Below are 57,671 nucleotides of genomic sequence, written 5' to 3' on the forward strand. Positions count from 1 at the left end.
GTAAGCTTATCGATGCTATCGAATACCTAAAAGGCGCATTCGAACTTAAGAGTCAAGAGTTCAACACGGTTCTTAAGATGGGTCGCACTCAACTGCAAGACGCAGTACCAATGACAGTGGGCCAAGAGTTCCACGCATGGGCAGTAACGATCAATGAAGAGATCAAGAACCTAGAGTACACATCAAAGCTTCTTCTAGAAGTAAACCTAGGTGCAACTGCGATCGGTACGGGTCTAAACGCAGCACAAGGTTACCAAGAGCTAGCGGTTAAACACCTTGCTGAAGTAACGGGCCTAGAGGTTTCTCCAGCAGAAGACCTAATCGAAGCAACTTCAGACTGTGGTGCATACGTAATGACCCATGGCGCACTAAAACGCCTAGCGGTTAAACTGTCTAAGATCTGTAACGACCTACGTCTACTTTCTTCGGGTCCACGCGCTGGCCTAAATGAATTGAACCTTCCAGAGCTTCAAGCAGGTTCTTCAATCATGCCAGCTAAAGTAAACCCAGTAGTGCCTGAAGTAGTAAACCAAGTGTGCTTCAAAGTACTAGGTAACGACAACACGGTTTCTTTCGCAGCAGAAGGCGGTCAGCTTCAACTGAACGTGATGGAGCCGGTAATCGCTCAAAGCATGTTTGAGTCTCTAGACATTCTAACCAATGCTTGTGTGAACCTACGTGACAAGTGTGTTGACGGCATCACTGTGAACAAAGAAGTGTGTGAAGCGCACGTGTTTAACTCTATCGGTATCGTCACTTACCTAAACCCATACATTGGCCACCACGAGGGTGACATCGTTGGTAAGATTTGTGCAGAAACCGGTAAGAGCGTTCGCGATGTGGTTCTAGAGCGCGGTCTTCTCACTGAAGAAGAACTTGATGACATTTTCTCAGTTGAAAACTTGATGCGCCCTCAGTATAAAGGCAAACGCTACGAGTAAGCTTGAATGTAGGGCTCCCGACGGAGCCCTTTTTTAGTCTCGAAAACGATTAACCATATATTTAAAGTGGCTTTATAACGAGACAAGCACTGACCGTAGTTGTTAGCTGTAGGTTCTATTATTTGAACACTCAGTGGCGAGTTTTCAGATAATAAAATCTAAAAATGAGGTGTTACTATGATTGCAGTAGAGCTGTTCGTTGTCCTACTCTTTATCTTTTTAGGGGCCAGAATTGGCGGTATTGGTATCGGTTTTGCTGGCGGCGCGGGTGTTATCGCACTGTCGCTAATCCTTGGTGTTCCAACTAGCCAATCTTTTATCCCTATCGACGTTATTCTGATCATCATGTCGGTTATCACTGCGATTGCAGCTATGCAAGTCGCGGGCGGTATGGACTGGTTGGTTCAGATCGCAGAAAACTTTTTACGCAAACATCCTGAACGCATAACTTTTTATGCTCCTATCGTGACGTTCTTAATGACATTGATGGCGGGTACGGGTCACACAGCGTTCTCAACACTGCCTGTGATTGCAGAAGTGGCGAAAGGCCAAGGTGTTCGTCCATCTCGTCCACTATCGATTGCGGTTGTCGCGTCTCAGATTGCGATCACAGCTTCTCCAATCTCCGCTGCGGTTGTTGCTTTTGCAGCGATGCTAGCGCCATTCGGTGTTGATTACCTAACACTACTGATGGTTTGTATTCCTACAACCTTCATCGCTTGTATGGTTGGTGCTGTTGTTGCGAACTACATGGGCAGTGAGCTTAAAGACGATCCTGTATACCAAGAGCGTCTAGAGAAAGGTCTAATCAAACTAGCAACAGAAGAAAAGCGTGAGATACTGCCAACAGCGAAGAAAGCAACTTACATCTTCCTAGCAGCGATCGGCTTTGTTGTTTGCTATGCGGCGGCGATCTCTAGCTCTGTGGGTTTGATTGAAAACCCAGCGCTAGGCCGTAACGAAGCAATCATGTCTGTGATGCTAGCAGCAGCGGCTGCGATTGTACTGTTCACAAAAATCGATGCAGCGAAGATCTCTTCAGCACCAACATTCCGCTCTGGTATGACAGCATGTGTGTGTGTACTTGGTGTGGCTTGGTTAGGTTCAACGTTTGTAAACGCACACGTTGCAGAGATCAAAGACGTAGCAGGTGCTCTACTATCTGATTACCCTTGGATGCTAGCACTGGTTCTATTCTTTGCTTCTATGCTGCTTTACTCTCAAGGTGCAACCACTGTTGCTCTTATGCCTGCAGCACTGGCCATTGGCGTAGCGCCTCTTACTGCGGTAGCGTCATTTGCCGCAGTAAGTGCCCTGTTTGTTCTGCCAACTTACCCAACTCTGCTTGCAGCGGTTGAGATGGATGACACAGGCTCGACTCGCATCGGCAACCTTGTGTTCAACCACCCATTCTTTATCCCAGGTGTGGTGACTATCGCGACTGCGGTTGCGCTTGGTTTTGGCTTCGGTGGCTTGTTCATCTAATCAGAATCAATCCGTTATCTTTAAAAGGAAGCCTCGGCTTCCTTTTTTATTATCGGTTCCCTAAAGGCCAGCACGATATAACGCAAACATTCTTATAATAAAAACGGCAATTTGAAACTTATTAGTCAGCAATAAGGTCTGATTAAGTTAATATCGCTGTTAACTTAATCAAGATGACTTCACTTATGCGCGCATTTCTCATCACGCTGTGTGTTGGACTGCTTAGTTTGTCCCATTCAGCCTATGCTCTCTTTGGCAATAACGACCAAGGACTTGAACTCGACTCAGCCAATAGCTTTGTTCCTGTTGATCAGGCATTCCCTTTTAATTACTACCAGCAAGACGATAAAATCCTTATCGACTGGCAAGTAAAAGAGGGCTATTACCTCTATCAACACAGTCTTGATTTTACAGGTCAAAATCTCGCTATCGGCCCTGTGGAAATGGAAAACGGGCAACCTTACCAAGATGAGTTTTTTGGCGAGGTGAGCATTTATACCCAACCGCTATTTGTGCAAGTCCCACTGCAGAGCTACCAAGATGGCTCGCAGCTTATCGTTAAGTACCAGGGCTGTGCCAAAGCGGGTTTCTGTTACCCACCTGAAATTCGTGTCATTGACATCAAGCCATTCACGCCGTCGGCAGATGTCGCGACGAATACAGCCAGTACCTCAGCTAAGACGGAGGTATCAGCACAACCAACTTCAGCACCTATCGCAGAAGAGCGCAGCGCGGCTCCAGTTTCAAAAGAAGTCGGGCTTGCTGAACAGCTCAGTGACAGTTGGTGGACGCCGCTGCTGTTCTTAGCTCTTGGTGTTGGCCTTGCCTTCACGCCATGTGTTCTACCTATGTACCCTATTCTGACTGGCATTGTGTTGGGTGGCGGTAAGCTAAGCCAAGGCCGAGCTTTGATGTTGTCGTTCATTTATGTACAAGGTATGGCGCTCACCTACACCTTACTTGGTCTTGTGGTAGCATCGGCGGGTATGCAGTTCCAAGCGGCGATGCAGCACCCTTATGTGCTGATTGGCTTGAGTATTCTGTTCGTCGCATTGGCACTGTCGATGTTTGGCGTCTACAACCTACAACTTCCAAGCAGTGTTCAAACTTGGCTCAATAATCAGAGCAACAAGCAGCAAGGTGGCAATACCTTAGGTGTGTTTGCGATGGGAGCGATCTCCGGTTTGGTGTGCTCACCATGTACTACCGCTCCGCTATCTGGTGCTCTGCTTTACGTGGCACAAAGTGGTGACCTGTTTACCGGTGGTATTGCTCTGTATGCATTGGCAATGGGCATGGGTATCCCGCTGATGCTCGTCGCTGTATTCGGCAATAAGTTACTACCAAAAGCTGGCAGTTGGATGGATAAGGTCAAAATCGTGTTTGGTTTTATTCTACTGGCAGCGCCTATCTTCCTATTAGAGCGTATTTTGCCAGAGCTATGGGCAACCGTATTATGGTCTGCACTTGGCTTTATCGCTTTTGGTTGGCTGTATCACAGCAAGAACTCTCTGCCGTTTGGTGGTTGGAAACAGAGCGCAGTCGGTATCATTGCTATGCTTGGACTGTTCGCATCGGCTCAACCGGCTCTAAATTACTGGTTTGCAGAAAAGAGTGTCGAGCAGACTGCTCAAATTGAGTTTGCTCGTATCAATACCGTTGAAGAGCTAGAGATCCAGCTTATCGAGGCGAAGAAGTTAGGTAAGCCAGTGATGCTCGATTTCTACGCCGACTGGTGTGTGGCGTGTAAAGAGTTTGAGAAGTACACCTTCCATCAAGCCGATGTTGAAAATAAGCTTTCTGGTTTTGTTCTGCTACAAGCTGATGTCACTAAAAACTTACCTCAAGATATTGAACTGCTTAAGCAAATGCAGGTACTGGGGTTGCCAACCATTGAGTTCTGGGACGGTCAGGGTAACCATGTTCCAAATGCCCGTGTTACCGGTTTTATGAACGCTGAGACCTTCTTGCAACACATGCAAAGCCACCAGCTATAACTGCACTACGTTGATAAAATACAAGCCACGTTTTCTTTCTCAAATGAGAACTGAAACGTGGCTTTTACATATTTATAAAACCTTTCCATCCTCACCTCTCAGCAAAAGTGGATATGCTTCAGACTTTTAGTGCATAAATATTGTCCGCATAGTCAATCAGGACAATAATAAATGTTAACTAAATTGTTAAAAGTATGAACGTCATGGACTCGACCTATACCATCATCATTGCTGATGACCACCCTCTGTTTCGTAACGCCTTGTTTCAGTCAGTGCACATGGCGATCAGTGGCGCGAACCTTCTAGAGGCGGACTCTCTGGATGCCCTACTAACACTTCTCAAAAAAGAAGATGAACCAGACCTGCTGCTGCTCGACCTCAAAATGCCGGGGGCCAACGGCATGTCCGGTCTTATTCAGTTACGTGCTGAGTACCCTGATTTACCCATTGTAGTTATCTCTGCCAGCGAAGATGCCAGCGTTGTAACTCAGGTGAAGAGCCATGGTGCGTTTGGCTTTATCCCTAAATCGAGTGATATGCGTGAGCTGGTGAGTGCTCTCAATCAAGTCTTGAACGGCGACCCATTTTTCCCTGAAGGCTTGATCACCAATAACGCTGCTTGCAGCGACTTAGCAGAAAAGATTGCCACTCTAACACCACAACAATATAAGGTGCTAGGGATGCTTTCCGACGGCCTGTTGAATAAGCAAATTGCCTATGAGTTGAATGTTTCGGAAGCGACCATCAAGGCTCATATGACCGCTATTTTCCGCAAACTGGAAGTGAAAAATAGAACCCAAGCAGTGATCTTGTTGCAACAGATGGAAACAGAAAGTTAAATTACATTCGAAACATCTCACACAGTGATGACTCAAAAGGAATAATAGCCGTTATAATAGATAAGCTGCAGTTAGCGGCCTTTATCCCTCTGTCATTAACTCTGGGAGATTCTCCTTGCTTACTAGTATCATCATTACTCAGTTTGTTGTTCTTTGGGCGGTCATCGATCCTATTGGCTCTGTCCCTGTCTATTTATCTCAAACACAACGTCTCACACCAAAACAGCGCCGTGCTGTCGCCCTAAAAGCGGTCGCAATCGCAACCGGAGTGCTACTCTTTTTCCTTATCGCAGGCCAACTGCTCCTTGAAGCGATGCAGATCCCACTGCCCGCCTTCCAAGCTGCCGGTGGACTGGTACTGCTGTTGTTCGCATTGACAATGATCTTTGGTGAGAGCAAGCCAGAGCAAGAACAGAAAATTTCAGAAGAAGTGTGCAGTAAGCAGCTTTCCGACCTCGCAGTCTACCCACTGGCGATCCCTTCTATTGCCTCACCTGGGGCCATGATGGCGATTGTGATGTTGACCGACAATAACCGCTACTCACTGATCGACCAGAGCATTACCGCAGGGGTTATGGTGTTGGTGCTTGTTATCACCTTGCTGCTGCTACTGGGCGCCACTAAGATTCAGAAGGTGATTGGTAATGTCGGAGCCGCAATCATTAGCCGTGTCATGGGTTTGATTCTGGCGGCGGTTGCTGTAAATAACCTTCTGATGGGCATCAAAGACTTCTATCTATAAGTCTTACCAGCTTTAAAAGATGTTGCTCTCAGCCTCTGCTTGGCTGAGAGTAATACCAATCACAGTAAATAAGTGATCAAAAATAGCGCAGGAAAAAGGTTTGATAACAAGGCAGAATTTTTCGATAAGTAGTTATTCTACAATCAAAAATTCTAACGCAGTTATCGAGCATTTTAACAAGCTAGGGTGAGCAATTATTTACTACGATTGGTATAATCCTACTCCCTGACCTCACCTCCCCAAACACTCCTTCAAAACGCTAAACCTTGCTCAAAAAATAAACTTGGTCTCCCTGCGAGTTTTATCTCATCAAAAATCGACATTTTGTTAGACTTTTGGCTAATTTAACAACATTTTAACATCACACTTTTAAATCAAAAAGCGCACCAAGCCATATAAAACAAAAACTTAACAACAACCCCGCCCCGACTAAAGTTGCACAGATCCCTTGACTTATCCTTGCTACATTTCAAATCGTAACATTACGTTAACACAACAACATTCTATGGAAACGGAATAAAGGAGAAGGCAATGGCGTTCGAATCAACAGAACATGCTCAAGCCTATTGGAAGGAAAACTTGGGAATAATGGGGACTCTGCTTGCTATCTGGTTTGCGGTCTCTTACGGCGCTGGCATCTTATTTGTCGACGCGCTTAACACCGTACAACTGGGCGGTTTCAAGCTAGGGTTTTGGTTCGCTCAACAAGGGTCGATCTACACCTTTGTCGCCTTAATCTTTATTTACGTAGTGCGCATGAATGCGCTCGACAAGAAATACAACGTACAGGAAGACTAGAGGTTTAGAACATGGATATTCAAACTTGGACGTTTATTCTCGTCGGTATCACTTTCGCACTGTATATCGGCATCGCAATCTGGGCTCGTGCAGGCTCAACCAGTGAGTTCTACGTTGCAGGCGGTGGTGTGCACCCTGTCGCAAATGGTATGGCAACAGCCGCGGACTGGATGTCAGCAGCATCATTCATCTCAATGGCAGGTATCATCTCATTCGTGGGTTACGACGGTGCGGTATATCTAATGGGTTGGACAGGTGGCTATGTACTACTTGCACTCTGTTTAGCCCCTTACCTACGTAAGTTCGGTCAGTTTACGGTTCCTGATTTCATCGGTGAGCGTTACTACTCGAAAACAGCGCGTATGGTAGCGGTATTCTGTGCGATCTTCGTATCATTCACGTACGTTGCAGGCCAGATGCGTGGTGTAGGCGTTGTATTCTCACGTTTCCTAGAGGTTGATATTAACCTAGGTATCATCATCGGTATGGGTATTGTGTTCTTCTACGCAGTACTTGGCGGCATGAAAGGCATCACTTATACGCAGGTAGCTCAATTCTGTGTCCTCATTTTCGCTTTCCTTGTGCCAGCTATCTTTACCTCAATCATGATGACAGGGAACCCGCTTCCACAAATCGGTATGGGTTCAACCATTTCAGGGACGGACGTTTACCTACTCGATAAATTGGATGGGCTGACCGAAGAGCTCGGGTTTACCGCCTATACCGAAGGCAATAAGAGCATGGTGGATGTATTCTTCATCTGTGCAGCTCTAATGGTGGGTACTGCAGGTCTACCACACGTAATCATCCGTTTCTTCACAGTACCAAAAGTACGTGATGCGCGTATCTCAGCAGGTTGGGCGCTACTGTTTATTTCTCTACTTTACACAACAGCACCAGGTGTAGCGGCGTTTGCTCGTGTAAACATGATTGAGACAATCAACGGTCCTGACATGCAAGGTGTTCCAGCAGCAGAAGCACCAAGCTGGTACAAAAACTGGGAAAGCACTGGTCTAGTAGGCTGGGAAGACAAAAATGGCGATGGCAAGATGTTCTACTCGGGCGATGAGCGCAACGAGATGAAGATCAACCGTGACATTATCGTACTGGCTTCTCCAGAGCTTGCGAAACTACCTAACTGGGTTGTAGCACTACTGGCAGCCGGTGGCCTAGCAGCCGCACTATCAACAGCAGCAGGTCTACTACTGGTAATCTCAACATCCATCTCACATGACTTGTTGAAGAAAGGCTTCAGACCAAACATGACCGACAAGCAAGAGCTATTAGCCGCTCGTCTGGCAGCAATGGTTGCGATTATTGGTGCAGGTTACTTAGGTATTAACCCACCAGGCTTCGTAGCACAGGTAGTAGCGTTTGCATTCGGCTTAGCCGCAGCATCCTTCTTCCCAGCGATTATCCTAGGTATCTTCTACAAGAAGATGAACAAGGAAGGCGCAATTGCAGGTATGTTGGCGGGTATCCTATTCACAGCGTCATACATCATCTACTTCAAGTTCATCAACCCAGCAGCAAGCACGCCAGACAACTGGTGGTTTGGTATCAGCCCAGAGGGTATTGGTACACTAGGTATGTGTCTGAACTTCGTAGTATCTATCGCTGTGAACAAGGTGACAGCTGAAGTACCACAAGATGTACAAGAGATGGTTGAGAACATCCGTTACCCTAAAGGTGCTGGTGCAGGTCACGACCACTAAGCAAAAATCTCAAAAGAGACTAAAATGAATCAGTGCTTACATTGTAGGGATTAAGCACTGATTCTCAGAAAGCCGATACATCGTGTATCGGCTTTTTCTTTTCGTCCCGCCATTTATGAAAATTAAAGGTTGTTTTTAATATTCTTGTTTGATAATAATTATCATTAACATCTAATTAACGATGGTGAGAGATTAATGCAGCAACAGCAACTTATCTATTCTACGTTTTACAAAGCACAAGATCGTTTTCTCGCTTCCGATGTGGTTGAGGGCTATGAGTCGTCAACAGTCCAAAGCTATATTGACTGCAGTCTAGAGCTTGCGCTTCAGTATGAAAAAGATAGTGAGCATGAAAACATTTTGTTATGCGAGCTGTTTCTTCGTCAGCTGTTCTTTCACTTAATAGAGGCCATTGAGTCACCGCAGCGCAGCCCGACATTTCGCCGCGTATGCCTTGATTTGATCCACACGCCTCTATTTTGTTTAAAGCGCCATTACTACCAACAACCAAACGGTAAACAGAAGTATTTACCGCTCCAACAAACCCTACAGCAAGTCCAAGCTCCACTTGGCTAACAAGGATCCAGCATGACCCAAGAATTTCGAATCGAAAAAGACAGCATGGGTGAAGTAAAAGTGCCAGCCAATGCACTTTACCAAGCACAAACACAGCGTGCCGCTGATAACTTCTCTTTCAGTTCGCACACGATGCCAGCAAGCTTCATTCAAGCACTCGCTTTCATCAAACAAGCAGCCGCTAACACCAATGCACAATTGGGTCATCTTGAGGGCGATATTGCTCATGCAATTATCGATGCGAGCCAAGAGATCATCGATGGCCAACACCTTGAACACTTCCCTGTCGATGTCTATCAAACGGGCTCAGGTACCAGCTCGAATATGAATGCCAATGAGGTTATCGCAACGCTGGCTTCACGTGCGCTTCAAGGCGACGTTAGTCCGAATGACCATGTGAATATGGGGCAAAGCAGTAACGATGTTGTGCCGACAGCAATTCAAGTCAGCGTGGCACTAACGGTAGAGAAACAGCTGCTTCCTGCCCTTACTCACCTATCCGATGTGTTAGCAACCAAGCAGATGCAGGTTGCCGATGTAGTGAAAACAGGTCGCACTCACCTAATGGATGCCATGCCGATCACTCTCGCTCAGGAATTAGGAGGTTGGAAATTCCAAATTGACCATGCAAAACAAGGCATTGAGTCGAGCTTGGAGGCTGTAAAAGCACTCGCCCAAGGTGGAACAGCCGTCGGAACCGGGATCAACGCCGATCCAAGGTTTGCAGACGTCTTCGCGCACAACCTATCTCAAACAACGAAACTGCGATTCAGTTCGAGCGAAAATTTCTTCTTCAATCTCAGCAGCCAAGATGCGATCGTCGCACTATCTGGACAGCTTAAAACAGCAGCAGTTGCGATCATGAAGATCGCAAACGATCTTCGCTGGATGAACTCTGGCCCACTGGCTGGTCTTGGCGAGATTGAACTACAAGCTCTGCAACCTGGCTCTTCTATCATGCCAGGCAAAGTAAACCCTGTGATTCCAGAAGCAGCAGCAATGGCGGCAGCGCAAGTGATTGGTAACGACACCACCATCACAGTCGCAGGTCAATCTGGCAACTTCCAACTCAATGTGATGCTACCTGTCATCGCGCACAACGTGCTTGAAAGCATCGAACTACTGAGCAACAGTTCGGTGGCACTGGCGGATAAAGCCGTAGCTACCTTCACCGTTCGTCAAGATAACCTTGATGAGGCCTTAGCGAAGAACCCAATTCTAGTAACGGCGCTCAACCCAGTTATCGGTTACCTGAAAGCCGCAGACATCGCCAAAAAGGCGTATAAAGAAGGTCTACCAATTTTAGATGTTGCAGAGCGTGAAACCGATATTCCACGTGAAGAGTTGGCGAGCTTATTGAACCCAAGCCAGCTGACGAAAGGCGGAATTGCCGGCTAATCCTGCCCAATAAAAAGCGAAGCCAACGTTGGCTTCGCTTTTTGCCTACCATGATCCAAATACTAATTAAGCGACGCGATTGAGCACGGCCCTTAACTTGAGCGGCTTAACTGGCTTAGCAATAAAACTGAAACCATGCGCTTTGATCGCCGCTAGCATGTCATCGGTACGATCAGCACTGATAATAACCCCTTCGAAATTAGCACCCAATCTCAAGCGACACTGCTGCAGAACTTCCAGGCCAGTGCGCCCATTATCGAGTCGATAATCCGAGAAGATCACATCTGGCTGCCAACCGCCTTCCAGACACTTCAAGCTCTCGACCAAGTCAACCGCAGTTCTGACATCGCACCCCCAACGACCAATCAGCTTCTCCATACCAACAAGAATGTCGCTCTCGTTATCCACACACAGGATTTTCAGTTGCGCAATCTCACTGTTGACGGTCGTTGTCGTTACTTGTGGTATCGCAACCACCTTCTCAGCTCGTGGCAAGGTAATTGAGAATACGCTGCCTTCGTCCGGCCAAGAACGCATCGAGATTTCATGCCCTAGAACATGTGCGATCCCTTTTGATATCGCTAAGCCAAGCCCTAAACCTTGATCTGAGCGTACTTGACTCCCTCGAGTAAACTCTTCAAAGATCTCTTGCTGTTTATCTTCATCAATACCAGTGCCGTTATCCCACACATCAATACGCACACGATCGCCCACACGCCGCGCTCCCAAAAGCACTTTACCATTTGGGTTGTAGCGAAATGCATTGGTCAAAAAGTTCTGAATAACACGACGCAGCAGTTTCGGGTCAGACTGAATAAACAGCGATGAGGGCACCATATGGAAATCGATATTCTGCTGCCCAGCCAAGGCGCTAAATTCTGCGTTGAGGTTAGACAAAACATCATTGATAGCAAAACCATGAACGTTGGTTTCGAGCTTGCCCGACTCCAGACGCGAGATATCAAGTAAATCACCAATCAAGTCCTCTGCCGCACCAAGTGCACTCTCGATATGCGAAGAGAGCTGCTTAACCTCTTGCTCTTTCGCAACCTCTGACAACGAAGAAGCGAATAAGCGTGCCGCATTCAATGGCTGCATCAAGTCGTGGCTCACTGCCGCCAAGAAGCGCGATTTAGATTTGGATTCTTGTTCTGATACTTGAGTGGCCTTCACCAAACGCTGATTGAGTTTTTCGAGCTCTTGGGTGCGCTCATGAACTCGAGATTCTAGACTCTCATTGGCATCTTTTAACGCCTGCTCCGCTTGCCTAAACACCGTAATATCGGTAAAGCTCATCACAAACCCACCACTTGGCATCGGGTTGCCTTGCACTTCGATTACGCGACCATCCGGCCTCACACGCGAAGAGGTATGGCGAGTGCCTTGTTCAAGGTGGAAGATACGCCGTTTAACATGGTCCTCTGGATCGCCAGGTCCGCATAAGCCTTGTTCCGCATTATGTCGAATCACATCGGCAATCGGCCTACCGACTTGAATCAATCCACTAGGGAACACGAACAACTCAAGATAACGCTGGTTCCACGCTACTAAACGGAGCTGTTGGTCGACAACCGCAATGCCCTGGCCGATATGTTCAATCGCGCCTTGTAGTAAGCCACGGCTAAAATCATACAGCTCAGAAGCCTCATCAACGATGGTCGCGACCTCCTCTAGCTGCATATTCCTGCCCTGCAGAGCCGAAGTAAGTACTAACTTAGCAGAGGAAGCACCGAATACCCCAGCCAGTACACGTTCAGCATGTCGAATCAAACTGGCCGGTGATTGTTGATTGGGAAGTAATGGCTGACCTTGCTGCTGCCAATACGCCTGAAAAGCACTTTTCGCTCGCTTACGTCCTACAAAGCGTGAGGCGAGCATCTCTAGCTCAGCGACTGTCACACGACTCTGGTAAAGGCTCATGTTCTCGTTTTCAGGCAGAGGTGCGCCAACAAATGCCGCTGATTGTAAGCGCTCACTTAGGCTTGGCCTTGTCGACAGGGATACCACCACATACCAGAACGTATTCACGGTAATACTGAGCACAATCCCCCAGTTAGAACTGCTCACATCCCAGTGAGCTAATAGGTCAGGTGGTGTGATAAGCCATAGCAACAGGTTACTCTCTTGGTCACCCGCCAGCATGCTGGTTTGGCTCATCAAAGTAATCAACCAAATAATAGAACCGAATAAAAGACCAACATAAACACCTTTGCGGTTACCCAAACGCCAGTACATGCCACCAATCAGGGCTGGTGCAAACTGTGCAATCGCGGCAAACGAGAGAAAACCTATCGCAGAGAGTGAGTGGATACTATCTAATGCTTGATAAAAACCCCACGCCCCCAGTAGCAACAGCAAGATAAGCGCACGACGAATCACCAGTAACAACCCGGAGAAGTGTCGATGGGTTCTCTGTGTGAGTCGCATCCGACGCAGCAATAACGGCATCACCAGATCATTGGAAACCATGATCGCCAGTGCGATGGTTGAAACGATCACCATACCACTTGCGGCGGACGTACCGCCTAAAAAGGCCAGCAAAGCAATGTTGTTCGCCCCTTCTGCCATTGGCAGGCTAATCACATAGGTATCAGCAGGCATACCCGTGAGTAGCCCTTGCCCTGCCCAAGCAATCGGCAGTACAAATAGTCCCATCAAGATCAGATAAACAGGGAAGAGCCAGCGCGCTGTATGCAGATCTTGCGGCCTTTCATTCTCAACCACCATCGTATGGAACTGCCTAGGCAGACACACAATCGCCAACATCGTCAACACAGTATGGATAATGAGAGTGGGAATGTTAGGGGATTCGTAAGTCTGCGCAGCGACCTCAAGCAGATCAATCTTATCGCTACTGGTCGCAAGGTAGATGATAAACAGCCCAACAATTAAGAAAGCCACCAGCTTAACGATCGACTCAAACGCGACCGCCATCATCATTCCACGGTGGTGTTCGGTGTTATCGATATGACGCGTACCAAACAACATCGTGAAGATGGCCAAGGCCCCCACTACAAACCAAGAAACATGGTAATCCTGATAGCCAAAGTCTTGCGCTAGACTCGGAGCAACGATATCGAGGCCCATAGTGATGCCACGCAACTGCAGTGCAATATAAGGCAGGATCCCCACCACAGCGATAATCGTCACCGTGACCGCAAGCCCTTGTGACTTACCATATCGAGCGGCAATAAAGTCGGCAATCGAGGTGATGTGTTCACGCTTGGCTATAACAATTAAGCGCGCCAAGATCCGCCAGCACAAGGTAAAAACCAGAATCGGAGCTATGTAGATAGGAAGAAAAGACCACGGGTTGTTGCTGGCCTGCCCCACTGTGCCGTAGAAAGTCCATGAGGTACAGTAAACCGCAATCGATAAACTGTATATCCATGGGCGCCAACGAGACAACCAACGAGTTTGTCGATCTCCATACCAGGCAATTAAAAATAGCACCCCGAGATAAGCGAGTGAGACGGGGATTACGATCCATCCTTGCATTGCGAACCCTTTTCTTCCATAAAAAAACCTCTCCATAAGGGAGAGGTTTCATTTAACTAAGGAAGTGTCAGTAACACAATCAGGTCGATGAATTTCTGTGCTTCAGGCTCTAATTCTCGGCTTTAGCTGGTGCTGCTTGCAATTCGACGTCAACCACCGAGCTGCGCTCATCCAACTTAATAAACAGAGCCAGCACACCCATTGCAGCCATCACCCAGAAAATGTTCGCGCCCCACAATTCATAGCCCCAACCACTCAGAGTGGTCATCAATGCGATAAACGCACCAAGCGGAATCGCATTGTAGAGTGCTTGCAGTGCCACCATCTTATTCTCTGCTTCAGATTGGATATACTGAATGGCAGCAATGTGCGCCATTGCGAACGTCACACCATGCAGTAGTTGTACTAACACCAAGCCAAAGATATCGGTTGTCGATGCCGTGATACCCCAACGTGCAATCACACCTAGTGCAGCAACAACAAATAGCATTCTGAGTGCGATACCGGAGAAGAGTCGCTTGCTCAATGCAAACACACCCACTTCCGCCACGACTCCCAAGCTCCACAGATAACCGATGATAGCTTCAGAGTGGCCTGCTTCTTTCCAATAAATCGCACTGAAACTGTAGTAAGCAGCATGACTGCCTTGCAGCAGCGCCATCAATGCAAGAAACTTCACGACCGAGCGCTCACGCATCAAAGCGCCTAACTTCGGGCGAACTTGATGTTGCTCGGATTGCGTCACCGGCATCACAGTTGGATTTCTCATCGCCAGTATTAAAGAGACAAGCACCCCTGCTAATGCCGTATACAAAATCATATCGGTGCCAAATTTAGCCACCAGATAACCAACCACGGTAGAACCTGCAATAAAGGCTACTGACCCCCACAAACGTGTACGTCCGTAATCAAGCATCTTGAGACGGCTGTAATGGTTCGCCATTGCATCAGAAAGCGGGATAACCGGTCCATAACAGAGGTTGAACATTACCGTTGCTAGCAGCATCAATAAGAAACTACCACCGGTAAAGAAGTGGAAACCAACAAGCAATAGTGCAACAAAACTGAGGCAACGCAGTGCTGGCATCAAGTGCTCCGCTTTATGAACACGCGGAGTAATCAAAAGGTTCGCCACACATCGCGTCGCAAAACCCACACCGATCAATACCCCAATATCACCCGCCGAAACCCCTTGGTCTTCGAACCATAATGCCCAAAACGGCAGGTAGACACCGTAAGCGAAAAAGAAGCCGATGAAATATTGAGATATCCATCCATAAGGGGAAGGGTTAAACATACATATACCTATATAAACGATTGTAGGGAGGCAGCGGAGATTATGCCTTTATGCAATCATATGAAAAAGGGAATAATTACTGCTTTGAGTTTCCGTGTTATCAATGACTGCATCACAGAGGAAAATCGCACGTTTAGACTAAAGTCGTCTGGAGCTTCAGTGAGTTTTTGTCAGACTTAACATTAGGTTCTTCACTCTATCTGCGACGCTTATGCCTGACAAATTTAATATGCAGCACCCTCCCTTCGATAGCTTATCTGAGGCCGAACAGCTGACCCTGCGCTCGGCACTCGATGTGGTTTACTATCGCGCTCAAGAAATCATTCTCGAAGCGGGTCGCCCAAGCCATTATCTGCATATTTTAATCAAGGGTGCCGTGGAAGAGCGCGCTAGCAAAGATGGCGAGATTTACGCCCACTATGCGAACGACGATATCTTTGACGTACGCAGCCAATTTGAACCTCACACTAAACACCAATACATCGCGCTAGAAGATACCCTCAGCTACCTGCTTCCCACTGACGTATTCCTTGAGCTTTACAATGCCAATGGCCAGTTTGCCGCCTACTTTGATAACAACCTCGCCAAACGTAAAGAGCTCATAGAGGCTGCCAAGCAGCAGCAAAACTTGGCTGAATTTATCCTAACCAAAGTCGACGATTCGATTTATCACCCACCTCTGATCCTAGAGCCTAATCAACCTATCAATGAAGTGACAAGAACCCTTAAGGAGCAAGGGCTTGACTCGGCTTTAGTTCGCTTGGCCTATGATGATCTAAAAGCTTTTGGATCATCATATACCCTTCCCTATTCTATCGTCACACGAACCAACTTATTACACGCTGTGATGCTCGAGGATTATCCCCTTGATGCTCCCGTCGGTGAGATAGCGACCTTCCCTGTTTTGCATGTCAATGATGGTGATTTCCTGTTTAACGCCATGATTAATATGACGCGTAATCGGGTAAAACGCTTGATGGTTTGTGATGGGCAAGAAGCAGTCGGCATGCTCGATATGACACAAATATTGAGTGCATTCTCGACCCACTCTCATGTACTGACTCTGCGAATAGCTCGTGCCACTAGCATCGAAGAGTTAGCGATGGCCTCCAACAAACAGCGTCAATTGGTTGAGAGCTTAATCAGCAATGGCATTCGAACACGCTTTATCATGGAACTGATCTCTGCGGTTAACGAGCAAATTATCGAAAAAGCTTTTGAACTGATTTTGCCTCCTGCACTGCAAAACCACTGCTGTCTGATTGTGCTCGGTTCAGAGGGACGCGGAGAACAGATACTCAAAACAGACCAAGACAACGCGCTGATTATTCAAGACGGTTTAGAGTGGCATCACTGTGAAGAGGTCATGGCAGAGCTGACTCATACCCTGCAGCAGTTAGGCTACCCGCTCTGTCCAGGCAATGTGATGGTGAACAATCCGAAATGGGTGCACTCACAACAAGGCTGGAAGGAGACACTGTCGCAATGGGTGAAAAAGGCGACTCCCGATACGGTCATGGACATCGCCATTATGGCAGACGCCCATGCAGTAGCGGGCAATCGAGATCTACTGCAACCCGTTAAAGAGCACTTGAGAAATTTAATGGTGGGACAAGAGCTGATACTCACAGAGTTCTGCCGCCCCGCTCTCAGCTTCTCTGTACCGCTATCTCTGTTTGGCAATGTGAAAACATCAAAGTCGGGGTTAGACATCAAACAAGGGGGGATATTCCCTATCGTTCATGGCGTAAGAGCCCTCAGCCTTGAGCACGGAATCCGTGTCAACAACACCTTCGAACGCATCGACGCACTGGTGCAAAAGAATGTTCTTGAACAAAGCACGGCAGACAACCTCAGCGAAGCGCTCAAACAGTTCTTCAAATGGCGTCTATCACAACGTTTATCGCAGCAGCACAACAGCAATAAACTCGACGTAAAACTTATGGAGCGCGCAGACCGAGACCTACTAAGACACAGCTTGCACGTCGTGAAAAAGTTTAAGCAATGGTTGGGTTACCACTACCAAATTAGGGACTAGATCACCATGAACCGATTAGTGCGCTATTACTGGTATCGAAAGCTCAAAGGATCGCCCTATCAGGATCTCTTTACCACCAATTCAGGACAAGAGTTGGTGTCGCTCGATTGTGAAACCACCAGCCTCGACCCAAATCAAGCAGAGTTAGTCTCAATTGCAGCCACCAAAATTATCGGTAACCGCATTATCACCAGTCAGCCATTTGAGGTCAGACTAAGAGCACCTCAATCTTTAGATTCTAACTCAATCAAAATCCATCGAATCCGCCACCAAGACCTCAAACACGGGGTCGAAGAGAAACAGGCCATCAGTGCACTGCTCGACTTCATCGGCAATCGACCTTTGGTGGGTTACCACATCCGCTATGACAAAAAAATTCTCGATAAAGCGTGCTTAAAACACTTTGGTTTCCCTCTACCTAATCCATTAGTAGAAGTGAGCCAGCTCTATCAAGAAAAGCTCGAAAAGCACCTGCCTAATGCCTATTTCGATCTAAGTCTTGATACCATCTGTCGCCAACTCGACCTGCCGCTGCCCACCAATAAACATGATGCATTACAAGACGCTATCTCGGCTGCACTGATTTTTGTACGCCTACAACACGGTGCTCTGCCGCGTTTCAACTCTTCTTATTCGTAATTCAACCATTACGGATAAATGAAACGATCTAACTCTCAAAAAAGCACTTAACTCGCTATTTTTTAAGTAGAAACACGCTTCTCATCCTAAAGTCTAATTGTGGAAATGGCTCTGCTAGCCGACAGTGATAACACAACGACAGTCCACTAACTTGACTTAGAAACTGAACATAAAGGAAGTTGCCAATTCATTAGGAATGTAGGCACAAGGAGAGATGCAATGAGTGAAGCCCACGTTTATCCGGTAAAAGAAAACATCAAAGCAAATACGCACGCGGATAATGACACTTACCTAGCCATGTACCAACAATCTGTTTCTGACCCTGAAGGTTTCTGGGGAGAGCATGGAAAAATCGTAGATTGGATTAAGCCTTTCACCCAAGTGAAAAGCACGTCATTTGATCCAGGCCACATCGACATTCGCTGGTTTGAAGACGGTACGCTCAACGTATCTGCGAACTGTATTGACCGCCACCTGGCTGAGCGCGGTGATGAAGTCGCTATCATTTGGGAAGGTGATGACCCAGCTGACGACAAGACGCTGACTTTCAAAGAACTGCACAAAGAAGTGTGTGAATTTTCTAACGCCCTCAAAGAACAAGGTGTGCGAAAAGGCGACGTTGTGTGTCTATACATGCCAATGGTGCCAGAGGCGGCGGTTGCAATGCTCGCCTGTACACGTATCGGTGCCGTTCACACTGTAGTGTTTGGTGGCTTCTCACCAGAAGCACTGTCAGGTCGTATCATCGATTCTGACTCTAAAGTCGTGATCACCGCTGATGAAGGCGTTCGTGGCGGCCGTGCCGTTCCTCTTAAGAAAAATGTCGATGAAGCTCTGACCAACCCAGAAGTAAAAACCATTCAAAAAGTTATCGTCATGAAACGCACTGGTGGTGACATTGATTGGCACGAACATCGTGATGTATGGTGGCATGAAGCAACAGCAAACGTATCTTCTGAGTGCCCACCAGAAGAGATGAAAGCAGAAGACCCTCTATTCATTCTCTACACATCAGGTTCAACAGGTAAACCTAAAGGTGTTCTACACACAACCGGTGGTTACTTAGTTTATGCTGCAATGACGTTCAAGTACGTATTTGACTACCAAGAAGGCGAAACCTTCTGGTGTACTGCGGATGTGGGTTGGATCACGGGTCACACATACCTAATCTACGGACCACTGGCTAACGGCGCTAAAACAATCCTATTTGAAGGCGTGCCAAACTACCCAAATACTAGCCGAATGAGTGAAGTGGTTGATAAGCACCAAGTAAACATTCTATATACGGCTCCAACAGCGATTCGCGCTCTGATGGCGAAAGGTAACGAAGCGGTTGAAGGCACTACGCGTAGCAGTCTGCGTATTATGGGCTCGGTAGGTGAACCCATTAACCCAGAAGCGTGGGAGTGGTACTACAAAACGATTGGTAACGAGAACTCACCGATTGTTGATACATGGTGGCAAACCGAAACGGGCGGTATCTTGATCGCTCCTCTACCGGGTGCAACGGATCTAAAACCAGGTTCTGCGACTCGCCCATTCTTTGGCGTTCAACCTGCACTAGTCGATAACATGGGTAACATCATCGAAGGCGCAACCGACGGTAACCTAGTGATTCTAGATTCTTGGCCAGGTCAAATGCGTACTGTTTATGGTGACCATGAGCGCTTCGAGCAGACTTACTTCTCAACCTTCAAAGGCATGTACTTCACCAGTGATGGTGCTCGTCGTGATGAAGATGGCTACTACTGGATCACAGGTCGTGTGGATGACGTGTTAAACGTATCAGGTCACCGTATGGGTACGGCAGAGATTGAATCGGCGCTGGTTGCATTCGACAAGATTGCTGAGGCTGCAATTGTAGGCATCCCTCACGACATTAAAGGCCAAGCGATCTACGCTTACATCACCCTAAACGACGGTGAATTCCCAACGGCTGAACTTCATAAAGAGGTGAAAGATTGGGTACGTAAAGAGATTGGTCCAATTGCGACACCAGACGTACTACACTGGACAGACTCTCTACCAAAAACACGTTCTGGTAAGATCATGCGTCGTATCCTGCGTAAGATTGCAACAGGCGATACAGGTAACCTCGGCGACACTTCAACACTTGCCGACCCAAGTGTGGTTGACAAGCTCATCGCAGAACAAGCTGAGCTGGCATAAAGCCGAGGATAAACGGTCCTAGCTAGGCATGTTTATCTGATATGTTTAAAACACCCCACCTTCAAACCGTCACTTGTGTGGCGGTTTTTTTATGCCTGATCTTGATCTCAAATATCCACCCTGGAATTAAGGCCTCTCCCATTTTTTGTTAACTTGGTAACAATTATGCCCCATTACATTAGGAGATTAGACCAGTAAATTGCTGCGATTTGCGCTGAATTAGCTATAATCTGGTTCTAATTTTTAAAATCGGTCGTTTTAGCGCTAGCAAAACGGCATGATTTGTAAATAAAATGGGACATTCACACTCATCGTCATGATAAAGGAAGATAGCCCCACGATGTCTACAAAGTTTCGCATTCTAGTTTTAAATGGCCCAAACCTTAACCTGTTGGGCCTAAGAGAGCCGGCACATTACGGTTCTCAAACACTTGACCAGATAATTGATGGTCTGAAAGAGCAAGCGAAAACGCAGGACGTTGAGCTGTCTCACTTACAATCAAATCGTGAGTACGAACTCATTGAAGCCATTCACAGTGCATTTCAAAGTATTGATTTTATTATTATCAATCCAGCGGCGTTCACACACACCAGTGTGGCACTACGCGATGCATTACTTGGTGTAGCAATCCCATTTATTGAAGTGCACCTTTCTAATGTTCACGCACGTGAACCATTTAGGCACCACTCATACTTCTCAGACAAAGCCGAAGGGGTAATTTGTGGTTTGGGTGCACAAGGCTACCAATTTGCTTTGACCGCTGCGATTAACAAGCTTCAGTCAAAGTAACGAACATAACCGAACTAATAGAAACCAGCTCCAGTCATAGAGCATGGTTCATTAACAAATAAGAGAAAGAAACGATGGATATTCGCAAAATCAAAAAGCTGATCGAATTGGTTGAAGAGTCTGGTATCGCAGAACTAGAAATCTCTGAAGGTGAAGAGTCAGTACGCATCAGCCGTAACAGCACAGCTCCTGCAGCAGCACCAGTTCACTACGCAGCAGCGCCTGCACCTGTAGCAGCACCAGCTCCTGCAGCGGCCCCTGCTCCTGCGGCGGCACCAGAAGCAGCTGAAGCTCCAGCGGCAGTAACTGGTCACCAAGTTCTTTCTCCAATGGTTGGTACTTTCTACAGCGCACCAAGCCCAGACGCAAAACCATTCGTTAAAGTAGGTCAACAAGTTAACGCTGGCGATACACTATGTATCGTTGAAGCAATGAAGATGATGAACCAAATCGAAGCGGACAAATCTGGTGTTGTAACTGCAATCCTAGTTGAAGACGGCCAACCAGTTGAGTTCGATCAAGCTCTAGTAATTATCGAATAATAGAGAAGCCTCATTATGTTAGATAAATTAGTCATCGCTAACCGTGGTGAAATCGCACTACGTATTCTGCGAGCATGTAAAGAGCTAGGCATCAAAACGGTAGCTGTTCACTCAACAGCTGACCGCGACCTTAAGCACGTACTGCTTGCAGATGAAACTATTTGTATCGGTCCAGCTCGTGGTATCGATAGCTACCTGAACATCCCTCGCATCATCAGTGCGGCAGAGGTAACAGGCGCTGTTGCTATTCACCCAGGCTACGGCTTCCTATCTGAAAACGCAGATTTTGCTGAGCAAGTTGAGCAAAGCGGCTTCATCTTCGTAGGCCCTAAAGCTGAAACTATCCGAATCATGGGTGATAAAGTTTCTGCAATCACGGCAATGAAGAAAGCTGGCGTACCTTGTGTACCCGGTTCTGACGGCCCATTGAACAACGATGAAGCAACCAACAAAGCTCACGCTAAGCGTATTGGCTACCCAGTTATCATCAAAGCATCAGGTGGCGGCGGTGGTCGTGGTATGCGTGTAGTTCGTTCTGAAAAAGAGCTAACTGAAGCGATCGCAATGACACGTGCAGAAGCAAAAGCATGTTTCAACAACGATATGGTTTACATGGAGAAGTTCCTAGAAAACCCACGTCACGTTGAAGTACAAGTAATTGCCGACGGTCAAGGCGGTGCTATCCACCTTGGTGAGCGTGACTGTTCTATGCAGCGTCGTCACCAGAAGGTTGTTGAAGAAGCACCAGCTCCAGGTATCACGGCAGAAATGCGTAAGTACATTGGTGAACGTTGTACTCGTGCTTGTCTTGAGATTGGCTACCGTGGTGCAGGTACTTTTGAGTTCCTATACGAAAACGGCGAGTTCTACTTCATCGAGATGAACACTCGTATCCAAGTAGAGCACCCAGTAACTGAAATGGTTACCGGTGTTGACCTAATCAAAGAGCAGCTGCGTGTTGCTGCGGGTCAGCCTCTGTCTTTCACTCAAGATGACATCAAGATCAGCGGTCACGCTATCGAGTGTCGTATCAACGCGGAAGATCCAGATAAGTTCCTACCTTCACCAGGTAAGATCGAGCGTTTCCACGCACCAGGCGGCATGGGCGTACGTTGGGATTCTCACATCTACACAGGCTACACAGTACCACCTCACTACGACTCAATGATTGGTAAGCTGATCACTTACGGTGAGAACCGCGATGTAGCTATCTCTCGTATGAAGAATGCTCTAGGCGAGATGATTGTAGAAGGCATCAAAGTGAACATCCCTCTACAAGAATCGATCATGAATGACGAGAACTTCCAACACGGTGGTGCAAACATCCACTACCTTGAGAAGAAACTTGGTCTTCAATAGAAGCTAGTTTTGTGTAATTTGTTCGTGTAAGAACAGAATAAAATGCTCACTTTGGTGGGCATTTTTTGTTTTTAAGCATTCAAAAAACGCCACTTACTCGCCCATGATATTCCTTGGGGTTTTGGTGAATTTGCTCATATTTTCTGCTAGACTCGCCATCCAATTTTTCTCATATAGAAGATTCAGCCATGCCTTGGATTCAAATCAAGCTTAATGCGACCAACGAAAATGCCGAACAGATTGGCGACATGTTGATGGAAGAGACTGGCGCTCTTTCTGTCACTTTCCTTGATGCACAAGATACCCCTGTATTTGAGCCTCTGCCGGGTGAGACACGACTTTGGGGCGATACGGATATCCTAGCTCTATACGACGCTGAAATTGATACCAGCGCCGTTCTAGCGCAAATTAAAGCGAGCAACATGTTCCCTGCTGATTTCGCTCACAAAGTCGAGCAGATCGAAGATAAAGACTGGGAACGTGAATGGATGGACAACTTCCACCCAATGAAATTCGGTGAGCGTCTATGGATCTGCCCAAGCTGGCGTGACATCCCAGAGCCGGACGCAGTCAATGTAATGCTTGACCCAGGTCTAGCGTTTGGTACAGGTACTCACCCAACAACAGCGCTTTGCTTAGAGTGGCTAGAGGGCTTAGATCTATCAGGTAAAACAGTGATCGACTTCGGTTGTGGCTCTGGCATCCTAGCGATCGCAGCGATCAAACTAGGCGCAGCAAAAGTTGTTGGGATCGACATTGATCCTCAAGCTCTGCTTGCATCAAAAGACAATGCCGAGCGCAATGGCGTCGCTGACCAATTAGAAGTATACCTGCCTCAAGATCAGCCAGAAGGTCTGATTGCTGATGTTGTCGTTGCTAACATCCTTGCCGGTCCACTACGCGAACTTTCAGGCATCATTAAAGGTCTAGTAAAAGAAGACGGTGTACTTGCGATGTCGGGTGTTTTGGATACACAAGCGGAAGACGTGGCGACTTATTACTGTGATGAACTTCACATTGATCCGATTGTTGAGCAGCAAGAGTGGTGTCGAATCTCTGGTCGCAAGCAAGGCTAGACAAGACTTTGAGCGCTAATTGACTGAATTTTATGCAAATTACAAAAACAAATTGTAAATGCTCAAATATTAGTCTTTTCACGCAGCAAAAAAATGCGTAAAATGCGCGCCCTTGCTGGTACAGAACTGTGATGACGTTTTGAAAATCGGAAATTATCAACTTAAGAACAATCTAATCGTCGCCCCAATGGCTGGCGTAACGGATAGACCATTCCGTGAGTTGTGTCTTCGCTATGGAGCGGGGATGGCAGTCAGTGAAATGATGTCCTCCAATCCTAAGGTTTGGAAAACGTCGAAGTCTCAGCAGCGTATGGTACATGAAGGCGAATCGGGCATTCGTTCAGTACAGATCGCTGGTGCAGATCCACAGCTTATGGCCGAGGCTGCGCAATTCAACGTTGAGAACGGTGCGCAAATCATCGATATCAACATGGGTTGCCCAGCAAAAAAAGTGAATAAGAAGCTTGCGGGCTCCGCGTTACTGCAATATCCGGATCTTATCGAAGAGATCTTGAAGGCTGTGGTAAATGCGGTTGACGTTCCAGTAACGTTGAAAACTCGCACAGGCTGGGATACAGACAATAGAAACTGTGTCCAAATCGCTAAAGTAGCTGAAAACTGCGGCATTCAAGCACTTGCTCTTCACGGAAGAACTCGCGCTTGTATGTACAAAGGTGAGGCCGAATACAAACACATTAAAGCGGCGAAACAAGCTGTCTCTATACCGGTTATCGCTAACGGTGATATCGATAGTCCGGAGAAAGCAAAGTTTGTACTGGAGTACACCGGTGCTGACGCTTTAATGATTGGCCGTCCTGCCCAAGGACGTCCTTGGATTTTCCAGGAAATCCACCACTATTTGGAAAACGGCACCACGATGGACCCACTCCCGACTTCGGAAGTGAAAGACATCATGCTTGGTCATGTTCATGCTCTACATGAGTTTTATGGAGAGTTTTTAGGCCCGCGCATTGCACGTAAGCATGTGGGTTGGTACCTAAAAGAACACGAACAAGCGAGTGAGTTTCGCCGTACCTTCAACGCACTCGAAGCAGGTGATCTGCAGCTTGAGGCGTTAGAAGGTTATTTTGATAACGTTGCACCATAATTACGAGAAGAGCTAGACCGAATATGTTCGAACAAAATCTGACTTCAGAAGCATTGACAGTGACTACAGTAACATCACAAGACCAAATCACGCAGAAACCACTACGTGATTCAGTGAAAGCATCATTGAAAAACTACCTTGCTCAATTAAACGGTCAAGAAGTCAGCGAGTTATACGAACTAGTATTAGCTGAAGTTGAACAGCCACTACTAGACACCATCATGCAGTACACTCGCGGTAACCAAACTCGCGCAGCAACCATGATGGGTATCAACCGCGGTACTCTTCGCAAGAAACTTAAAAAATACGGCATGAACTAATCATTCTGACGTACAGAAATTTAAAGCCCAACTTACTGAGTAAGTTGGGCTTTTTTTATCTCTAAGCTCAGTCGCTGCAACAGCTGCCTTTCTGGGTATTCTCAGAATCCAGTGCCGCCAGAATTGAGCAGTGACTCGCATCATCATCCACATGCCCACAGCACGCATCATTGATTTTTTTCAGGGCAATTCGAATACGACTCAGCTCAGCAATTTTCTCATCAATCATCGTCAACTTAGCGCTGGTAATCGACTTCACCTCCGCGCAGCTATGCTGAGTCGCCTCTAAGCGAATATCGAGTAATTCTTTAATCTCTTCCAAGCTCAAGCCCAACGCCTTTGATTTTAGGATGAAGGTCACCTGCTTTTGATTATTTTCGTCATACAGTCGATAACCAGACTCACTGCGACTCGCCGGAGCAATAAGATGGTTTTTCTCATAAAACCTTAGCGTATCGGCTGTCACACCACAGCGTTTCGCTAATTCTCCTATCTGAAACATAGTTTTTCCTGATTTTTCATTACTGCCACAATTAACCTTTTCGTTACTTTTCAGGCTCAAATGGCAATTTTCACAATTATTTTTGAGATGCCAAACGATTGCGCGAGCTTTTTTGTAATAAATTAGTTAGAATGTGCGCCATCAAATTTGGAGACTGTTATTTTCTTAGGTATTAAACATAAGAAGAAACGGAATCTCAAAGGTCTTTACCAAAACTGGCCAATATTTTATCTCTCACTCTGTTATACGTTATCCAGAGTAAAGAAGATGGAAACAAGTTCTTTTTTGGCAAATATCTTTATTTTAACTCCATGAATTTGAGGAAGATGGAAGCATGAATAACGCTCGTCCAATTCGCCGCGCCCTAATTAGCGTATCAGACAAAACTGGTATCGTTGAATTTGCACAAGCCCTTGCTAACCGTGGTGTCGATATTCTATCGACTGGTGGCACTGCTCGCCTGCTTGCTGAGAAAGGCATCTCTGTTACAGAAGTATCTGACTACACTGGCTTCCCAGAAATGATGGACGGCCGCGTTAAGACTCTGCATCCAAAAGTTCATGGTGGCGTTCTAGGTCGTCGTGGTCAAGATGATGAAGTGATGGAAACTCACGGCATCAATCCTATCGATATGGTTGTTGTTAACCTATACCCATTCGCAGAAACCGTTGCTAAAGAAGGCTGTACCCTTGCTGATGCCGTTGAGAACATCGATATCGGTGGTCCAACAATGGTTCGCTCTGCAGCGAAAAACCACAAAGACGTAACTATCGTTGTTAACGCTCACGACTACGATCGCGTTATCACTGAAATGGACGCAAACGAGAAATCTCTTACTCTAGAGACTCGCTTCGACCTAGCTATCGCAGCATTCGAACATACAGCTTCTTACGACGGCATGATCGCTAACTACTTCGGCACTATGGTTCCATCTTACGGTGAGAACAAGGAAGGTGACGAAGAGAGCAAGTTCCCTCGCACGTTCAACCAACAGTTCGAGAAAAAACAAGACATGCGCTACGGTGAAAACAGCCACCAAGCAGCTGCATTCTACGTTGAAGCAAACCCAGAAGAAGCGTCTGTTTCTACTGCTCGCCAAATCCAAGGTAAAGCCCTTTCTTACAACAACATCGCTGACACAGATGCAGCACTTGAGTGTGTGAAAGAGTTCGACGAGCCAGCATGTGTGATCGTTAAGCACGCTAACCCATGTGGTGTAGCACTAGGTAAAGACATCCTAGAAGCTTACGACCGAGCGTTCAAAACAGACCCAACGTCTGCATTTGGTGGCATCATCGCATTCAACCGTGAACTAGACGCAGCAACAGCAACGGCTATCACTGAGCGCCAATTCGTTGAAGTGATCATCGCACCTTCTGTTTCTGCTGAAGCAGTAGAAATCGTAGCGGCTAAGAAGAACGTGCGTCTACTTGAGTGTGGTGAATGGACAACTAAGACAACTGGCTTTGATGTGAAACGCGTTAACGGCGGCCTACTGGTTCAAGACCGCGACCAAGGCATGGTTTCGCAAGATGACCTTAAAGTGGTTTCTAAACGCCAACCTACAGAAGAAGAGCTAAAAGACGCACTATTCTGCTGGAAAGTAGCGAAGTACGTGAAATCTAACGCGATCGTTTACTCGAAAGGTGACATGACTATCGGTGTAGGCGCAGGCCAAATGAGCCGCGTTTACTCTGCGAAAATCGCAGGCATCAAAGCTGCAGACGAAGGTCTACAAGTTGAAGGTTGTGTAATGGCATCAGATGCATTCTTCCCATTCCGTGACGGTATTGACGCGGCTGCAGAAGCTGGCATCAAGTGTGTTATCCAACCGGGTGGCTCTATGCGTGATGACGAAGTTATTGCAGCAGCAGACGAACACGGCATGGCGATGATCTTTACGGGCATGCGTCACTTCCGCCACTAATTCTCTTGTCATCATTGGGGCGGTAACTGCGTTGACTACGTTCGCTTACCCTAATCACATAGCGAGCTATGCTCATAGGGATAAGCTCACTTGTCGCCTTGTTAGCGCTCCCACTGATTTAAAGAGACCTCGAATAGTTGAATGGCGTAAGTACCAACTACTTTGAGCAAGACTTAACTTAAATTTCTCAAAACCGTCATTCCGTATAGCGAGGAACGAGCGTAATACGGAATCTCTTGGTTTAAAACGTTAAACAGATTCCCGACAGTTTCGTTCCTCAACTTCGAGAATGACGATTTTTGATTGAAGGATTAAAACATGAATGTATTGATCATCGGTGCCGGCGGTCGTGAGCACGCACTTGGTTGGAAAGCAGCACAAAACCCAAACGTTGAAACAGTATTCATCGCGCCAGGTAACGCAGGTACGGCGCTTGAGCCAAAACTTGAGAACGTAAACATTGGCGTTGAAGACATCGCTGGTTTAGTCGCGTTTGCTCAAGAGAAAAAAATAGAACTGACTATCGTTGGCCCTGAAGCACCTCTCGTCATTGGTGTGGTTGACGCGTTCCGCGAAGTGGGTCTGCCTATCTTTGGTCCAACTCAAGCCGCAGCACAGCTAGAAGGCTCTAAAGCATTCACTAAAGACTTCCTAGCTCGTCACGACATCCCAACCGGTTCTTACGCGAACTTCACTGAGATTGAACCCGCTATCGCTTACGTTCGTGAACAAGGCGCGCCAATCGTAGTGAAAGCTGACGGTCTTGCGGCTGGTAAAGGCGTTATCGTTGCGATGACTCTGGAAGAAGCAGAAGACGCAATCAAAGACATGTTGGCAGGCAACGCATTTGGCGAAGCTGGCAGCCGCGTGGTTATCGAAGAGTTCCTTGAAGGCGAAGAAGCAAGCTTCATCGTAATGGTTGACGGTTCTAGCGTACTGCCTATGGCCACCAGCCAAGACCACAAACGTGTTGGCGACAAAGACACTGGCCCGAACACTGGTGGTATGGGGGCTTACTCTCCAGCTCCAGTAGTAACGCCTGAGATCCACAACCGTATCCTTGAAGAAGTTATCTACCCAACGGTACGTGGCATGGACGCAGAAGGCGCGCCTTACACAGGTTTCCTATACGCAGGTCTGATGATCGCAGCAGACGGCACACCGAAAGTTATCGAATACAACTGCCGTTTCGGCGACCCAGAAACGCAACCTATCATGATGCGCATGGAGTCAGACCTTGTTGAGCTTTGCCTAATGGCTATCGACGAGAAGCTAGACCAAGCAGAATCTAAGTGGGACCCACGCGCTTCAATTGGTGTTGTTCTTGCAGCTGGCGGCTACCCTGCTGACTACGCAAAAGGTGACGTAATTTCACTACCTGAAGGCGATGTTGAAGGCCAAAAGATCTTCCATGCAGGTACAGCGAATAACGAAGCTGGCGAAGTGGTGACGAATGGCGGTCGTGTCTTGTGTGCTACTGCTCTTGGCAATAGCGTTTCTGAGGCTCAGGAGCGAGCGTACGCGCTAACTAAGCAAGTTAGCTGGAATGGTATGTTCCACCGCAATGACATCGGTTACCGTGCGATTGAGCGCGAGCAGAAGTAATCATTGTTGAGATTGCAGGTATTAAAAAGGCGCATCATGCGCCTTTTTTAATTTTTGAACCTAATTTGCAGCCTTCAGAGTATTTGGCCTACCATGATCCTTTTACACCAAATGCTTCTCAGCAGTGATATCTCTACTGCTCTTTCAACAACGTAGGGCGCACAATACAGTCGTGGCTGTCTTCCGCTAGCATCAGTAACTCTTCAACCGATACGCTACCCTTACCAAGTGATACATTACCCAGCACCGCCGCATAACTGTCTACCGTCGCTAAGCGATTAATCACAAAGTTTGGCAGTGTTTGATTAAATTCAAATTCAGTGAATTCGTCACCGTCACAACTCTCAAATGAGGTGCCATTCCAGTAGCCTTGTAGCAACTCTAGGCCTTCGCCATTTTGTCTATCAGTCGCAGTCAACACAGACCTCGCTTCTTTTTTGTATCGCTCTAACTGCTTGACTTGAATCGGTAAGATTTTTTCATTGATACGGTGTTGTTGATAGACAGCCTCACCCGACGTATTAAAACGCACATGGACACGGTATGGCACGAGTTTACCATTAGAGTCGCGCTGTTCACCTTCACGGATGAACTCTCGCAAGATACCGTTCGACCAAGCATAATCGGTTTTGTACCAGCCATAATCGCCTAGAGTAACGTAATCCGCTGAGCTGTGTGGCTGTGTAAGCTTATTGGTGATCCAATAGAAACTCGTGGCATCACCCATAACCTGACCGCCAGTATAGGTTTCAAATTGTTCGAGATTTTGCGTCGGACTGGATGAGGAACACCCAACGAGAAGTGCAGAGAAGAGAGAAACGAGAAGAAATGTTTTTTTCATAAAACCTGTACCGAGGTGGAATACAACTACCTCGGTACAGTTTAGATTATTTCACTGAATCTTTCAGTGCTTTGCCTGCAACAAATGCTGGAACATTTGCAGCAGCGATTTGAATCTCATCACCAGTTTTTGGGTTACGACCAGTGCGAGCTGCACGGTGGTTTACTTTGAAAGTACCAAAACCAATTAGCTGAACTTGATCGCCATCTTTAAGAGCATCAGTTACGCCGCCAAGAGTCGCTTCTAACGCAGCTTTCGCTTGAGCTTTAGAAAGGTCCGCTTTTTCAGCAATAAAGTCGATTAATTGGGTCTTGTTCATTTTAGGTTTCCCTTCTTTGTATTTTTAAATTCAATTCACTCTAAAACATAAATGCCCCATCTGGCAAAGGTTTGTCGATGATCTTTGACTCTAATGCCGTAGTTTTAGCCATAATATGAGTAATAACTCACAATTTGTTACTCAAATTCCCTTCCAAGCCCTTGTTTAAAGGGGGCTGAGACTAAAATTAATGATGACCAAAGCATCAATTTTTTTCTATAATCCAGCTTGAATCGCTGACAAAGCGTACAATCTATCATTAAGGGCAAACATGCTGCTGTTAACTATCTACGTCTCCATTGCCATTGGAATTTCTTTTATCTGTTCTGTTTTGGAAGCTGTGTTACTGAGTATCAGTCCAAGCTACATCGCTCAACTCAAGCAACAAGGTCACCCTGCTGCTGAGTCGCTCGATAAGCTGAAAACAGACATTGATAGACCACTTGCTTCTATCCTAACGCTCAACACCATCGCGCATACTATCGGTGCTGCGACAGCGGGTGCACAAGCGGCAGTTGTGTTTGGTAGCCAGTGGCTAGGCGTGTTCTCTGCCGTACTGACTCTCGGCATTCTAGTCCTATCAGAAATCGTTCCTAAGACCATAGGAGCAACTTACTGGCGTCAACTTGCACCTGCGTCGTCAACGGTTCTGCGTTGGATGGTTTTCTTCCTAACACCTTTCGTATGGTTCTCTGAACAAATTACTAAACGTCTCGCCCGCGGCCACGAAGCGCCAAAAATGCGCGACGAGCTATCTGCGATGGCGATCCTAGCAAAAGAGAGCGGTGAATTTGCGGAAGGTGAATCTAAAATTCTGAGTAACCTGCTGGGCATTCAAAACGTCCCTGTCACTCAAGTTATGACGCCTCGTCCAGTCGTATTTCGTGTTGATGCAGAGATGACGATTAATGAGTTTCTTTCTGAGCACAAAGATACGCCGTTCTCTCGCCCACTGGTTTACAGCGAGCAGAGTGACAACATTATTGGCTTCGTGCACCGTCTAGAGCTGTTCAAGCTTCAGCAATCAGGCAGCGGTGAAAAACAGCTTGGCTCGATCATGCGCCCTATCCAAGTGGTATTGAACAACACAGCTCTACCAAAAGTGTTTGACCAGATGATGACGCACCGCCTTCAACTCGCACTTGTGGTTGACGAATACGGCACAGTACAAGGCCTTGTAACGCTAGAAGACATCTTTGAGCACCTCCTAGGTGAAGAGATCATCGATGAAGCCGACAAGAACACAGACATGCAAGAACTGGCGTTTCAGCGTTGGGAAAACTGGAAAGAGACCCACGGCGTAATCGAAAGCCGCGATGACGAGCATGAAGAAGAGCTCGAAGAGAAAGCTGAACCGAAAGAACAACAAGAAGCTGCAGAAAAAATTGAAGCCGAAGCTGAAGTTAACCAAGACTCTGATGTCTCTTCAGCAGATAAGAAAGCGTAATCAAGCACAGACAAGAAAGGCTCCAAACGGAGCCTTTCTTTTTACTATTCGATCGCAAGCTAGATAGCAACACCGATATTGCTGACAGGCTCTTCACGCAGTTCATGGCGTAAATCTTTAATCAGCTCAATATCGCGCTCTGTGGTTTCACGTAGAGGGCGGAAAATAGCCCACTGAACGTCCCACTCTTCACATACTGCTTCGTTCTCTTTTTGGTTTTGGTTAGTCACTTCGTCTGCTCCTTGAGCAAACTCAAGATCCGCGACCGTCTTCACTGACTGTTGGCTAACCTTAATTACCGCTTCAAATAGATGTTCGCGGTCCAATAAGCCATGCAGCAGTGTAGCGAGACCTTGGCAAGCATCCATTGCAGGGTACACACCATAGAAGTCGAAATCTTCTGCACTCGGGAATAGCTCTTCAATTTTCTCTAGTTGACGCTCAAAGTTCACCTTCGCGGTTTTTACCGTTAGGATTTCCCAGACACTGTCTAACACATCACGGTAGATTCGTGCTTCGGCAAATTCTGTATTCTCACAAAACATGGCATAGTTAGGGTACATACGCTCACACAGACACGCCATGAAAGTAATTTGTTGCCAAGGTTCTAGTTTTTCAAGACGAACCTGAAGTGGATTCTGTAGCATAGTCACTCAATAGTTGCAGAAAAAGACAGCGAAAGTGTACTTGATAAACCTTAGGGAAAAAAGGTAAGCCGATGAACAATTTCACCAATAAACTCTATATTCTCACCGAGCACAACGAGACCTATCAACAACTGCTCCTTGAACACGCCTTACCCGACCTAGAAATCACTGAAACCGCTGCAGAAGCGGACATTGTGCTCGCCGCGCCGCCTCTGGTTGCCCAACGCCTAAACGAGTTCACCAAGCTAGACTGGCTGCAAAGCACCTACGCTGGTATTAATACACTCATCAGTTCTGAACTTCGTCAAGATTACACTCTCACCAACGTCAGAGGTATCTTCGGGCCACTCATTGCTGAATATGTGCTAGGTTATAGCATCAGCCACTACCGCCATTTTCAACACTACCACCAGCAACAAGCTCAAAAGCAGTGGCAACCACAGCTCTATCAATCACTCAACGGTCGTACTATGGTGATCCTCGGTACCGGTTCGATTGGTAGCCATCTTGCCAAAGTTGCACAAGCCTTCGGTCTTAAAGCGATTGGAGTAAACCGCACCGGCATACCACCACATCAAACATCGTTTGACAGCACTTACCATATTAACGAAGCGCACGTCGCGCTCAAGCAAGCGGATATCATCGTCAATACCCTACCCTCAACAGCGCAAACCAATAGGTTGCTCGATGGTGAACTGCTCAGTCATTGCCAAGGTGCACTGCTATTTAATGTAGGCCGTGGCAGTACACTCGATGAAGCAGGACTTCTGTTGGCACTCAAAAACCGTTGGGTGGAACACGCTTTCTTGGATGTGTTTGAAAACGAACCTCTCGCAAAAGAGCACCCTTTCTGGGGACTACCACAAATCACTATCACCCCTCATATTGCAGCGCTTAGTGAGCCGTGTCAGGTCGTCGAGATATTCGCTAACAACTACCTGTCTTGGCGTGATGGCTTCCAACTCAAACACCAGATTGACTTCGACAAAGGGTACTAGCGGTTTACTTCGCTTGTGGCGCAGCAATTGGGTACTCTTCGAACATCTGCTGCACCTGGTCTTGAACGAATTCGTTTCGCTCTTCAGAGTCCATGGTTTCAGTTAGCTGTCTTTGAGAGACGGAGCGCCACACCACGTCGTTAGTTTGTGTATCAATCAAGTTGACACTGAGCTTGCCGTATTTCTTCTCTTTGACTCGAGTTGGTGTACTCACGCCAGCGCCATAACGGCTATTGATGCTACCCGTACCAAAACCAAAACTAAACGTCGGTCCATCCGCCAGCAATTCAGAGGCTTCCAAAATCTCATAATGGACCGTCAACTGACCATCAGACTCAGACAAGCGCATCCCTCTTAAAGCCATCTCTTTATCGACCGCTTTCTTTATTCGAGCGCCATCTAAGGTGACGGGCGTATTAGGATCCTCATGATACTGATAGGTTGAAAAACCACTAAAATCGACCGAGGAGTCATAGTCGGTCGCCACGTCCGAAGCACAACCAGAAATCAGTAGCGCACTCAATAACCAAGCAAAACCCACTCTCAACATACTCAACTCCTTCGAATTTCCCCGTTATGTAGATCATAGTCGAAAATTATCGAGACACCTGTGGAAACACGTAGAAACGAAAAAGCCCCTCACTACAACAGTGAGGGGCTTTGGAAAAAATTTAATTTTAAGCGTTACTTATGGTAAGGCTTAGACAGCTCGTGTACCGCTTCTACGAACACGCCTGCATTTTCTGGCGGCACGTCTAGGTGAATACCGTGACCAAGGTTAAATACGTGGCCAGTACCCGCATCACCGAAACCTTCAAGAATCGTAGAGACTTCTTCACGGATACGCTCTGGAGAAGCATAAAGCATAGAAGGATCCATGTTACCTTGCAGTGCAACCTTGTCACCCACGCGTTTAACCGCATCTTGAATGTTGATTGTCCAGTCTAGACCAACTGCGTCACAGCCCGTCGCTGCGATCTGCTCTAGCCACATACCACCGTTCTTAGTGAATAGCGTCACTGGTACGCGACGACCATCATTTTCACGGATAAGACCATCAACAATCTTATGCATGTATTGCAGTGAGAACAGGTTGTAATCACGAGGAGTCAGTACACCACCCCAAGTATCAAATACCATCACTGATTGAGCACCCGCTTTGATTTGCGCATTTAGATACTCGATAACGCTGTCTGCTAGCTTATCTAGAAGCAGGTGCAAAGTCTGAGGTTCTGCGTACATCATCTTCTTGATCTTAGTGAAGGCTTTCGAGCTGCCACCTTCAACCATGTAAGTCGCCAGTGTCCATGGGCTACCAGAGAAACCGATCAGTGGAACGTCACCGTTTAGATCTTTGCGGATCTGACGAACTGCGTTCATTACGTACTGCAGTTCACCTTCTGGATCTGGCAGGCCAATTTTCTCTACGTCTGCTTTGCAGGTGATTGGCTTATCGAAAACCGGCCCCTCGCCCGCGGCAAAGCGCAGTTCAAGACCCATAGCATCAGGAATCGTCAAAATATCTGAGAACAAGATTGCTGCATCAAGAGGGAAGCGACGTAGAGGTTGAAGCGTTACTTCAGATGCTAGTTCAGCGTTCTTACAAAGCGACATAAAATCACCCGCTTCAGCACGAGTTGCCTTGTACTCTGGAAGATAACGACCTGCCTGGCGCATCATCCATACTGGCGTGTAATCAACAGGCTGTTTTAAGAGTGCGCGTAGATAGCGATCATTTTTTAATTCGGTCATTCCGTAAATTCCAATTCAATCTTGTCTAGTTGTTGGCGTGTATTCTAACACTGATTGCAAGGTAAAAGCTGTGTGCTTTGCAACCTAGATCAAGTTATTAACTTTTAAATCAATGCTTAATTTGCACCCAATCATAGGCACATGTTAAAAATTTGTTCGCTAGCGAAAATTACAATTATAACACTGAGTTCCTACAACTCAGCATCTCATAACGACATCTTACTTACCCCCTCCACTTGTGGAGGGTTTTTTTTAAGTATTTGACCACCCATAGGCCAAATACTCCTGTAGGCCAACCTATCCTTTTCAGACAGAGTTAATCCGCAGCGATATCTTCAATCGTCTGCTCAATCAGCGCTCTTGCAATAGTCCCTTTCGGCGCGACGTCTGGCATAGAATCTTTCGTAAACCATTGAGCATCTGACAGTTCACTGTAGTCTGGCTTCAGTACACCACCAGCGTAGTCGGCAAGAAAGCCCATCATCATACTCGAAGGAAAAGCCCAAGGCTGGCTGCCGAAGTATCGGATGTTAGTCACATCGATTCCTGTTTCTTCTTTCACTTCACGAGCAACACACTGTTCGAGAGTCTCTCCGACTTCTAGGAAGCCCGCTATCACCGTATACATCCCGGTTTTGTGTCGTGGGTGCTGAGCAAGCAAAATCTTATTGTCGTGCCTTACAGCGACAATGATGCATGGAAAGATTCTTGGATAGTGCAACGTGCGACAATCACCACATTGCATTGCGACTTGGTTATGGTTGAGGTGATTGCGTCCGCCACATTGTGGGCAAAAACGCATGCTTTGGCTCATGTGACCGTACTGAATCGCTTTGCTAGCGAACAAAAATAGAGCCTCAGGCCAATGCAGCAATTCGCGCAGGCTTTGCATCTCAAATTGAAGATCGCTGTCTGAATCATTGAGCCAGTAAACATTGTGATTTTGATACTGACCAATGCATATCGCGTGTTCGGCATTCAGTTCGAAATCCACAGCAGTGCCAAACGGCAAACGACCTTCTGTGGTCCAAATATCACTCCCCGAGACGACACACCAATACGCTTTGTCCGTCATCTTACCGTCACCTTTTTTTAACATCCCTATGCCTCATTGCTTGCAGTTCGTTCATTTTACTGGCAATCTAATTTCATACTAGAGTTGTAGCCGATATTAATTCAGGCTATTACTTTTAGTAGCGTATAACAAATGGACCCCTACTTAAGCACTTATCATGATCACAAGGTTGTGATCAGATCATGAGGACATGGTCATGCTAAATAAATTTAAACAAGTACAAGAACAATGGGGTGGCTCGAATGAGGTCATCGATCATTGGCTCGAAACTCGACAGTCTCTAATCGTCGAGTATTGCAAGCTAGGTACTCTTCAGCCAGCAAACGGGCAATCAAACGTTGTTGAACTCCCTTCTCCTAAAGAAATCAGCTCATTTTGCGATCATGTTGTTGATTATATCTCTGAAGGTCATTTTAAGATCTACGATATGGTCATGGAAAAATGGCAAGCAACTGGCTTTAAGACCAATAACGAAATCGACACTACTTACGCGAAGATCGTCCTCACAACTGAGCCGCTGCTAGAGTTCAACGATAAATACGTAAAAGTAAGTGCGGATGATGAATTACCGGACTTCGAGGCAGACATGTCGAAGGTTGGAGAACTACTCGAAGTGCGTTTTGAAGTGGAAGACCATCTGATCCAGCTTATTGCCGACAGTCTAGCGATTCCGCCAGGCGCATAAGCAAGAAACGAAAAAGAAGATTAAATCATGAGGGTTGGCGTTAATGGCGTCAGCCCTTTTGCGTTTTTAGAACAGCATTCCCAATAGTAAAAACTCATAATTCGAGTTCTCTTTAAACGGTGATTCCCGACTCACCCAAAAACAAAAAAGGCACCCGAAGGTGCCTTTTCTTTTAAGCTCTTAACGATTACTCGTCAGAAGAGAAGCCTGCATTTAGAAGTGCAGCTAGGTTGTCAGTAGCTTGTTCAGCTGAAGGACCTTCTTGCTCTTCTTCGCGCTTAGCTTGACGCTCTTGGTGGTATGCGAAACCAGTACCAGCTGGGATCAGACGACCAACAATTACGTTCTCTTTCAGACCACGTAGGTCATCACGCTTACCAGAAACCGCAGCTTCTGTTAGTACGCGAGTTGTCTCCTGGAACGATGCCGCAGAGATGAATGACTCAGTTGCTAGAGATGCTTTAGTAATACCTAGTAGTTCGCGCTCGAAGCGTACTAGTTCTTTACCTTCCGCTTCTAGTGCACGGTTAGCAATCTTAACTTGTGAGTATTCAACTTGCTCGCCAGGTAGGAACTCAGAGTCACCTGCATGCGTGATTGTACACTTACGTAGCATTTGACGAACGATAGTCTCGATGTGCTTATCGTTAATCTTTACGCCTTGTAGACGGTAAACTTCTTGAACTTCGTTCGCGATGTACTGAGTCACAGCGTGAATACCACGTAGACGTAGGATGTCATGTGGAGTTTCTGGACCGTCAGCGATTACATCACCACGTTCAATCTTCTCACCTTCAAACACGTTCAGTTGACGATGCTTAGGAATCATCTCTTCGTAAGTTTCGCCACCCTCGCGAGTGATAACTAGACGACGCTTACCTTTCGTTTCTTTACCGAAAGACACAGTACCTGTGTGCTCAGCAAGGATCGCAGGCTCTTTAGGCTTACGAGCTTCGAATAGGTCTGCTACGCGTGGTAGACCACCGGTGATATCTTTGTTACCGCCAGATTTCTGAGGGATACGTGCAAGCGTGTCACCAATGCCAACTTCTGCGCCATCTTCGATGTTTACAATCGCTTTACCAGGTAGGAAGTAGTGAGCTGGCATATCAGTACCAGGGATCATTACGTCGTTGCCTGCTGCATCAACAAGTTTGATAGCTGGACGCATATCTTTACCTGCTGCTGGACGCGCTGCTGCATCAGTTACTTCAGAAGAAGATAGACCTGTTAGGTCATCTGTCTGACGAGAAACTGTTACGCCATCGATCATGTCTACGAACTGGATGCGACCTGCCACTTCAGTGATGATTGGCATAGTGTGCGCTTCCCAGTTAGCTACAACTTCACCCGCATCAACTGAATCTTCGTGACCTTTAGTCAGCGTAGAACCGTAAGGAAGTTTGTGCTTCTCTTTCGTACGACCGAACTCATCAACGATGGTTAGTTCAGATGCACGAGAAGTGATTACAAGCTTCTTGTCTTTGTTGATAACGAATTTAGCGTTGTGTAGCTTAACCGTACCTGTAGTCTTAGCTTGGATGCTGTTCTCTGCTGCTGCAGTAGATGCCGCACCACCGATGTGGAACGTACGCATCGTTAGCTGTGTACCCGGTTCACCGATAGATTGTGCAGCGATAACACCCACTGCTTCACCTTGGTTCACTAGGTGACCACGTGCTAGGTCACGACCGTAACACTGTGCACAACAACCGAAGTCAGCGTCACACGTTACAACTGAACGTACTTTGATGCTGTCTACAGAGTTGTCTTCCATGATCTGACACCACTTCTCATCAATCAGAGTATTACGTGGAATTAGAACATCTTCAGAACCAGGCTTAAGAACGTCTTCAGCTACTACACGACCTAGAGCAAGCTCAGAAAGTGCAACTTTTACGTCACCACCTTCGATGTGAGGCATCATGTCGATACCTTCGTGCGTGCCACAGTCATGTTCGTGTACTACAACGTCTTGAGCAACGTCTACTAGACGACGAGTTAGGTAACCCGAGTTCGCTGTTTTCAGTGCCGTATCCGCAAGACCCTTACGAGCACCGTGCGTTGAGATAAAGTACTGAAGTACGTTTAGACCTTCTTTAAAGTTCGCAGTGATCGGTGTCTCGATGATTGAGCCATCTGGACGTGCCATCAGACCACGCATACCTGCTAGCTGACGAATCTGAGCTGCAGAACCACGAGCGCCCGAGTCGGCCATCATATAGATGCTGTTGAACGATTCTTGCTGCTCTTCTTCACCGTCACGGTTGATAACAGTTTCAGAAGATAGGTTATCCATCATCGCTTTCGCAACGCGGTCGTTCGTAGACGCCCAAATATCGATAACTTTGTTGTAACGCTCACCCGCAGTAACAAGACCAGATTGGAATTGCTCTTGGATTTCACGAACTTCTTCTTCAGCAGATTCGATCTCATCGTATTTCGCTTGAGGAACAACCATGTCGTTGATACCTACAGAAACACCAGAAAGTGCTGCGTATGCAAAACCTGCGTACATGATTTGGTCAGCAAAGACGACAGTGTCTTTTAGGCCAAGCTTACGGTATGCCTCGTTAAGCAGGTTAGAAATCTGTTTCTTACCAAGCTTTTGGTTAACTAGGCTGAACGGTAGGCCCGCTGGAACGATTTGCCATAGCATTGCACGGCCGACAGTTGTATCAACCAACTTCGTTTCAGTTGTGCTGTTACCATCTTCGTCTTTAACAGTCTCAGTGATACGAACTTTAACGCGAGCGTGTAGCTCAGCAGTCTTAGTACGGTATGCCTTCTCAGCCTCTGCAGGGCCAGCAAGGTACATACCTTCGCCTTTCACGTTGATCTTGTCACGAGTCATGTAGTAAAGACCCAATACAACGTCCTGAGAAGGTACGATGATCGGATCACCTGACGCTGGCGACAGAATGTTGTTTGTCGACATCATCAGTGTACGTGCTTCAAGCTGTGCTTCTAGAGTTAGAGGCACGTGTACCGCCATTTGGTCACCATCGAAGTCGGCGTTATATGCCGCACACACTAGTGGGTGAAGCTGGATCGCTTTACCTTCGATTAGTACTGGTTCAAACGCTTGGATACCTAGACGGTGAAGTGTAGGTGCACGGTTAAGCAGTACTGGGTGTTCGCGGATTACTTCGTCTAGGATATCCCAAACGATAGCTTCTTCACGCTCTACCATCTTCTTAGCAGCTTTGATTGTCGTAGCCATGCCACGAGTCTCTAGCTTGCTATAGATGAACGGCTTAAATAGCTCAAGTGCCATCTTCTTAGGAAGACCACACTGATGTAGACGAAGGTATGGACCTACTGTGATTACAGAACGGCCAGAGTAGTCTACACGTTTACCTAGAAGGTTCTGACGGAAACGACCTTGTTTACCCTTGATCATATCAGCAAGAGATTTCAGAGGACGCTTGTTCGAACCTGTGATCGCACGACCGCGACGACCGTTATCTAGAAGTGCATCAACAGACTCTTGCAGCATACGCTTTTCGTTACGTACGATGATGTCCGGAGCAGCTAGCTCTAGAAGACGCTTCAAACGGTTGTTACGGTTGATCACACGACGGTAAAGGTCGTTCAGATCTGAAGTCGCAAAACGACCACCATCTAGAGGTACTAGAGGACGTAGATCTGGCGGAAGAACCGGAAGTACAGTCAGAATCATCCATTGTGGATCGTTACCCGATGCAATGAAGGCTTCAACTAGCTTCAGGCGCTTAGTGATCTTCTTACGCTTAGTTTCAGAGTTAGTTGTTTCCAACTCTTCGCGCATTTCTTCCACTTCTTGATGAAGGTCCATTGTTGCAAGCAGATCTTTGATCGCTTCTGCACCCATCTTAGCAGTGAATTCATCACCCCACTCTTCTAGACGATCCAGATACTCTTCTTCAGTAAGCATCTGAGATTTTTCTAGATCAGTCATACCTGGCTCAGTTACTACGTACATTTCGAAGTAAAGAACACGTTCGATATCACGTAGAGGGATATCCATTAGTAGACCGATACGAGACGGTAGCGATTTTAGGAACCAGATGTGAGCAACTGGTGAAGCAAGCTCGATGTGGCCCATACGGTCACGACGAACTTTAGTTTGTGTAACTTCTACGCCACACTTCTCACAGATAACACCACGGTGTTTCAGACGCTTGTATTTGCCACAAAGACATTCGTAGTCTTTAACTGGACCAAAGATACGCGCACAGAACAGACCATCGCGCTCAGGTTTGAACGTACGATAGTTGATCGTCTCAGGTTTTTTAACTTCACCGAAAGACCATGAACGGATCATGTCTGGTGAAGATAGACCGATTTTGATTGCATCAAATTCTTCGGTCTTATGCTGCGCTTTTAGAAAGTTTAATAAGTCTTTCACAATCAGCTCCTGTAAGGAGTTAAAAGGAGCTCACCCGCAAAAGTGAGCACCTTCTACCAATAATCCCGTGGGGATTACTCTTCGTCTTCTAGCTCGATGTTAATACCTAGCGAGCGGATCTCTTTCAACAGTACGTTGAACGATTCTGGCATGCCAGGTTCCATGCTATGGTTGCCATCTACGATGTTCTTATACATCTTAGTACGGCCGTTAACGTCATCCGACTTAACTGTTAGCATTTCTTGAAGCGTGTAAGCAGCACCGTATGCTTCTAGTGCCCATACTTCCATCTCACCGAAACGCTGACCACCGAACTGAGCTTTACCACCAAGTGGTTGCTGAGTTACTAGGCTGTAAGAACCAGTTGAACGAGCGTGCATCTTGTCATCAACAAGGTGGTTTAGTTTCAGCATGTACATGTAACCAACAGTTACAGGACGCTCAAACGCATCACCAGTACGACCATCAAACAGAGTTAGCTGACCAGATTCTGGTAGGTCACCCAGTTTAAGTAGTTCTTTGATTAACGTTTCAGAAGCACCATCGAACACAGGAGTAGCAATCGGTAGACCGCCACGTAGGTTCTTGATCAGAGTACGAACTTGATCATCAGACAGTTCAGCAATGTCAACTTTCTGACGAGTATCACCAAGATCGTAAACCTTCTGTAGGAACTCACGGAACTTGTGCAGTTCTTGTTGTTCCTTAACCATTTGGTTGATCTTGTCACCGATACCTTTCGCAGCCAGACCTAAGTGTACTTCTAGGATCTGACCGATGTTCATACGCGATGGTACACCCAGTGGGTTTAGTACGATGTCGACAGGTTGACCTTTCTCATCGTATGGCATGTCTTCAACAGGGTTAATCTTAGAGATTACACCTTTGTTACCGTGACGACCCGCCATCTTATCACCAGGCTGGATGCGACGTTTAACTGCTAGGTAAACCTTAACAATCTTCAGTACGCCAGGCGCTAGATCATCACCTTGAGTGATCTTACGACGCTTAGTTTCGAACTTCTTATCGAAGTCAGCTTTTAACTCATCCCACTGCTCAGCAAGCTGCTCAAGCTGTGATTGTAGCGCGTCGTCTTCTAGTGTTTGCTCTAGCCACTTCTTACGGCCGATTGCATCAAGCTTAGCTTCAGAGTAACCACCAGACAGAAGAACAGCTTTAACACGGTTAAGAAGGCCACCCTCAAGAATTTGGAACTCTTCAGTTAGGTCTTTCTTCGCTTCTTTAAGCTGCATCTGTTCGATTTCAAGTGCACGCTTGTCTTTCTCTACACCATCGCGAGTAAAGACTTGTACATCGATGATCGTACCTGAAACAGAGTTTGGTACACGTAGAGAAGTATCTTTAACATCAGATGCTTTCTCACCGAAGATTGCACGTAGTAGCTTCTCTTCAGGAGTCAGTTGAGTTTCACCTTTAGGTGTCACTTTACCAACTAGGATGTCGCCACCCTTAACTTCAGCACCAATGTAAACGATACCTGACTCGTCTAGTTTAGACAGAGCAGACTCACCTACGTTTGGAATATCCGCTGTGATCTCTTCAGAGCCCAGCTTAGTATCACGAGCCACACAAGATAGTTCTTGGATGTGGATAGTCGTGAAACGGTCTTCTTGAACTACGCGCTCAGATACTAAGATCGAGTCTTCGAAGTTGTAGCCGTTCCAAGGCATGAATGCGATACGCATGTTTTGACCAAGTGCTAGCTCACCAAGGTCTGTTGAAGGACCGTCAGCCAGTACGTCACCGCGTGCTACTGGCTCGCCAGGTAGTACGGTAGGACGTTGGTTAATACATGTGTTTTGGTTAGAACGCGTGTACTTAGTTAGGTTGTAGATGTCGATACCAGCTTCGCCAGGTACTAGCTCATCTTCGTTAACCTTAACTACGATACGAGAAGCGTCTACAGACTGAATCATACCACCACGTTTAGCTACGGCTGTTACACCAGAGTCTACTGCGATGTTACGTTCGATACCTGTACCAACTAGAGGCTTATCAGCTTTTAGAGTCGGAACTGCTTGACGTTGCATGTTCGCACCCATCAATGCACGGTTCGCATCATCGTGTTCTAGGAACGGGATAAGCGATGCAGCGATAGATACTACTTGGTTTGTCGCAACGTCCATGTAGTCAACGTGGTCGCGTGGGTGAAGACCAGATTCACCTTTCTGACGAGCAGTGATTAGCTCATCTGCAAACGTACCTTCTTCAGTAAGAACGGTGTTCGCCTGCGCGATTACAAATTGACCTTCCTGGATTGCAGATAGGTAATCTACTTCGTCTGTTACAACACCATCAACTACGCGACGGTACGGAGTTTCTAGGAAACCGTAGTCGTTACAACGCGCAAATGCAGATAGCGAGTTAATTAGACCGATGTTTGGACCTTCAGGCGTTTCGATCGGACATAGACGACCGTAGTGAGTTACGTGAACGTCACGTACTTCGAAGCCTGCGCGCTCACGAGTAAGACCACCTGGACCTAAAGCAGAAATACGACGCTTGTGCGTTACTTCTGACAATGGGTTGTTTTGGTCCATGAACTGTGAAAGCTGTGAAGAGCCAAAGAATTCTTTAACAGCAGCAGAAATAGGCTTAGCGTTGATTAGGTCCTGAGGCATGATCGCATCAAGATCACCAAGGCTTAGGCGCTCTTTAACAGCACGTTCTACACGAACTAGACCAACACGGAATTGGTTCTCTGCCATTTCACCTACTGAACGGATACGACGGTTACCTAGGTGGTCGATATCATCAACTTCACCTTTACCGTTACGGATAGCGATCAGCTTCTTCATCACTTCGATGATGTCTGATTCGTCTAGCGTACCGCGCTCTTCTTCTTCTTCACGCTCGATAGAGCTGTTGAACTTCATACGGCCTACTGTTGATAGGTCGTAGCGTTCTTCAGAGAAGAATAGGCTTTCGAATAGAGCTTCTGCAGCTTCTTTTGTTGGTGGCTCGCCAGGGCGCATCATGCGGTAGATTTCTACAAGCGCAGAGATGCGATCTACCGTGCTGTCTGCACGTAGAGTGTCTGACATGAATGGACCGTGGTCTAGGTCATTCGTGAACAGTACTTCTAGAGCTTTGTGACCTGCTTGAGATAGGTTAGCAAGTGCCTCTAGGCTGATCTCTTGGTTTGCACCAACAATGATCTCGCCAGTTGCTTCGTTGATATAATCTTTCGATGCAACTTTACCAACGATGTACTCTACTGGTACTTCGATGTGCTCAACGCCATCTTTCTCAAGTTGACGGATGTGACGAGCAGTAACACGACGACCAGTCTCAACGTAAACTTTGCCGTTTGCTTCGATGTCGAATGACGCAGTTTCACCACGTAGACGATCAGGAACAAGCTCCATAAGTAGAGTTTGGTCTTTCACTTCGAAGTTCACTTTCTCGAAGAATAGATCCAGGATCTCTTCTGTCGACTTACCTAGTGCACGAAGGATGATTGAAGCTGGTAGCTTACGACGACGGTCGATACGTACGAATAAGTTGTCCTTAGGATCGAACTCAAAGTCTAACCATGAGCCACGGTAAGGAATTACACGTGCGTTATAAAGAACTTTACCTGATGAGTGGGTTTTACCCTTATCACTGTCGAAGAACACGCCTGGGCTTCGGTGCAGCTGGGATACGATAACCCTCTCGGTACCATTGATTACGAAAGTACCATTGTCTGTCATAAGCGGAATTTCGCCCATGTAGACTTCTTGTTCTTTAATGTCTTTTACAGTACCTGCTGGCGCATCTTTATCAAAGATAACTAGACGTAGTTTAACGCGTAGTGGCTTTGAGTAAGTTACACCGCGGATTTGACATTCTTTAACGTCAAAAACTGGCTCACCAAGACGGTAGCTAACGTATTGCAGCTCAGAATTGCCGTTGTAGCTCTGAATTGGGAATACAGAACGAAAAGCAGCCTCAAGACCGTATTGACCTTCAGGATCCTGTTCGATGAATTTGTCGAAAGAATCAAGCTGGATCGATAACAGGTATGGAATGTCCAAAACTTGTGGACGAGTACCAAAGTCCTTACGGATGCGCTTTTTCTCGGTATAAGAGTAAACCATGGGGTTCCTCAGCTCGCTGATAAGTGACCCAAACTACCCGAAACACTCCTCGGAGGGGGTAGTGACTAACAGCTGTTTACTGTAGTGAACGACTATCTTGGAAAGGTAATCGTTTTTTTGCTCAGGTTATGACGTTTAAACAGCGGGAAAATTCGTCATAGCCCTACAGCGCAAAAAGGCCGGTGGTTATTTAACCACCAGCCAATAGCCGTTAGGCTAAGAAATTAAGTAATAATTACTTAACTTCAACAGAAGCGCCTGCTTCTTCTAGCTGTGCTTTAAGAGCTTCAGCTTCAGCTTTGTCAACGCCTTCTTTTAGAGGTGCTGGAGCTGAGTCTACAAGACCTTTAGCTTCTTTAAGACCTAGGCCAGTTGCGCCACGTACAGCTTTGATAACTTGTACTTTGTTAGAACCAGCAGAAGTTAGGATAACGTCGAATTCAGTTTGCTCAGCAGCAGCTTCGCCACCAGCAGCGCCGCCAGCTACAACAGCAGCTGCAGCAGATACGCCGAATTTCTCTTCCATAGCTTCGATAAGCTCAACAACTTGCATTACAGACATTTCTGCAACTGCGTCTAGGATTTGCTCGTTAGTAATAGACATAACAATTCTCTTTTAAGTCAACAATAAGTTTAATTAGCAACCAGTGAAAAGCAAGGCTTATGCCGCAGCTTCTTCTTTTTGGTCACGTAGTGCAGCGATAGTACGAACCAGCTTGCCTGCAGAAGCTTCTTTCATGCACATCATTAGGCGTGCAATTGCTTCGTCGTAAGTTGGTAGTGTCGCTAGTACTTCAGCATCAGTAACTGTGCCTTCAAATGCAGCAGCTTTGATCTCGAAATCTTTGTTCTCTTTAGCGAAGTCTTTGAAAAGACGCGCTGCAGCACCTGGGTGCTCGTTAGAGAACGCGATCAGAGTTGGACCAGTGAAAGTGTCAGTTAGACACTCGTAGTCTGTACCCTGAACCGCACGACGTGCTAGTGTGTTACGAACAACTTTCATGTAAACACCCGCTTCGCGAGCTTGTTTACGTAGAGAAGTCATTGCGCCAACTTCAACGCCACGAGAATCAGCTACAACTGCAGAAAGTGCACCATTAGCTGCTTCGTTGACTTCAGCAACAATTGCTTTTTTGTCTTGAAGATTTAAAGCCATTTGGTTTAACCTCTGGTTGTGATTACAGCACTCATTACAGTGTGTAATGAGCGTTTACGATGCTAATAAACATGAATCACTTCATTTAAATTAGGCATCGCCTACGTAGGTTTTATTAAGCTATAACTCCGAAAAGCACAGCGCCTACGGTCTTGGGATAGATGATTTGAATCGCTTCAAAAATCACCCAACCACAAATATTAGGCGCAGAAGTATACACTAAATCTGCGCCTAAGCAAATTAGTTTGCTTGAGTGTTCAGGCTAGCCTGATCAACAGCAACACCAGCACCCATAGTAGTAGAGATGCTTACTTTCTTCAGGAAAGTACCTTTCGCTGAAGAAGGCTTAGCTTTCTTAAGAGCAACTAGCAGAGCTTCAAGGTTTTCTTGAATCTGGTTAGCTTCGAAAGACGCTTTACCGATAGTAGTGTGGATGATGCCGTTCTTGTCGTTACGGTAACGAACCTGACCAGCTTTAGCGTTCTTAACAGCTTCAGCAACGTTAGGAGTTACAGTACCAACTTTAGGGTTTGGCATAAGGCCGCGTGGACCTAGGATAGTACCTAGTTGACCAACAACGCGCATTGCATCTGGAGAAGCAACAACTACGTCGAAGTTCATTTCGCCTTTCTTCACTTGCTCAGCAAGATCTTCCATACCAACAACATCTGCGCCAGCTTCTTTAGCTGCTTCTGCGTTTGCACCTTGAGTGAACACAGCAACGCGGATTTCACGGCCAGTACCGTGAGGTAGCACAGTAGCGCCACGTACGTTTTGGTCAGATTTACGAGCATCGATGCCTAGGTTAACAGCAACATCAACAGACTCAACAAATTTAGCAGTAGCTAGTTCTTTAAGAAGAGCAACAGCTTCGTTGATTTCGTACTCTTTAGTTACGTCAACTTTTTCGCGGATTACGCGCATACGCTTAGTAAGTTTTGCCATCTTATTAACCCTCTACCACTAGGCCCATTGAACGAGCAGTACCAGCGATTGAACGCTTCATTGCTTCGATGTCAGCACCAGTCATATCAGCAGCTTTAGTTTCTGCGATTTCTTGGATTTGAGCGTCAGTTACAGTACCCACTTTTTCAGTGTTTGGACGACCTGAACCAGACTTAACGCCAGCAGCTTTCTTAAGAAGAACAGCAGCAGGTGGAGTCTTAGTTACGAACGTGAAAGAACGATCGTTGTATACAGTAATAACTACTGGAGTCGGTAGACCTTTCTCAACAGATTCTGTTTTTGCGTTGAACGCTTTACAGAATTCCATGATGTTAACACCGTGTTGACCTAGAGCAGGACCAACCGGTGGCGACGGGTTTGCCATACCAGCTGCAACTTGCAGTTTGATATAAGCTTCAACTTTCTTAGCCATGATATTTCCTAATATTTGGGTACATGCGCTAGCCATAAGGCAAGCTCCCCATAATTTCAATGAACGCTTTTTACTTCCTCAGAAGTAAAAAGGCGCGAAATTATAATCATAATTCGCGCCTTAAACAACCCTAAAAAGGTGGTTTTTTATACTCTTTTAATTTGAACAAGTTGCTAATAAGTTATCCACAATTTTGTTCAACTATTCGAGTCTTAGTCCAGCTTTTCAACCTGACCGAATTCAAGCTCAACAGGCGTTGCACGACCAAAGATCGATACAGAAACCTTAATGCGGCTCTTCTCGTAATCCACTTCTTCAACTGTACCGTTGAAATCAGCAAATGGACCATCGTTCACACGAACCACTTCACCAGCTTCGAACATAGTCTTAGGACGTGGAGCTTCGCTCGCTTTCTCTAGACGGTTCAGAATCGCATCAGCTTCTTTATCAGTGATTGGTGCAGGACGATCAGAGGTACCACCAATGAAGCCCATAACACGCGGAATGCTGCGTACTAAGTGCCATGATTCGTCATTCATGATCATCTGAACTAATACGTAGCCAGGGAAGAATTTACGTTCACTCTTACGACGTTGACCCGCGCGCATTTCCACTACTTCTTCAGTAGGTACTAGCACATCGCCAAACAGTTCTTCCATGTTGTGCATTTTAATATGTTCGCGTAGCGATTGAGCCACACGACCTTCAAAGCCAGAGAAGGCTTGAACTACATACCAACGTTTTTTTGGAGCTTCACTCATGAATCAGAACCCTCTATACCCCAGTCACAAAGGCAACTAGACGAACCATAATGCCGTCGATGCCCCATAGTGCTAGAGCCATAACAATACTTACAGCTAGAACGATCAATGTGGTTTGCATAGTTTCTTGGCGTGTAGGCCAAACCACTTTACGAATCTCCATACGAGATTCTTTTGCAAATTCGATCGCAGCTTTACCTTTAGTTGTTGTTGCTGCAACGCCTAGTGCGGCAGCAATCAGCACAACTACACCTGCAGCGCGAATTACAACTGATAATTCACCATACAGGTAATTACCCACAACAGCGGCGGCTAGCAGAACAAAAGCGACAATCCACTTCATTGTATCTGCTGCACTTGAGCTATCAGGAGTCTCAGCGTTTGCTTTCATAAAACCAACCTGTGATAAGTCTTAAATATAGACGACAATAACCCCGCTGTTGCAGGGCACATTCCTTTGCGTTGCAGAACAACACATCTAACAGTCATTTTAGTCAAAAATGATCGTTTTATTCTTTGCTAAGAGACAAAGTTGCTGTGATTTCACGCAACTCTTTTTTTAGCGCAGAAAAAGGGCATCAAATGATGCCCTTTTTACTAGTGGTTCGTCAAATCTTATGCAAAGATTTTAGCTACAACACCAGCACCTACAGTACGGCCACCTTCACGGATAGCGAAACGTAGGCCTTCGTCCATTGCGATTGGAGCGATTAGCTCAACAGTCATTTGAACGTTGTCACCTGGCATTACCATTTCTACGCCTTCTGGTAGAGTGATGTCGCCTGTTACGTCAGTTGTACGGAAGTAGAACTGTGGACGGTAACCTTTGAAGAAAGGTGTGTGACGGCCGCCTTCGTCTTTAGAAAGTACGTATACTTCAGACTCGAACTTAGTGTGTGGGTTGATAGTGCCTTTAGCTGCTAGTACTTGACCACGTTCAACTTCGTCACGCTTAGTACCACGTAGAAGTGCACCAACGTTCTCACCTGCACGACCTTCGTCAAGAAGCTTACGGAACATCTCAACACCAGTACAAGTAGTCATTGTTGTTTCTTTGATACCAACGATTTCTACTTCGTCACCTACACGTAGGATACCACGCTCGATACGACCAGTTACAACAGTACCACGACCTTGGATCGAGAATACGTCTTCGATTGGTAGTAGGAACGGTTGGTCTACTGCACGCTCTGGCTCTGGGATGTAAGAATCTAGAGCTTCTGCTAGCTCAACGATCTTGTCTTCCCATTGCTTCTCGCCGTTTAGTGCGCCAAGAGCTGAACCTTGGATTACTGGTAGGTCATCACCTGGGAATTCGTACTCAGAAAGAAGTTCACGAACTTCCATTTCTACTAGTTCTAGTAGCTCTTCGTCATCTACCATGTCACATTTGTTCATGAATACGATGATGTAAGGGATACCAACTTGACGACCAAGTAGGATGTGCTCACGAGTTTGAGGCATTGGGCCGTCAGTCGCAGCAACAACTAGGATACCGCCGTCCATTTGTGCAGCACCAGTGATCATGTTTTTAACATAATCCGCGTGTCCTGGACAGTCTACGTGTGCGTAGTGACGTGTTGGAGTGTCGTACTCAACGTGAGAAGTTGCGATTGTAATACCGCGCTCACGCTCTTCTGGAGCGTTATCGATAGATGCGAAGTCTTTCGCTTCACCACCGTACACTTTTGCAAGTGTAGTACAGATAGCAGCAGTTAGAGTTGTTTTACCGTGGTCAACGTGGCCGATAGTACCAACGTTTACGTGCGGTTTCGTACGTTCAAATTTTTCTTTAGACATGGGGTGTCCCTCTAGGTACGGATTAAGTGGCTTTGATGACCACGCAACCAAAAAAATGGTTTTTTTATTTAAAGGAGAAGAAGCTTTAGACTGGTGCTGATACCCAGATTTGAACTGGGGACCTCACCCTTACCAAGGGTGCGCTCTACCGACTGAGCTATATCAGCACACAAATTTGAGTTGGAGCGTGCAGCGGGAATCGAACCCGCATCATCAGCTTGGAAGGCTGAGGTAATAGCCATTATACGATGCACGCAACACGTAACTCTGTTTGAGCTATTTAACCTTTAGAATATGGTGGAGGGGGACGGATTCGAACCATCGAAGGCAGTGCCGGCAGATTTACAGTCTGCTCCCTTTGGCCACTCGGGAACCCCTCCAAATTTTTAAGCTTTCTTCTCGCTCTCTTAAGAGGGAAGAAAGTGGTGCCGACTACCGGAATCGAACTGGTGACCTACTGATTACAAGTCAGTTGCTCTACCTACTGAGCTAAGTCGGCACAAGTGGGGCGCATTTTATTGAATGATTTTCCACCTTGCAATAGTAAATTGAAAAAAAATGGAAAAATCTAATAAGTAATGAAATCTAGTGGGTATTTCTTATTAAGTTTGCCTCTTTAATCCACATCTCTCTCACGAATATATTTTATTTATCCAGCGCATGATGTATTTTCCATGCACTTGTTTTGTAACCCACTATAGAGTTTTTATGAGCCCATTTATGTCATTTGACCGCGAACGTTGGTCTGAACTAAGAAATTTAGTTCCCATGACACTGTCAGAAAATGACTTAAAAGAGCTTCAAGGGATCAATGAAAAATTGACGATGGAAGAAGCGGTAGAGATCTACCTACCCCTATCACGTCTATTAAACCTCTATGTGGCAGCAAGACAGAACCGTAACTCAGTGCTCCAACAGTTTTTGGATAAAGACGAGAAAGCGCCTCCCTTTGTTATTGGTATTGCAGGCAGTGTCGCAGTAGGGAAAAGCACCACAGCTCGATTACTGAAAGCCCTGCTTTCTCGCTGGGACAATCATCCTAAAGTTGAGCTGGTAACCACCGACGGCTTTCTATATCCAAACGAAGTGCTGCAAGAAAAAGGATTAATGGGCAAAAAAGGCTTTCCAGAGTCTTATGATATTAAACGCTTGGTGAAGTTTGTTTCTGATGTCAAAGCCTGTAAGCGCAATGTGCAGGCGCCTGTCTACTCACACCTAACCTACAACATCACCGACGAAGTGAAAGAGGTCGATCTTCCAGATGTCTTGATCATCGAAGGGCTGAATGTACTGCAGAGTGGTATGAACTACCCACACGAACCACATCGTGTATTTATTTCAGATTTCTTGGATTTCTCTCTTTATGTCGACGCAGACAGCGCGCAAATTCAAGAGTGGTATGTGAATCGCTTTATGAAGTTCCGTGAGGGTGCATTCGCCAAACCAGGTTCTTACTTTAGCCACTACACCCTGCTCAATGATCAAGAAGCGGTCGATAAGGCTCAGAATATCTGGAAGTCGATTAATGGCCTCAACTTAGAGCAGAATATTTTACCGACCAGAGAAAGAGCGCACCTTATTCTACGCAAGGGCGCAGATCATATGGTTGAAGAGGTTTTGCTGCGTAAATAATAAAGGTACTTTTATTTCAATTAGTCCGCCTTGCGCAGCGAGATTTCACCTCCAATGTAGGCTTCAATACCATTCTCAGTTTCTAATAGAACGGCGCCTTGCTCATTTATGCCTTTGACTGTGCCTTCTATCTCTCTTGGTCCAATGATCAAACGAACCGAACGTCCTAGGAAGTTATCTAATCGGTTCCAGCGTCCAACGAAGTCTGTCATTCCTTTGAGCTCATACTCATCAAGTGCTTTATACCAAGCATTAATTAACGCCTGCGCGAGTTCATTACGGTCTGGAACCTGACCTCCGCAGACCTCTTTCAACGAAGTCCACGGTTGCCCAATACCCGATGTATTTGGGTCCATTGATAAATTAAGACCCATACCAATAACGATATTAGCGGCACCACCAGATTGCCCTGAAAGCTCAACCAAGATTCCCGCAAGTTTCTTATCATTGTGGTATAGGTCGTTCGGCCATTTGAGCTTAATCCCTTCGACACCCATCTCCTCAAGCGCTTCGACAATGGCAACACCGACGACTAGACTCAGTCCCATTGCCGCCGCCATACCAGCGTCCAGTCGCCAGTACATCGATAGATATAAGTTGGCACCAAACGGAGATACCCACTCGCGTCCACGACGACCACGCCCAGCGGCTTGATATTCAGCAATACATACTGACCCTGACTCTAGAGAGTCTCCCTTATCAAGCAGATGTTGGTTTGTAGAACCGATAATAGGTATAAGTTCTAAGGAAGAGTCTGCGCCAGGCGCCTTAAGCTTCGAATCATCAAGCATGTTCAGTGGCTGAGCGAGCTTATAACCCTTGCCTTGTACTCGATAAACATCTAGCCCCCACTCTTGTATACCCTTGATATGCTTACTGATAGCCGCACGAGAGACACCTATCAGTTCGCCAAGCGCTTCTCCGGAATGGAACTCGCCATCAGCCAGAGCTTTAAGTAGGGTTAACTTGGTTGTGTGGTCTCTCATGCTAGCGCCTCCAGTGCGATATCGAGATTGATCTCACCGTCTTTACCCATAAACCTCACTTCATGTTCGAGCGTAATACCAAACTTCTCTTTAACGGCAGTGCGAACTTGGTTTGCTAGTCGTACAACATCAGAAGATGAGGCGTCATTGTAGTTGATCAGAACCAAGGCTTGATTTGGGTGTACCTGAGCGCCCCCTTCTCTACGTCCTTTGAACTGGCATTGATCGATCAACCAACCAGCAGCCACTTTGATCTTATCGCCACTCTCATAGCCAACAATATTTGGATAAGTTTGAGTTAAGCGATCATAGTGATCCTTTTCGATCACCGGGTTTTTGAAGAAGCTGCCCGCATTACCACTTACAGCGGGGTCAGGAAGCTTGCTTGAGCGAATAGCACAGACTTCATCGAAGATAACGCGAGGGGAAATCGTCTCCATGTCCAACGCTTTGAGTGGCCCATAGTGATTACATGGTTGCCAGTCTTTACTCAAGATTAAACCAATCGCGACCACGATTGCTTTACCATAAAGGGCATGCTTGAATATCGAGTCACGATAACCAAATTGGCACTCTTCGCGACCTAACCTCTTTACTGTGTATGTGTCTAAGCACAGGATATCGACGTATTCACATACATCTTGTAATTCAACGCCATAAGCTCCAATGTTCTGAATCGGGGCAGAACCAGAACACCCAGGAATCATGGCTAGATTTTCTAATCCACCAATGCCTTGCTCTACAGACCACTTCACCAAGCTTGGCCAGTCTTCACCACCACTAATATGCAGCTTATAGTGTGTTTCAGTTTCGGTTCGCTCAATCCCTTCCAGCTTATTCACCATCACTAAGCCTGCAAAGTGCTCGGTAAATAGCATGTTGCTACCCTTGCCTAACATCAATTTTGGAAGGTGGCTCCACTGTGGGGATTGGTAAGCAGAGATCAGATCGTCTACAGAGCGGATTTCAATAAGCACATCACAAGTCTGCTCGATAGAGAAGGTATGTGCCTTTTTCAAACTGGCATTGAGATAAGATTGCATGGCGATATTCAATTAAACTAAACTGCGTCCATTCTACAGCAGTTACCCAACCGGCGCAGTGATTGAATGAACAATGTAATAATAGCCCAGCTGGATCCGATCAAAGTTCCATTAGTTAAGCGCTTCTATAAAGAGCACTACCCTTCCGGTAAAGCGAACAAGAGCGAGTTAATCTACTCGTTAACCGTCGATAACCAACTATTGGGAGTGGTTCGTCTTCGCACAATCGAGCAGTTTCGCTTACTAACAGGAATGGCAATTTCAAAAGAGTATCGAGGGCAACAACTGGGGAAACAGTTGATGGACTACTGTGAAGAAAAAACGTTGAATGAGCAAGATTATTGCTTTGCTTACACCCATCTAGAGAACTTTTATAACCGCCACCATTTCGTAAAAATATCACCTCAAGAGTTGCCAAATAGTCTGAAAAACCTCTTCGAACGATATACAAATAGTGGAAAAGATCTCATTCCTATGCATTATCAGCAAAATTGTTAGAGAATGCCTCGATTATCTAGTAATTCGCCATTTGCCTTTGGTAAAATTCGCTGTTCGCAATTTTGCATATTTTTAAGGTCAAACAGTCAATATGATTGCTAGTAGGAATCCATTCACACAGTTGCCCACTGTCGCTCAGAACCCCGATAAGTTTGAAGTACTGTTATCAGCACAAGAGTTCAGAACTCGTTTACTTAAAGAGATCTCTGAAGCAACTCAGCGTATCTGTCTGGTTGCTCTCTATCTAGAAGATGACGAAGCCGGTCGTGAGATCCTTACTGCACTGTATGAAGCTAAGCAAAGCAACCCTCAGCTTGATATCAGTGTCTGTGTTGATTGGCACCGAGCTCAACGTGGCCTTATTGGTGCGGAATCATCAGAAGGTAACGCTGCGATGTATAAAGCATTCGCAGACAAGTATGAGCATGAAGTCCCTGTTTATGGCATCCCTGTTCGTGGTAAAGAAGTCTTTGGTGTGCTTCACCTGAAAGGGTTCATCGTTGACAATAAAGTTATCTACAGTGGTGCTAGCCTCAATAACATCTATCTGAACTATCACGACCGCTACCGTTTCGACCGTTACCATGTTCTAAACAACAAGACTCTGGCTGACACCATGTTCAGCTACGTGCAAGAACAGATGGTGGCAGACACAGCGGTAAATAATCTAGCCGCTCATAGCAAACCAACCACTAAGCAACTTAAGTCAGCGATCCGTCAATTCCGCTCAACACTAGCGCGCTCTCAATATCAGTTTAAGAGCGAAGAGGTCTCAAGTGAGCAGGTGGCAGTGACTCCGCTTGTTGGCATTGGTAAGCGCCGTAACCGCCTAAACCAAGGCATCAATCAGTTGATCGCTCAAGCCAAAGATGAAATCTTCATCTGCACCCCTTACTTCAACTTCCCACCTAGTCTTGCGAAGGAAGTGAAAAAAGCCCTTAAACGTGGGGTAAAGGTAAGTATTGTTGTTGGTGATAAAACGGCGAATGACTTCTTTATCTCTCCAGAAGAAGAGTTCAAGACCATCGGTGGCCTGCCTTACCTATATGAGCTAAACCTTCGTCGTTTCGCGAAAGCGAATGAGGCGAACATTGCAAGTCGTAAACTGTCTATCCACCTTTGGAAGCACGATTCAAATAGCTTCCACCTGAAAGGTATTTGGGTAGATAAGCGCTACATGCTTCTTACTGGTAACAACCTGAACCCAAGAGCTTGGAAACTCGATCTTGAGAACGGTATTTTCATCCAAGATAACTACAATCATCTAGCAGACAAGTTCCAAGCTGAAGTAGACAATATCCTTCAACATACTCAGCTGATCTGCACTTATAAGCAGCTAGACAAAGTTGATAGCTATCCAACCGAAGTCCAGAAGCTAATACGCAAAATAACACGCGTAAAAGCTGACAGAGTACTTAAACAGATTCTATAAGTATCAGCTTTAAATTGTCTCTACCTTAACGCCTAGCAAGTCGCTGGGCGTTTTTGTATCTATAATACGAGATAGGAGATACGAGATAGTTTTCTCTGGCTGCATTGCCTGCCTTGTCAACGTTTTACCATTAGAACTGATTTCACTGAACAGGTAATACTTCCGCCGTCGTAACTTAAATAGGGTTTATCACTTCAATCAACTAGGTCAGGAACTAATCTTATTACCTAACAAGGTAACTATCTTTTGTTAGCGGATATAGTGCCTGAGCATATCTGCTTAAGTTTATATGAAGTTGCCAGTCGGATTAGAATCGCTGGTCTAAGGCTAAGACATCTATCCATTGAAAAGACGAAATGCCTGTGGTCACAGGAGACCAGGACTCCTTGGTCGAAGACCAAAATACCTATCCCCAGAAACGACGAAAGCCTAGTCGTAAGACTAGGCTTTCTGATAATACCAATCGCACTAATTTTGTGATCTAATATCAACTTCAAAAGGAGTTGATATGACACACGATTTTCCTAAGCTTATCCAAGCAACATCTGACGCGAGAAAACGAACTAAACTTCTTGCTATTTCGCATTTCATTGATGGGAAGACTCGTACTGAGATCTCCCAATACCTAAAAGTCAGCCGAGGCAGTGTGAATCGTTGGGTCAGTGCCTACCTAGAAAACGGACTCGATGGGTTGGTAGAAAAGCAGCATACAGGCAGACCTTCCCGCCTTTCTGAAGGACAACGCTCTCAACTGAAAAAATATATCAGTGACAATGCAATCAAACCTGATGGAGGAAGACTACAAGGCACTGATATTATTGAGTATATAAAACAAGAGTTTGACCTCGTTTATAGCCTATCTGGTGTATATAAATTATTGAGAAAGCTAAACTTAGTGTGGATTACTACTCGGTCTAAGCACCCTAAACAGTCACTTGAAGCACAAGAAGCTTTTAAAAAAATTCCTAATCGAAACGATCAATAAGATCCCTGGCCACATTCCATTAAATGACGTCCAAATTTGGTTTCAAGATGAAGCGAGATTTGGTCAACGGAATACAACGACAAGAATATGGGCTGAGAAGGGCACTCGCCCTTTAGCGATTCAGCAGCAACAGTTTGAGTCGGCGTATTTATTTGGTGCCGTATGTATTAACACTGGTGAGACCGAAGCAATAGTTTCTCCGCTGAGCAACATGGAGGCCATGCAGAAACATTTAGCGCTCATTTCGTCAGCGACTCCTTGCGGCAAGCATGCTGTAATTATTATGGACCAAGCCAGTTGGCATCAAAGCTATCTTGCCGATGAGTTCAAGAATCTAATACCAATCACAGTAAATAAGTGGTCAAAAATAGCGCCGGGAAAA

Annotated in this window: 45 protein-coding genes, 4 tRNA genes and 3 pseudogenes (1 of these 52 running past the window's edge); 28 read left to right on the forward strand and 24 right to left on the reverse strand. The window is 46.3% G+C overall.

Annotation, left to right across the window (positions count from 1 at the left end; all coding sequences use genetic code 11):
- The 9 genes from aspA to vsple_RS13150 all read left to right on the forward strand — a co-directional run.
- Positions 1 to 941 carry the 3' portion of an aspartate ammonia-lyase gene (gene aspA, locus vsple_RS13110; RefSeq protein WP_261882207.1) on the forward strand. 511 nt of this gene lie to the left of the window's left edge, so the window shows 941 of its 1,452 coding nt (coding positions 512–1,452); its start codon lies beyond the left edge, outside the window; the stop codon is at positions 939 to 941.
- A gap of 177 nt (positions 942 to 1,118) precedes the next feature.
- Positions 1,119 to 2,426 carry an anaerobic C4-dicarboxylate transporter gene (locus tag vsple_RS13115; protein ID WP_150869398.1) on the forward strand — a complete coding sequence of 436 codons (1,308 nt, stop codon included), beginning with the start codon at positions 1,119 to 1,121 and terminating at the stop codon, positions 2,424 to 2,426.
- Between the two features lie 185 nt (positions 2,427 to 2,611).
- The gene (locus vsple_RS13120; protein WP_261882208.1) at positions 2,612 to 4,423 is read left to right on the forward strand and encodes a protein-disulfide reductase DsbD; all 1,812 of its coding nucleotides are present in this window, start codon (positions 2,612 to 2,614) and stop codon (positions 4,421 to 4,423) included.
- A 203-nt stretch (positions 4,424 to 4,626) separates the two neighbouring features.
- Complete coding sequence (locus vsple_RS13125; RefSeq protein WP_255229710.1) at positions 4,627 to 5,262, forward strand: response regulator transcription factor; 636 nt, start codon at positions 4,627 to 4,629, stop codon at positions 5,260 to 5,262.
- Between the two features lie 115 nt (positions 5,263 to 5,377).
- Positions 5,378 to 6,004, forward strand: coding sequence for a MarC family protein (locus tag vsple_RS13130; RefSeq protein WP_261882209.1), 627 nt, complete (start codon positions 5,378 to 5,380; stop codon positions 6,002 to 6,004).
- Positions 6,005 to 6,535: 531 nt separating this feature from the next.
- Positions 6,536 to 6,802 (forward strand): DUF4212 domain-containing protein, encoded by a 267-nt coding sequence (locus vsple_RS13135; protein WP_239841950.1) that lies wholly within the window; start codon positions 6,536 to 6,538, stop codon positions 6,800 to 6,802.
- 11 nt (positions 6,803 to 6,813) lie between these two features.
- The gene (locus vsple_RS13140; RefSeq protein ID WP_261882210.1) at positions 6,814 to 8,517 is read left to right on the forward strand and encodes a sodium:solute symporter family protein; all 1,704 of its coding nucleotides are present in this window, start codon (positions 6,814 to 6,816) and stop codon (positions 8,515 to 8,517) included.
- Between the two features lie 195 nt (positions 8,518 to 8,712).
- Entirely contained in the window at positions 8,713 to 9,093 is a 381-nt protein-coding gene (locus vsple_RS13145) for a hypothetical protein (RefSeq protein WP_261882211.1), read from the forward strand.
- 12 nt (positions 9,094 to 9,105) lie between these two features.
- The gene (locus vsple_RS13150) at positions 9,106 to 10,491 is read left to right on the forward strand and encodes a class II fumarate hydratase (protein WP_261882212.1); all 1,386 of its coding nucleotides are present in this window, start codon (positions 9,106 to 9,108) and stop codon (positions 10,489 to 10,491) included.
- Between the two features lie 66 nt (positions 10,492 to 10,557).
- On the opposite strand, the gene vsple_RS13155 is transcribed toward vsple_RS13150, so the two are convergent.
- Both vsple_RS13155 and vsple_RS13160 read right to left on the reverse strand, forming a co-directional pair.
- Positions 10,558 to 13,989 (reverse strand): hybrid sensor histidine kinase/response regulator, encoded by a 3,432-nt coding sequence (locus vsple_RS13155; protein WP_255229705.1) that lies wholly within the window; start codon positions 13,987 to 13,989, stop codon positions 10,558 to 10,560.
- 109 nt (positions 13,990 to 14,098) lie between these two features.
- Positions 14,099 to 15,286, reverse strand: a complete 1,188-nt coding sequence (locus vsple_RS13160) for a 3-phenylpropionate MFS transporter (RefSeq protein ID WP_261882213.1) — start codon at positions 15,284 to 15,286, stop codon at positions 14,099 to 14,101.
- 211 nt (positions 15,287 to 15,497) lie between these two features.
- Between vsple_RS13160 and vsple_RS13165 the strand changes: the two genes are divergently transcribed.
- From vsple_RS13165 to fis, 9 genes are all read left to right on the forward strand, one after another.
- A complete protein-coding gene (locus tag vsple_RS13165) occupies positions 15,498 to 17,324 on the forward strand; it encodes a DUF294 nucleotidyltransferase-like domain-containing protein (RefSeq protein ID WP_261882214.1) in 1,827 nt (608 codons plus the stop codon).
- A 6-nt stretch (positions 17,325 to 17,330) separates the two neighbouring features.
- Complete coding sequence (locus vsple_RS13170; RefSeq protein WP_255229700.1) at positions 17,331 to 17,963, forward strand: 3'-5' exonuclease; 633 nt, start codon at positions 17,331 to 17,333, stop codon at positions 17,961 to 17,963.
- 219 nt (positions 17,964 to 18,182) lie between these two features.
- Positions 18,183 to 20,132 carry an acetate--CoA ligase gene (acs, locus tag vsple_RS13175; RefSeq protein ID WP_255229699.1) on the forward strand — a complete coding sequence of 650 codons (1,950 nt, stop codon included), beginning with the start codon at positions 18,183 to 18,185 and terminating at the stop codon, positions 20,130 to 20,132.
- 340 nt (positions 20,133 to 20,472) lie between these two features.
- Positions 20,473 to 20,922: a type II 3-dehydroquinate dehydratase gene (gene aroQ, locus vsple_RS13180; protein WP_261882215.1), complete on the forward strand. Its 450-nt coding sequence runs from the start codon at positions 20,473 to 20,475 to the stop codon at positions 20,920 to 20,922.
- Between the two features lie 74 nt (positions 20,923 to 20,996).
- Positions 20,997 to 21,464: an acetyl-CoA carboxylase biotin carboxyl carrier protein gene (accB, locus tag vsple_RS13185; protein WP_255229696.1), complete on the forward strand. Its 468-nt coding sequence runs from the start codon at positions 20,997 to 20,999 to the stop codon at positions 21,462 to 21,464.
- 15 nt (positions 21,465 to 21,479) lie between these two features.
- Positions 21,480 to 22,823 (forward strand): acetyl-CoA carboxylase biotin carboxylase subunit, encoded by a 1,344-nt coding sequence (gene accC, locus vsple_RS13190; protein ID WP_261882216.1) that lies wholly within the window; start codon positions 21,480 to 21,482, stop codon positions 22,821 to 22,823.
- 188 nt (positions 22,824 to 23,011) lie between these two features.
- The gene (gene prmA, locus vsple_RS13195) at positions 23,012 to 23,899 is read left to right on the forward strand and encodes a 50S ribosomal protein L11 methyltransferase (RefSeq protein WP_261882217.1); all 888 of its coding nucleotides are present in this window, start codon (positions 23,012 to 23,014) and stop codon (positions 23,897 to 23,899) included.
- 139 nt (positions 23,900 to 24,038) lie between these two features.
- Positions 24,039 to 25,007 carry a tRNA dihydrouridine synthase DusB gene (gene dusB / locus vsple_RS13200; RefSeq protein ID WP_255229693.1) on the forward strand — a complete coding sequence of 323 codons (969 nt, stop codon included), beginning with the start codon at positions 24,039 to 24,041 and terminating at the stop codon, positions 25,005 to 25,007.
- 23 nt (positions 25,008 to 25,030) lie between these two features.
- Positions 25,031 to 25,327 carry a DNA-binding transcriptional regulator Fis gene (gene fis / locus vsple_RS13205; RefSeq protein ID WP_004729744.1) on the forward strand — a complete coding sequence of 99 codons (297 nt, stop codon included), beginning with the start codon at positions 25,031 to 25,033 and terminating at the stop codon, positions 25,325 to 25,327.
- A 67-nt stretch (positions 25,328 to 25,394) separates the two neighbouring features.
- Here fis and zntR read toward each other — a convergent pair whose 3' ends face one another.
- A complete protein-coding gene (gene zntR, locus vsple_RS13210) occupies positions 25,395 to 25,829 on the reverse strand; it encodes a Zn(2+)-responsive transcriptional regulator (protein WP_032549928.1) in 435 nt (144 codons plus the stop codon).
- A gap of 334 nt (positions 25,830 to 26,163) precedes the next feature.
- On the opposite strand from zntR, the gene purH reads away from it, so the two are divergent.
- Both purH and purD read left to right on the forward strand, forming a co-directional pair.
- Positions 26,164 to 27,756: a bifunctional phosphoribosylaminoimidazolecarboxamide formyltransferase/IMP cyclohydrolase gene (gene purH / locus vsple_RS13215; protein WP_261882218.1), complete on the forward strand. Its 1,593-nt coding sequence runs from the start codon at positions 26,164 to 26,166 to the stop codon at positions 27,754 to 27,756.
- Between the two features lie 318 nt (positions 27,757 to 28,074).
- Complete coding sequence (purD, locus tag vsple_RS13220; protein WP_255229684.1) at positions 28,075 to 29,361, forward strand: phosphoribosylamine--glycine ligase; 1,287 nt, start codon at positions 28,075 to 28,077, stop codon at positions 29,359 to 29,361.
- Positions 29,362 to 29,494: 133 nt separating this feature from the next.
- Here the strand turns inward: purD and vsple_RS13225 are convergent, their stop codons facing one another.
- Together vsple_RS13225 and hupA are read right to left on the reverse strand one after the other, a co-directional pair.
- On the reverse strand, positions 29,495 to 30,202 hold the full coding sequence (locus vsple_RS13225) for a DUF1481 domain-containing protein (protein WP_261882219.1): 708 nt from the start codon (positions 30,200 to 30,202) through the stop codon (positions 29,495 to 29,497).
- Between the two features lie 46 nt (positions 30,203 to 30,248).
- Entirely contained in the window at positions 30,249 to 30,521 is a 273-nt protein-coding gene (gene hupA, locus vsple_RS13230; protein WP_004729753.1) for a nucleoid-associated protein HU-alpha, read from the reverse strand.
- Between the two features lie 271 nt (positions 30,522 to 30,792).
- On the opposite strand from hupA, the pseudogene vsple_RS13235 reads away from it, so the two are divergent.
- A pseudogene (locus vsple_RS13235) lies at positions 30,793 to 31,857 on the forward strand (CNNM domain-containing protein); the annotation flags it as partial.
- A 170-nt stretch (positions 31,858 to 32,027) separates the two neighbouring features.
- Here the strand turns inward: vsple_RS13235 and vsple_RS13240 are convergent.
- Entirely contained in the window at positions 32,028 to 32,615 is a 588-nt protein-coding gene (locus tag vsple_RS13240; RefSeq protein ID WP_032549920.1) for a YjaG family protein, read from the reverse strand.
- A gap of 71 nt (positions 32,616 to 32,686) precedes the next feature.
- Between vsple_RS13240 and vsple_RS13245 the strand changes: the two genes are divergently transcribed.
- A complete protein-coding gene (locus vsple_RS13245) occupies positions 32,687 to 33,613 on the forward strand; it encodes a D-2-hydroxyacid dehydrogenase (protein ID WP_261882221.1) in 927 nt (308 codons plus the stop codon).
- A 4-nt stretch (positions 33,614 to 33,617) separates the two neighbouring features.
- Here the strand turns inward: vsple_RS13245 and vsple_RS13250 are convergent, their stop codons facing one another.
- The 3 genes from vsple_RS13250 to nudC form a co-directional block, all read right to left on the reverse strand.
- Positions 33,618 to 34,163 (reverse strand): DUF4136 domain-containing protein, encoded by a 546-nt coding sequence (locus vsple_RS13250; RefSeq protein ID WP_261882222.1) that lies wholly within the window; start codon positions 34,161 to 34,163, stop codon positions 33,618 to 33,620.
- Between the two features lie 134 nt (positions 34,164 to 34,297).
- Complete coding sequence (gene hemE / locus vsple_RS13255) at positions 34,298 to 35,365, reverse strand: uroporphyrinogen decarboxylase (protein WP_032549917.1); 1,068 nt, start codon at positions 35,363 to 35,365, stop codon at positions 34,298 to 34,300.
- Between the two features lie 316 nt (positions 35,366 to 35,681).
- Positions 35,682 to 36,464 carry an NAD(+) diphosphatase gene (gene nudC / locus vsple_RS13260; protein WP_255229671.1) on the reverse strand — a complete coding sequence of 261 codons (783 nt, stop codon included), beginning with the start codon at positions 36,462 to 36,464 and terminating at the stop codon, positions 35,682 to 35,684.
- Between the two features lie 166 nt (positions 36,465 to 36,630).
- Between nudC and rsd the strand changes: the two genes are divergently transcribed.
- Positions 36,631 to 37,125 (forward strand): sigma D regulator, encoded by a 495-nt coding sequence (gene rsd / locus vsple_RS13265; protein ID WP_255229670.1) that lies wholly within the window; start codon positions 36,631 to 36,633, stop codon positions 37,123 to 37,125.
- Between the two features lie 187 nt (positions 37,126 to 37,312).
- Here rsd and rpoC read toward each other — a convergent pair whose 3' ends face one another.
- The 13 genes from rpoC to vsple_RS13330 all read right to left on the reverse strand — a co-directional run bounded on the left by rpoC (position 37,313) and on the right by vsple_RS13330 (position 51,212).
- Positions 37,313 to 41,515 carry a DNA-directed RNA polymerase subunit beta' gene (gene rpoC / locus vsple_RS13270; protein ID WP_261882223.1) on the reverse strand — a complete coding sequence of 1,401 codons (4,203 nt, stop codon included), beginning with the start codon at positions 41,513 to 41,515 and terminating at the stop codon, positions 37,313 to 37,315.
- Between the two features lie 74 nt (positions 41,516 to 41,589).
- On the reverse strand, positions 41,590 to 45,618 hold the full coding sequence (gene rpoB, locus vsple_RS13275; protein ID WP_255229668.1) for a DNA-directed RNA polymerase subunit beta: 4,029 nt from the start codon (positions 45,616 to 45,618) through the stop codon (positions 41,590 to 41,592).
- Between the two features lie 235 nt (positions 45,619 to 45,853).
- Positions 45,854 to 46,222: a 50S ribosomal protein L7/L12 gene (gene rplL / locus vsple_RS13280; RefSeq protein ID WP_063524626.1), complete on the reverse strand. Its 369-nt coding sequence runs from the start codon at positions 46,220 to 46,222 to the stop codon at positions 45,854 to 45,856.
- A 57-nt stretch (positions 46,223 to 46,279) separates the two neighbouring features.
- Positions 46,280 to 46,774 (reverse strand): 50S ribosomal protein L10, encoded by a 495-nt coding sequence (rplJ, locus tag vsple_RS13285; protein ID WP_032549911.1) that lies wholly within the window; start codon positions 46,772 to 46,774, stop codon positions 46,280 to 46,282.
- Positions 46,775 to 47,014: 240 nt separating this feature from the next.
- Positions 47,015 to 47,719, reverse strand: a complete 705-nt coding sequence (gene rplA / locus vsple_RS13290; protein ID WP_032549910.1) for a 50S ribosomal protein L1 — start codon at positions 47,717 to 47,719, stop codon at positions 47,015 to 47,017.
- 4 nt (positions 47,720 to 47,723) lie between these two features.
- Positions 47,724 to 48,152: a 50S ribosomal protein L11 gene (gene rplK / locus vsple_RS13295; protein ID WP_026084318.1), complete on the reverse strand. Its 429-nt coding sequence runs from the start codon at positions 48,150 to 48,152 to the stop codon at positions 47,724 to 47,726.
- Positions 48,153 to 48,364: 212 nt separating this feature from the next.
- Entirely contained in the window at positions 48,365 to 48,913 is a 549-nt protein-coding gene (gene nusG / locus vsple_RS13300) for a transcription termination/antitermination protein NusG (RefSeq protein WP_032549909.1), read from the reverse strand.
- A 13-nt stretch (positions 48,914 to 48,926) separates the two neighbouring features.
- Complete coding sequence (secE, locus tag vsple_RS13305; protein ID WP_032549907.1) at positions 48,927 to 49,304, reverse strand: preprotein translocase subunit SecE; 378 nt, start codon at positions 49,302 to 49,304, stop codon at positions 48,927 to 48,929.
- 224 nt (positions 49,305 to 49,528) lie between these two features.
- The gene (tuf, locus tag vsple_RS13310) at positions 49,529 to 50,713 is read right to left on the reverse strand and encodes an elongation factor Tu (protein ID WP_261882166.1); all 1,185 of its coding nucleotides are present in this window, start codon (positions 50,711 to 50,713) and stop codon (positions 49,529 to 49,531) included.
- 91 nt (positions 50,714 to 50,804) lie between these two features.
- Positions 50,805 to 50,880, reverse strand: a tRNA-Thr gene (locus tag vsple_RS13315).
- Between the two features lie 14 nt (positions 50,881 to 50,894).
- A tRNA-Gly gene (locus vsple_RS13320) sits at positions 50,895 to 50,969 on the reverse strand.
- Positions 50,970 to 51,008: 39 nt separating this feature from the next.
- Positions 51,009 to 51,093, reverse strand: a tRNA-Tyr gene (locus tag vsple_RS13325).
- A gap of 43 nt (positions 51,094 to 51,136) precedes the next feature.
- Positions 51,137 to 51,212, reverse strand: a tRNA-Thr gene (locus vsple_RS13330).
- 209 nt (positions 51,213 to 51,421) lie between these two features.
- Here vsple_RS13330 and coaA point away from each other — a divergent pair.
- Entirely contained in the window at positions 51,422 to 52,345 is a 924-nt protein-coding gene (gene coaA, locus vsple_RS13335) for a type I pantothenate kinase (protein ID WP_032550054.1), read from the forward strand.
- Between the two features lie 20 nt (positions 52,346 to 52,365).
- Here the strand turns inward: coaA and birA are convergent, their stop codons facing one another.
- Positions 52,366 to 53,331: a bifunctional biotin--[acetyl-CoA-carboxylase] ligase/biotin operon repressor BirA gene (birA, locus tag vsple_RS13340; protein WP_255229663.1), complete on the reverse strand. Its 966-nt coding sequence runs from the start codon at positions 53,329 to 53,331 to the stop codon at positions 52,366 to 52,368.
- Entirely contained in the window at positions 53,328 to 54,374 is a 1,047-nt protein-coding gene (murB, locus tag vsple_RS13345) for a UDP-N-acetylmuramate dehydrogenase (protein WP_261882224.1), read from the reverse strand. The genes birA and murB overlap by 4 nt, the downstream gene beginning before the upstream one ends.
- A 66-nt stretch (positions 54,375 to 54,440) precedes the next feature.
- On the opposite strand from murB, the gene vsple_RS13350 reads away from it, so the two are divergent.
- The 4 genes and pseudogenes from vsple_RS13350 to vsple_RS13365 all read left to right on the forward strand — a co-directional run.
- On the forward strand, positions 54,441 to 54,872 hold the full coding sequence (locus vsple_RS13350; protein ID WP_261882225.1) for a GNAT family N-acetyltransferase: 432 nt from the start codon (positions 54,441 to 54,443) through the stop codon (positions 54,870 to 54,872).
- 91 nt (positions 54,873 to 54,963) lie between these two features.
- Positions 54,964 to 56,304 (forward strand): CDP-diacylglycerol--serine O-phosphatidyltransferase, encoded by a 1,341-nt coding sequence (gene pssA, locus vsple_RS13355; RefSeq protein WP_261882226.1) that lies wholly within the window; start codon positions 54,964 to 54,966, stop codon positions 56,302 to 56,304.
- Positions 56,305 to 56,812: 508 nt separating this feature from the next.
- Positions 56,813 to 57,124, forward strand: a pseudogene (locus vsple_RS13360) (helix-turn-helix domain-containing protein); the annotation flags it as partial.
- Positions 57,125 to 57,130: 6 nt separating this feature from the next.
- Positions 57,131 to 57,653: pseudogene (locus vsple_RS13365) on the forward strand (IS630 family transposase); the annotation flags it as partial.
- Positions 57,654 to 57,671 lie beyond the last annotated feature (18 nt).

Source organism: Vibrio pelagius (assembly GCF_024347575.1).
GTDB lineage: Bacteria > Pseudomonadota > Gammaproteobacteria > Enterobacterales > Vibrionaceae > Vibrio > Vibrio pelagius.

Bases quoted from the DNA above. Each gene is read 5' to 3' on its own strand.
- murB (WP_261882224.1), bottom strand. From the start codon at position 54,374: ATGCAATCTTATCTCAATGCCAGTTTGAAAAAGGCACATACCTTCTCT.
- vsple_RS13145 (WP_261882211.1), top strand. From the start codon at position 8,713: ATGCAGCAACAGCAACTTATCTATTCTACGTTTTACAAAGCACAAGAT.
- vsple_RS13240 (WP_032549920.1), bottom strand. From the start codon at position 32,615: ATGCTACAGAATCCACTTCAGGTTCGTCTTGAAAAACTAGAACCTTGG.
- vsple_RS13250 (WP_261882222.1), bottom strand. From the start codon at position 34,163: ATGTTGAGAGTGGGTTTTGCTTGGTTATTGAGTGCGCTACTGATTTCT.
- rplA (WP_032549910.1), bottom strand. From the start codon at position 47,719: ATGGCAAAACTTACTAAGCGTATGCGCGTAATCCGCGAAAAAGTTGAC.
- vsple_RS13225 (WP_261882219.1), bottom strand. From the start codon at position 30,202: ATGAAAAAAACATTTCTTCTCGTTTCTCTCTTCTCTGCACTTCTCGTT.
- vsple_RS13160 (WP_261882213.1), bottom strand. From the start codon at position 15,286: ATGTTTAACCCTTCCCCTTATGGATGGATATCTCAATATTTCATCGGC.
- vsple_RS13115 (WP_150869398.1), top strand. From the start codon at position 1,119: ATGATTGCAGTAGAGCTGTTCGTTGTCCTACTCTTTATCTTTTTAGGG.
- vsple_RS13125 (WP_255229710.1), top strand. From the start codon at position 4,627: ATGGACTCGACCTATACCATCATCATTGCTGATGACCACCCTCTGTTT.
- rsd (WP_255229670.1), top strand. From the start codon at position 36,631: ATGGTCATGCTAAATAAATTTAAACAAGTACAAGAACAATGGGGTGGC.
- nudC (WP_255229671.1), bottom strand. From the start codon at position 36,464: ATGTTAAAAAAAGGTGACGGTAAGATGACGGACAAAGCGTATTGGTGT.
- rplJ (WP_032549911.1), bottom strand. From the start codon at position 46,774: ATGGCTTTAAATCTTCAAGACAAAAAAGCAATTGTTGCTGAAGTCAAC.
- tuf (WP_261882166.1), bottom strand. From the start codon at position 50,713: ATGTCTAAAGAAAAATTTGAACGTACGAAACCGCACGTAAACGTTGGT.
- vsple_RS13120 (WP_261882208.1), top strand. From the start codon at position 2,612: ATGCGCGCATTTCTCATCACGCTGTGTGTTGGACTGCTTAGTTTGTCC.
- aroQ (WP_261882215.1), top strand. From the start codon at position 20,473: ATGTCTACAAAGTTTCGCATTCTAGTTTTAAATGGCCCAAACCTTAAC.
- zntR (WP_032549928.1), bottom strand. From the start codon at position 25,829: ATGTTTCAGATAGGAGAATTAGCGAAACGCTGTGGTGTGACAGCCGAT.
- hupA (WP_004729753.1), bottom strand. From the start codon at position 30,521: ATGAACAAGACCCAATTAATCGACTTTATTGCTGAAAAAGCGGACCTT.
- birA (WP_255229663.1), bottom strand. From the start codon at position 53,331: ATGAGAGACCACACAACCAAGTTAACCCTACTTAAAGCTCTGGCTGAT.
- hemE (WP_032549917.1), bottom strand. From the start codon at position 35,365: ATGACCGAATTAAAAAATGATCGCTATCTACGCGCACTCTTAAAACAG.
- accC (WP_261882216.1), top strand. From the start codon at position 21,480: ATGTTAGATAAATTAGTCATCGCTAACCGTGGTGAAATCGCACTACGT.
- secE (WP_032549907.1), bottom strand. From the start codon at position 49,304: ATGAAAGCAAACGCTGAGACTCCTGATAGCTCAAGTGCAGCAGATACA.
- vsple_RS13170 (WP_255229700.1), top strand. From the start codon at position 17,331: ATGAACCGATTAGTGCGCTATTACTGGTATCGAAAGCTCAAAGGATCG.
- vsple_RS13140 (WP_261882210.1), top strand. From the start codon at position 6,814: ATGGATATTCAAACTTGGACGTTTATTCTCGTCGGTATCACTTTCGCA.
- pssA (WP_261882226.1), top strand. From the start codon at position 54,964: ATGATTGCTAGTAGGAATCCATTCACACAGTTGCCCACTGTCGCTCAG.
- vsple_RS13135 (WP_239841950.1), top strand. From the start codon at position 6,536: ATGGCGTTCGAATCAACAGAACATGCTCAAGCCTATTGGAAGGAAAAC.
- nusG (WP_032549909.1), bottom strand. From the start codon at position 48,913: ATGAGTGAAGCTCCAAAAAAACGTTGGTATGTAGTTCAAGCCTTCTCT.
- rplK (WP_026084318.1), bottom strand. From the start codon at position 48,152: ATGGCTAAGAAAGTTGAAGCTTATATCAAACTGCAAGTTGCAGCTGGT.
- purD (WP_255229684.1), top strand. From the start codon at position 28,075: ATGAATGTATTGATCATCGGTGCCGGCGGTCGTGAGCACGCACTTGGT.
- coaA (WP_032550054.1), top strand. From the start codon at position 51,422: ATGAGCCCATTTATGTCATTTGACCGCGAACGTTGGTCTGAACTAAGA.
- rpoB (WP_255229668.1), bottom strand. From the start codon at position 45,618: ATGGTTTACTCTTATACCGAGAAAAAGCGCATCCGTAAGGACTTTGGT.
- vsple_RS13350 (WP_261882225.1), top strand. From the start codon at position 54,441: ATGAACAATGTAATAATAGCCCAGCTGGATCCGATCAAAGTTCCATTA.
- vsple_RS13150 (WP_261882212.1), top strand. From the start codon at position 9,106: ATGACCCAAGAATTTCGAATCGAAAAAGACAGCATGGGTGAAGTAAAA.
- fis (WP_004729744.1), top strand. From the start codon at position 25,031: ATGTTCGAACAAAATCTGACTTCAGAAGCATTGACAGTGACTACAGTA.
- acs (WP_255229699.1), top strand. From the start codon at position 18,183: ATGAGTGAAGCCCACGTTTATCCGGTAAAAGAAAACATCAAAGCAAAT.
- rplL (WP_063524626.1), bottom strand. From the start codon at position 46,222: ATGTCTATTACTAACGAGCAAATCCTAGACGCAGTTGCAGAAATGTCT.
- vsple_RS13155 (WP_255229705.1), bottom strand. From the start codon at position 13,989: ATGCAAGGATGGATCGTAATCCCCGTCTCACTCGCTTATCTCGGGGTG.
- accB (WP_255229696.1), top strand. From the start codon at position 20,997: ATGGATATTCGCAAAATCAAAAAGCTGATCGAATTGGTTGAAGAGTCT.
- purH (WP_261882218.1), top strand. From the start codon at position 26,164: ATGAATAACGCTCGTCCAATTCGCCGCGCCCTAATTAGCGTATCAGAC.
- vsple_RS13245 (WP_261882221.1), top strand. From the start codon at position 32,687: ATGAACAATTTCACCAATAAACTCTATATTCTCACCGAGCACAACGAG.
- vsple_RS13165 (WP_261882214.1), top strand. From the start codon at position 15,498: ATGCCTGACAAATTTAATATGCAGCACCCTCCCTTCGATAGCTTATCT.
- prmA (WP_261882217.1), top strand. From the start codon at position 23,012: ATGCCTTGGATTCAAATCAAGCTTAATGCGACCAACGAAAATGCCGAA.